Annotated in this window: 54 protein-coding genes, 1 tRNA gene and 4 pseudogenes; 26 read left to right on the top strand and 33 right to left on the bottom strand. The window is 70.1% G+C overall.

The features are described from left to right. Positions 1-130 precede the first annotated feature (130 nt). Positions 131-607 carry a hypothetical protein gene (locus tag ACWFQ8_RS25490; protein WP_453788590.1) on the bottom strand — a complete coding sequence of 159 codons (477 nt, stop codon included), beginning with the start codon at positions 605-607 and terminating at the stop codon, positions 131-133. Between the two features lie 374 nt (positions 608-981). Here ACWFQ8_RS25490 and ACWFQ8_RS25485 point away from each other — a divergent pair, with 374 nt between their 5' ends. Then, complete coding sequence (locus ACWFQ8_RS25485; RefSeq protein ID WP_453788589.1) at positions 982-2,604, top strand: glycoside hydrolase family 71 protein; 1,623 nt, start codon at positions 982-984, stop codon at positions 2,602-2,604. Between the two features lie 168 nt (positions 2,605-2,772). Here the strand turns inward: ACWFQ8_RS25485 and ACWFQ8_RS25480 are convergent, their stop codons facing one another. Together ACWFQ8_RS25480 and ACWFQ8_RS25475 are read right to left on the bottom strand one after the other, a co-directional pair. Then, the gene (locus tag ACWFQ8_RS25480; RefSeq protein ID WP_453788588.1) at positions 2,773-3,822 is read right to left on the bottom strand and encodes a hypothetical protein; all 1,050 of its coding nucleotides are present in this window, start codon (positions 3,820-3,822) and stop codon (positions 2,773-2,775) included. Beyond that, entirely contained in the window at positions 3,819-4,364 is a 546-nt protein-coding gene (locus tag ACWFQ8_RS25475) for a SigE family RNA polymerase sigma factor (RefSeq protein ID WP_453788587.1), read from the bottom strand. The genes ACWFQ8_RS25480 and ACWFQ8_RS25475 overlap by 4 nt, the downstream gene beginning before the upstream one ends. Positions 4,365-4,650: 286 nt before the next feature. Between ACWFQ8_RS25475 and ACWFQ8_RS25470 the strand changes: the two genes are divergently transcribed. Then, a complete protein-coding gene (locus ACWFQ8_RS25470; RefSeq protein WP_453788586.1) occupies positions 4,651-5,817 on the top strand; it encodes an aminotransferase class V-fold PLP-dependent enzyme in 1,167 nt (388 codons plus the stop codon). A gap of 172 nt (positions 5,818-5,989) precedes the next feature. Here ACWFQ8_RS25470 and cobF read toward each other — a convergent pair whose 3' ends face one another. The 9 genes and pseudogenes from cobF to ACWFQ8_RS25425 all read right to left on the bottom strand — a co-directional run bounded on the left by cobF (position 5,990) and on the right by ACWFQ8_RS25425 (position 13,396). Further along, complete coding sequence (gene cobF / locus ACWFQ8_RS25465; RefSeq protein WP_453788585.1) at positions 5,990-6,742, bottom strand: precorrin-6A synthase (deacetylating); 753 nt, start codon at positions 6,740-6,742, stop codon at positions 5,990-5,992. Between the two features lie 295 nt (positions 6,743-7,037). Beyond that, positions 7,038-7,367, bottom strand: coding sequence for a hypothetical protein (locus ACWFQ8_RS25460; RefSeq protein ID WP_453788607.1), 330 nt, complete (start codon positions 7,365-7,367; stop codon positions 7,038-7,040). Between the two features lie 61 nt (positions 7,368-7,428). Next, positions 7,429-8,097 (bottom strand): annotated as a pseudogene (locus ACWFQ8_RS25455) (MFS transporter); the annotation flags it as partial. Between the two features lie 99 nt (positions 8,098-8,196). Beyond that, positions 8,197-8,634 (bottom strand): HflX-like GTP-binding protein, encoded by a 438-nt coding sequence (locus tag ACWFQ8_RS25450; RefSeq protein ID WP_453788584.1) that lies wholly within the window; start codon positions 8,632-8,634, stop codon positions 8,197-8,199. A 77-nt stretch (positions 8,635-8,711) separates the two neighbouring features. Next, positions 8,712-9,586 (bottom strand): IS5 family transposase gene (locus ACWFQ8_RS25445; protein WP_453788583.1). Its coding sequence is split into 2 segments (ribosomal slippage): positions 8,712-9,211 and positions 9,211-9,586, totalling 876 coding nucleotides; the frame shifts between segments, so codons are not numbered across the junction. A 371-nt stretch (positions 9,587-9,957) separates the two neighbouring features. Then, positions 9,958-10,638: a phosphopantetheine-binding protein gene (locus ACWFQ8_RS25440; RefSeq protein WP_453788582.1), complete on the bottom strand. Its 681-nt coding sequence runs from the start codon at positions 10,636-10,638 to the stop codon at positions 9,958-9,960. A 449-nt stretch (positions 10,639-11,087) separates the two neighbouring features. Then, positions 11,088-11,372, bottom strand: a complete 285-nt coding sequence (locus tag ACWFQ8_RS25435; protein WP_383932565.1) for a hypothetical protein — start codon at positions 11,370-11,372, stop codon at positions 11,088-11,090. 143 nt (positions 11,373-11,515) lie between these two features. Next, complete coding sequence (locus tag ACWFQ8_RS25430; RefSeq protein WP_453788581.1) at positions 11,516-12,145, bottom strand: hypothetical protein; 630 nt, start codon at positions 12,143-12,145, stop codon at positions 11,516-11,518. Positions 12,146-12,337: 192 nt separating this feature from the next. Beyond that, positions 12,338-13,396: a magnesium and cobalt transport protein CorA gene (locus tag ACWFQ8_RS25425; protein WP_453788580.1), complete on the bottom strand. Its 1,059-nt coding sequence runs from the start codon at positions 13,394-13,396 to the stop codon at positions 12,338-12,340. Between the two features lie 128 nt (positions 13,397-13,524). Here ACWFQ8_RS25425 and ACWFQ8_RS25420 point away from each other — a divergent pair, with 128 nt between their 5' ends. The 4 genes and pseudogenes from ACWFQ8_RS25420 to ACWFQ8_RS25405 form a co-directional block, all read left to right on the top strand. Further along, positions 13,525-14,073 (top strand): phosphatase PAP2 family protein, encoded by a 549-nt coding sequence (locus ACWFQ8_RS25420; RefSeq protein ID WP_453788579.1) that lies wholly within the window; start codon positions 13,525-13,527, stop codon positions 14,071-14,073. A gap of 970 nt (positions 14,074-15,043) precedes the next feature. Beyond that, a complete protein-coding gene (locus ACWFQ8_RS25415; RefSeq protein WP_453788578.1) occupies positions 15,044-15,454 on the top strand; it encodes a hypothetical protein in 411 nt (136 codons plus the stop codon). 105 nt (positions 15,455-15,559) lie between these two features. After that, complete coding sequence (locus tag ACWFQ8_RS25410) at positions 15,560-15,967, top strand: hypothetical protein (protein ID WP_453788577.1); 408 nt, start codon at positions 15,560-15,562, stop codon at positions 15,965-15,967. Positions 15,968-16,214: 247 nt separating this feature from the next. Continuing rightward, a pseudogene (locus ACWFQ8_RS25405) lies at positions 16,215-16,316 on the top strand (hypothetical protein); the annotation flags it as partial. Positions 16,317-16,430: 114 nt separating this feature from the next. Here ACWFQ8_RS25405 and ACWFQ8_RS25400 read toward each other — a convergent pair. From ACWFQ8_RS25400 to ACWFQ8_RS25385, 4 genes are all read right to left on the bottom strand, one after another. Further along, positions 16,431-16,592 (bottom strand): hypothetical protein, encoded by a 162-nt coding sequence (locus ACWFQ8_RS25400; RefSeq protein ID WP_453788576.1) that lies wholly within the window; start codon positions 16,590-16,592, stop codon positions 16,431-16,433. Continuing rightward, the gene (locus ACWFQ8_RS25395; RefSeq protein ID WP_453788575.1) at positions 16,592-16,828 is read right to left on the bottom strand and encodes an XRE family transcriptional regulator; all 237 of its coding nucleotides are present in this window, start codon (positions 16,826-16,828) and stop codon (positions 16,592-16,594) included. The genes ACWFQ8_RS25400 and ACWFQ8_RS25395 overlap by 1 nt, the downstream gene beginning before the upstream one ends. 1,213 nt (positions 16,829-18,041) lie before the next feature. Beyond that, positions 18,042-19,814, bottom strand: a complete 1,773-nt coding sequence (locus ACWFQ8_RS25390) for an NlpC/P60 family protein (RefSeq protein WP_453788574.1) — start codon at positions 19,812-19,814, stop codon at positions 18,042-18,044. Positions 19,815-20,097: 283 nt separating this feature from the next. Continuing rightward, the gene (locus ACWFQ8_RS25385; RefSeq protein ID WP_453788573.1) at positions 20,098-20,271 is read right to left on the bottom strand and encodes a hypothetical protein; all 174 of its coding nucleotides are present in this window, start codon (positions 20,269-20,271) and stop codon (positions 20,098-20,100) included. Positions 20,272-20,403: 132 nt separating this feature from the next. Here ACWFQ8_RS25385 and ACWFQ8_RS25380 point away from each other — a divergent pair, with 132 nt between their 5' ends. After that, the gene (locus ACWFQ8_RS25380; RefSeq protein ID WP_453788572.1) at positions 20,404-20,967 is read left to right on the top strand and encodes a papain-like cysteine protease family protein; all 564 of its coding nucleotides are present in this window, start codon (positions 20,404-20,406) and stop codon (positions 20,965-20,967) included. Between the two features lie 10 nt (positions 20,968-20,977). Next, positions 20,978-21,850, top strand: coding sequence for a hypothetical protein (locus tag ACWFQ8_RS25375; RefSeq protein ID WP_453788571.1), 873 nt, complete (start codon positions 20,978-20,980; stop codon positions 21,848-21,850). A 78-nt stretch (positions 21,851-21,928) separates the two neighbouring features. On the opposite strand, the gene ACWFQ8_RS25370 is transcribed toward ACWFQ8_RS25375, so the two are convergent. Further along, positions 21,929-22,180 carry a hypothetical protein gene (locus ACWFQ8_RS25370; protein ID WP_453788570.1) on the bottom strand — a complete coding sequence of 84 codons (252 nt, stop codon included), beginning with the start codon at positions 22,178-22,180 and terminating at the stop codon, positions 21,929-21,931. Between ACWFQ8_RS25370 and ACWFQ8_RS25365 the strand changes: the two genes are divergently transcribed. Continuing rightward, positions 22,179-22,421: a hypothetical protein gene (locus ACWFQ8_RS25365; RefSeq protein ID WP_453788569.1), complete on the top strand. Its 243-nt coding sequence runs from the start codon at positions 22,179-22,181 to the stop codon at positions 22,419-22,421. The two genes, ACWFQ8_RS25370 and ACWFQ8_RS25365, sit on opposite strands and share 2 nt — an antisense overlap. 3 nt (positions 22,422-22,424) lie before the next feature. Here ACWFQ8_RS25365 and ACWFQ8_RS25360 read toward each other — a convergent pair whose 3' ends face one another. After that, on the bottom strand, positions 22,425-23,048 hold the full coding sequence (locus tag ACWFQ8_RS25360; RefSeq protein WP_453788568.1) for a TetR/AcrR family transcriptional regulator: 624 nt from the start codon (positions 23,046-23,048) through the stop codon (positions 22,425-22,427). 72 nt (positions 23,049-23,120) lie between these two features. Between ACWFQ8_RS25360 and ACWFQ8_RS25355 the strand changes: the two genes are divergently transcribed. Both ACWFQ8_RS25355 and ACWFQ8_RS25350 read left to right on the top strand, forming a co-directional pair. After that, positions 23,121-23,558 (top strand): hypothetical protein, encoded by a 438-nt coding sequence (locus ACWFQ8_RS25355; protein ID WP_453788567.1) that lies wholly within the window; start codon positions 23,121-23,123, stop codon positions 23,556-23,558. 99 nt (positions 23,559-23,657) lie between these two features. Then, positions 23,658-23,843, top strand: a pseudogene (locus ACWFQ8_RS25350) (hypothetical protein); the annotation flags it as partial. A gap of 221 nt (positions 23,844-24,064) precedes the next feature. Here the strand turns inward: ACWFQ8_RS25350 and ACWFQ8_RS25345 are convergent. Next, on the bottom strand, positions 24,065-24,538 hold the full coding sequence (locus ACWFQ8_RS25345) for a DUF309 domain-containing protein (protein ID WP_453788566.1): 474 nt from the start codon (positions 24,536-24,538) through the stop codon (positions 24,065-24,067). Between the two features lie 108 nt (positions 24,539-24,646). On the opposite strand from ACWFQ8_RS25345, the gene ACWFQ8_RS25340 reads away from it, so the two are divergent. Beyond that, positions 24,647-24,720, top strand: a tRNA-Pro gene (locus ACWFQ8_RS25340). A gap of 108 nt (positions 24,721-24,828) precedes the next feature. Here the strand turns inward: ACWFQ8_RS25340 and ACWFQ8_RS25335 are convergent. After that, positions 24,829-25,257: pseudogene (locus tag ACWFQ8_RS25335) on the bottom strand (tyrosine-type recombinase/integrase); the annotation flags it as partial. 186 nt (positions 25,258-25,443) lie between these two features. Here ACWFQ8_RS25335 and ACWFQ8_RS25330 point away from each other — a divergent pair. Further along, positions 25,444-26,037, top strand: a complete 594-nt coding sequence (locus tag ACWFQ8_RS25330) for a hypothetical protein (protein ID WP_453788565.1) — start codon at positions 25,444-25,446, stop codon at positions 26,035-26,037. A gap of 397 nt (positions 26,038-26,434) precedes the next feature. Beyond that, a complete protein-coding gene (locus tag ACWFQ8_RS25325; protein ID WP_453788564.1) occupies positions 26,435-28,120 on the top strand; it encodes a DUF4012 domain-containing protein in 1,686 nt (561 codons plus the stop codon). Positions 28,121-28,165: 45 nt separating this feature from the next. On the opposite strand, the gene ACWFQ8_RS25320 is transcribed toward ACWFQ8_RS25325, so the two are convergent. From ACWFQ8_RS25320 to ACWFQ8_RS25310, 3 genes are all read right to left on the bottom strand, one after another. Further along, a complete protein-coding gene (locus ACWFQ8_RS25320; protein WP_453788563.1) occupies positions 28,166-29,308 on the bottom strand; it encodes a glycosyltransferase in 1,143 nt (380 codons plus the stop codon). Between the two features lie 143 nt (positions 29,309-29,451). Then, entirely contained in the window at positions 29,452-30,660 is a 1,209-nt protein-coding gene (locus tag ACWFQ8_RS25315; protein WP_453788562.1) for a glycosyltransferase family 4 protein, read from the bottom strand. Next, positions 30,657-31,724, bottom strand: coding sequence for an NAD-dependent epimerase/dehydratase family protein (locus ACWFQ8_RS25310; protein ID WP_453788561.1), 1,068 nt, complete (start codon positions 31,722-31,724; stop codon positions 30,657-30,659). Before ACWFQ8_RS25310 ends, ACWFQ8_RS25315 begins: the two co-directional genes overlap by 4 nt. Before the next feature lie 259 nt (positions 31,725-31,983). On the opposite strand from ACWFQ8_RS25310, the gene ACWFQ8_RS25305 reads away from it, so the two are divergent. Together ACWFQ8_RS25305 and ACWFQ8_RS25300 are read left to right on the top strand one after the other, a co-directional pair. Further along, a complete protein-coding gene (locus ACWFQ8_RS25305; RefSeq protein WP_453788606.1) occupies positions 31,984-33,270 on the top strand; it encodes a nucleotide sugar dehydrogenase in 1,287 nt (428 codons plus the stop codon). A gap of 250 nt (positions 33,271-33,520) precedes the next feature. After that, the gene (locus ACWFQ8_RS25300) at positions 33,521-34,900 is read left to right on the top strand and encodes a lipopolysaccharide biosynthesis protein (RefSeq protein ID WP_453788560.1); all 1,380 of its coding nucleotides are present in this window, start codon (positions 33,521-33,523) and stop codon (positions 34,898-34,900) included. Positions 34,901-34,935: 35 nt separating this feature from the next. Here the strand turns inward: ACWFQ8_RS25300 and ACWFQ8_RS25295 are convergent, their stop codons facing one another. Further along, positions 34,936-35,874: an NAD-dependent epimerase/dehydratase family protein gene (locus ACWFQ8_RS25295; protein WP_453788559.1), complete on the bottom strand. Its 939-nt coding sequence runs from the start codon at positions 35,872-35,874 to the stop codon at positions 34,936-34,938. A 13-nt stretch (positions 35,875-35,887) separates the two neighbouring features. Beyond that, positions 35,888-37,078, bottom strand: coding sequence for a glycosyltransferase (locus ACWFQ8_RS25290; protein WP_453788558.1), 1,191 nt, complete (start codon positions 37,076-37,078; stop codon positions 35,888-35,890). 556 nt (positions 37,079-37,634) lie between these two features. Here ACWFQ8_RS25290 and ACWFQ8_RS25285 point away from each other — a divergent pair. The 5 genes from ACWFQ8_RS25285 (at position 37,635) to ACWFQ8_RS25265 (ending at position 42,139) form a co-directional block, all read left to right on the top strand. Further along, complete coding sequence (locus ACWFQ8_RS25285; RefSeq protein ID WP_453788557.1) at positions 37,635-38,933, top strand: hypothetical protein; 1,299 nt, start codon at positions 37,635-37,637, stop codon at positions 38,931-38,933. Positions 38,934-39,169: 236 nt separating this feature from the next. Further along, the gene (locus ACWFQ8_RS25280; RefSeq protein WP_453788556.1) at positions 39,170-39,589 is read left to right on the top strand and encodes an N-acetyltransferase family protein; all 420 of its coding nucleotides are present in this window, start codon (positions 39,170-39,172) and stop codon (positions 39,587-39,589) included. Next, on the top strand, positions 39,586-40,281 hold the full coding sequence (locus ACWFQ8_RS25275; RefSeq protein WP_389122986.1) for a PIG-L deacetylase family protein: 696 nt from the start codon (positions 39,586-39,588) through the stop codon (positions 40,279-40,281). The genes ACWFQ8_RS25280 and ACWFQ8_RS25275 overlap by 4 nt, the downstream gene beginning before the upstream one ends. Then, complete coding sequence (locus ACWFQ8_RS25270) at positions 40,278-40,976, top strand: WbqC family protein (protein WP_453788555.1); 699 nt, start codon at positions 40,278-40,280, stop codon at positions 40,974-40,976. Before ACWFQ8_RS25275 ends, ACWFQ8_RS25270 begins: the two co-directional genes overlap by 4 nt. Continuing rightward, positions 40,976-42,139 carry a glycosyltransferase gene (locus tag ACWFQ8_RS25265; protein ID WP_453788554.1) on the top strand — a complete coding sequence of 388 codons (1,164 nt, stop codon included), beginning with the start codon at positions 40,976-40,978 and terminating at the stop codon, positions 42,137-42,139. The genes ACWFQ8_RS25270 and ACWFQ8_RS25265 overlap by 1 nt, the downstream gene beginning before the upstream one ends. Here ACWFQ8_RS25265 and ACWFQ8_RS25260 read toward each other — a convergent pair. Continuing rightward, positions 42,117-42,584: an acyltransferase gene (locus tag ACWFQ8_RS25260; protein WP_453788553.1), complete on the bottom strand. Its 468-nt coding sequence runs from the start codon at positions 42,582-42,584 to the stop codon at positions 42,117-42,119. The genes ACWFQ8_RS25265 and ACWFQ8_RS25260 overlap by 23 nt on opposite strands. Positions 42,585-43,313: 729 nt before the next feature. Here ACWFQ8_RS25260 and ACWFQ8_RS25255 point away from each other — a divergent pair. Next, a complete protein-coding gene (locus ACWFQ8_RS25255) occupies positions 43,314-44,090 on the top strand; it encodes a class I SAM-dependent methyltransferase (RefSeq protein WP_453788552.1) in 777 nt (258 codons plus the stop codon). Next, on the top strand, positions 44,091-45,293 hold the full coding sequence (locus ACWFQ8_RS25250; RefSeq protein WP_453788551.1) for a glycosyltransferase family 4 protein: 1,203 nt from the start codon (positions 44,091-44,093) through the stop codon (positions 45,291-45,293). A 44-nt stretch (positions 45,294-45,337) separates the two neighbouring features. On the opposite strand, the gene ACWFQ8_RS25245 is transcribed toward ACWFQ8_RS25250, so the two are convergent. From ACWFQ8_RS25245 to ACWFQ8_RS25225, 5 genes are all read right to left on the bottom strand, one after another. Continuing rightward, positions 45,338-46,114 (bottom strand): FkbM family methyltransferase, encoded by a 777-nt coding sequence (locus ACWFQ8_RS25245; RefSeq protein ID WP_453788550.1) that lies wholly within the window; start codon positions 46,112-46,114, stop codon positions 45,338-45,340. Beyond that, positions 46,111-47,112 (bottom strand): NAD-dependent epimerase/dehydratase family protein, encoded by a 1,002-nt coding sequence (locus ACWFQ8_RS25240; protein ID WP_453788549.1) that lies wholly within the window; start codon positions 47,110-47,112, stop codon positions 46,111-46,113. Before ACWFQ8_RS25240 ends, ACWFQ8_RS25245 begins: the two co-directional genes overlap by 4 nt. A 186-nt stretch (positions 47,113-47,298) precedes the next feature. Next, entirely contained in the window at positions 47,299-48,156 is an 858-nt protein-coding gene (locus tag ACWFQ8_RS25235; protein ID WP_453788548.1) for an FkbM family methyltransferase, read from the bottom strand. A gap of 45 nt (positions 48,157-48,201) precedes the next feature. Next, positions 48,202-49,272: a glycosyltransferase family 4 protein gene (locus ACWFQ8_RS25230; RefSeq protein ID WP_453788547.1), complete on the bottom strand. Its 1,071-nt coding sequence runs from the start codon at positions 49,270-49,272 to the stop codon at positions 48,202-48,204. Between the two features lie 652 nt (positions 49,273-49,924). Beyond that, positions 49,925-50,530, bottom strand: a complete 606-nt coding sequence (locus ACWFQ8_RS25225) for a hypothetical protein (protein ID WP_453788546.1) — start codon at positions 50,528-50,530, stop codon at positions 49,925-49,927. Positions 50,531-50,865: 335 nt separating this feature from the next. On the opposite strand from ACWFQ8_RS25225, the gene ACWFQ8_RS25220 reads away from it, so the two are divergent. Continuing rightward, positions 50,866-52,317: a polysaccharide biosynthesis tyrosine autokinase gene (locus tag ACWFQ8_RS25220; RefSeq protein WP_453788545.1), complete on the top strand. Its 1,452-nt coding sequence runs from the start codon at positions 50,866-50,868 to the stop codon at positions 52,315-52,317. Next, entirely contained in the window at positions 52,314-52,892 is a 579-nt protein-coding gene (locus ACWFQ8_RS25215; protein WP_453788544.1) for an arsenate reductase/protein-tyrosine-phosphatase family protein, read from the top strand. The genes ACWFQ8_RS25220 and ACWFQ8_RS25215 overlap by 4 nt, the downstream gene beginning before the upstream one ends. Positions 52,893-53,277: 385 nt before the next feature. Here the strand turns inward: ACWFQ8_RS25215 and ACWFQ8_RS25210 are convergent, their stop codons facing one another. Together ACWFQ8_RS25210 and ACWFQ8_RS25205 are read right to left on the bottom strand one after the other, a co-directional pair. Beyond that, positions 53,278-53,556 carry a hypothetical protein gene (locus ACWFQ8_RS25210; protein ID WP_453788543.1) on the bottom strand — a complete coding sequence of 93 codons (279 nt, stop codon included), beginning with the start codon at positions 53,554-53,556 and terminating at the stop codon, positions 53,278-53,280. Between the two features lie 17 nt (positions 53,557-53,573). After that, complete coding sequence (locus ACWFQ8_RS25205) at positions 53,574-53,996, bottom strand: hypothetical protein (protein WP_453788542.1); 423 nt, start codon at positions 53,994-53,996, stop codon at positions 53,574-53,576. Positions 53,997-54,409: 413 nt separating this feature from the next. On the opposite strand from ACWFQ8_RS25205, the gene ACWFQ8_RS25200 reads away from it, so the two are divergent. Next, entirely contained in the window at positions 54,410-54,640 is a 231-nt protein-coding gene (locus ACWFQ8_RS25200; protein ID WP_453788541.1) for a DUF5133 domain-containing protein, read from the top strand. Positions 54,641-54,987: the final 347 nt, after the last annotated feature.

Below are 54,987 nucleotides of genomic sequence, written 5' to 3'. Positions count from 1 at the left end.
GGCCGGCCCCGTGCCCGGCCGGGGCGGGCGTGCGTCCGGGGACCGCCGGCCGATGGCCCGGCCGTGCGCCGGCGTTCTCGGCGGGTGACCTCGTGGGGTTCCGTCGCTCCGGGCAGCCCCGTCCCCGCCCTCAGAGCCGGTGGACCCGTTCCTGCTCGAAGGCCAGCGGAGAGAGCCCGGCCGCGAGGATCCGTACGCCCGGGGCCACCGCGAGCAGGTTCCGCAGCCAGGCCAGGGCATCCGGGCCGAGCTGGTCGGCGCAGTCCAGGACGAGCAGGGTGTCGCGTTCGGCCAGCCACGAGGCGGCGCCCGCCGTCCCGCCCGGAAACAACGGCCTGCCGGGCGCGCAGCCCAGTTCCGCCGTCAGCTCGGGGACGCCGTGGACGCCCCCGGCCGGGTCCATGGCGACGACGGCCACCCCGTCGTAGAAATTCGACGCGAGCCGCCGGGCGATCTCGCGCACCAGCAGGCTGCGCGGCTCGCGGTAGCCGCCCGTCACGGTCAGCACCCGCCCCCGCCGGACGGCGGTGAGCAGCCGGGACAGCTCGGCGGACGTCGCCGGCAGCGTGCCCGGCACGGATGGTGAAACGGATTCCCTCATCGGCACGATGCCCCCCTTGCATGCGTGGCCAAGCACGGCAAGAGGGTTCGTTCGAGCCGCGTGACGACGATTATGCGCCACTTCCGCCGGAAGACTAGGGGAATGTCGCATTCCGCCGAAGCGGTCCACCGGCGCCCGCTCCCCGGCGTAGTTCCCGTGGGCCCTGTGACGTACGTGTCCGCCTCCACGGCCATGGAACGGTTGTCCGGGCGGGGGGTGATGGGCTCTACTGCTGTGCAGCCCCCACGCGGGGGGCATATGCGGGGGGGATCAGCATGAGAGCGGACCGGCGAGCACAGCGGCGGGCGGAGCGGGCGCCGCGCCCGGCATCGCACCGGCGCCGATCCGGCATCCGGAGCCGCCGACGGCTGCTGCTCCTGGTGTCCGCCTTCCTGCTCGTCGGCGTCACCGTCGCCACCGGCATCGCCTGGAACCCCTTCACCGTGTCGGCGGCGCAGGGGGGTTCGACCGCCCGCCCCGGCGCGCCGGTGCCCGGCGGACCCGGTTCCGCCACCGGCTCCGCGCCCTCGGCCCCCGGCGAGAGCGCCCCGCAGCCGTCCCCGAGCCCGACGCCGAGCAAGGGAGCGGCCGCCAAGGGCGCCCCCCGGGGCGCCGTCGACACCGGCGCCGAACGCCCGGCCGGCGCACTGCCCTTCGACATGCCCCAGCCGGCCGCCCTGCGCTCCGGCGCGGCCGGCAAGAAGCTGGTGTTCGCCCACTACTTCACCCCGTACCCGCTCTCCCTCGACAACGCGAGCGCGGACACGGACTACTACACGCGCAATTACCTGAACCCGGACGGCGAGAGCGGCAAGCACGAGCGGTACGGCGGCCTGCTCCGCGACCGCCCCGTGCCCGTCCCGCCCAAGAGCGGCAACTGGGAACTCGCCAACCTCCAGCAGGAGGTGCGCACCGCGCGCGCCGCCGGCCTCGACGGGTTCACCCTCGACATGCTCTCCCTCACCGGGAAGAACTGGGAGCGCTCCAACCTCCTGATGGAGGCCGCACGTTCGGTGGATCCCGCCTTCAAGATCATGCTCATGCCGGACATGACCTCCTTGAAGACCGACGATCCGGCTGTGCTCGCCGACGCGGTCGCCGCGCTCGGCACGTCGCCCGCCGCGCACCGGCTGCCCGACGGCAGGCTCGTCGTGTCCCCCTTCAAAGCCGAGGCGAAGAGCGTGTCCTGGTGGACCCGCTTCATCGCGGAGCTCCAGGACCGGCACGGCCTGCGGACCGCCTTCGTACCGCTGTTCCTCGACTTCGCGGGCAACAGCGCGGAGTTCGCCCCGATCAGCTACGGCTTCTCCGAGTGGGGCAGCCGCAGCTACGTCGGCCAGGACAGCACCACCCGCGACGTCCGGCGGGCGCACGGCATGGGCAAGATCTGGATGCAGCCCGTGTCGATCCAGGACGCCCGGCCCAACCAGGGCATCTACGACGAGGCCGGCAACACCGCTACCCTGCGCGCCACCTGGACGCACGCCATCGACGACGGCGCCGACTGGGTGCAGCTGACCACGTGGAACGACTACTCGGAGAGCACGCAGTTCGCGCCCTCCCTGCACAACGGCCACACCTACCTGGACCTGACCTCGTACTACCTGACCCGGTTCAAGACGGGCAGCTGGCCGAAGATCGTCCGGGACACGCTCTACCTCACCGCGCGCACCCAGTTCGCCGCCGCCGACCCGACCGGCGACCAGTCACTGGTCATGGCCCCGCGCAAGGGCAGCGCCGCGCCCCGGGACACGGTGGAGGTGCTCAGCTTCCTGACCGGCCCCGCCACCGTCCGCACGGCCGTCGGCTCCGCCAAGGACACGCACGAGGCACCGGCCGGCCTCCACTCCGAGTTGCTGCCCCTGAAACCGGGCACCAGCTCGGCCGCGGTCGTCCGGGACGGGGAGCCCGGCCCGGACGTTGCCCTGCCGTACCCGGTGGACCCCAAGGTGGAGGTCCAGGACCTCCAGTACTACGGCGCGACCAGCGGCCGCGCCCAGTAGGACGGTCCCGGGCCGGGCCGGGCCCGGGTACGCGCCGCATCGGGTGCGCCGACACGAGCCGTGCGCGCCGGCCGACGGGTCCGGACAGCCGGACGGCCGGACCGCGGCGGACCCCCGTCCCTCCGCGAACCCGGCCGTCCGCTGCTCCCGGCCGTGCCGGGACACCCCTCAGGGGAGGGCTTTGTCGTAGGACCGGTCCTGGTCCGAGTCGTAGACCAGCACGCCCTGCGCGTCGAACCCCTTGATCCGCGGAGCGGCGGTCACCCGGCGCTCCAGGACGCCCGTCGCGGCGAACCAGCCGTGGTCCAGCGCGGCTTCGACGGTGGCGCCGCCATAGCCGACCGTCACCTTCGCCACGCGGGAGTCGACCGTGCCGATGCTGCCCCAGCGGTAGGGGAGCCGCCAGGCACCCTCGGAGGCGAAGCGCTGGAGATAGAGGCTGCCGCCGTTCATGTCGGGGACCACGGCGCCGCTCTCCGGAGACCGGTCCGCGCCGACGGACGTCTTGATCCCGTCCGCCGCCCCGTTCTTGATGGTGCAGATGAGCCGCGTGGGCTTCGGCCGGTCCTTGACCGCCACGACGAAGTGGCCGTCACCCGGACTGTTGTCGTTGCCCGTGCTGCGCTGCGCCAGCAGGATCCGGTAGTCCGCCGCCTTCCCGAGGTCCGCCGCGCCGCCCGAGGGGCTGGTCAGTCGGATCTCCAAGCACTCCTCCAGCCACCCGGCGGCCTGCTGGAGGGTGATCCCGTCCACCAGCTGCCCCGCCGTCGCGGGAGGGGTGGGGCCGGTCGGCGCGGGCGCCGGGGGCGGGGTGGGCGAGAGGTGCTCGGGACCCGAGTCCGCCACCGACGCCGACTCCGCCGGTCCTCCGTTCCCGGAGAACGCCACCGCCGCGGCGGGTACGACGGCCAGGACGACCAGCGCCGCCCCGACGGCCGCCAGCCTGCGCCGCCGCTCCATACGGCGGCCCTGCCGAACGATCGCCGGATACGGCAGGGCCCCGGGGTGCAGGGCCCCGGCGCCGTCGGCCAGCCGCTCGCGCAGGCTCAGCTCGAAGGCGCCCGGGTCCGCGGAGTCCCGGAGTCCGAAACCGCCTCCGGGGGCGGAGCCGGACGCGGTCCCGGTTTCGGGGCCGGACCCGGGGCCGGCGCCCCGTCCCCGGCCGTGGCCGCGCGCGTCCTCGTACCGCTCGTACTCGTGATCGTCTCGCCCCGTCATCGGGCCGCTCCTTGCTTGGTCGTCCTCGCACGGCGGGGCCCGCCCCCCACCTGTTCCAGCCCGGGATGTGCGCGCAACTTCGCCAGCGCCTTCGAGGCCTGGCTCTTGACCGTGCCGGGGGCGCAGCCCAGGACATCGGCGACCTCGGCCTCGGAGAGGTCCTCCCAGTAGCGCATCACCACCACGGCCCGCTGCCGCGCGGGTAGTTCGGCCAGTGCGCTCATCAGCGCGTTCCGCTCGTCGGCCCACATCGCGTGGGGGTCGCGCGCACCCGTGTCCGGAGGCTCGGCCGTCAGCCGCTCGGCGACCCGGCGCTTGCGGAAGCGGTCGCTGTTGCAGGTGACCAGCATCCGGCGGACGTACGCCTCCGGATTGTCGCTGCGCCACACGCGCCGCCACGAGCGGTACGCCTTGGCCAGTGCGGTCTGGGTCAGGTCCTCCGCATCGTGCGGATCACCCGTCAGCAGATACGCGGTCCGCACCAGGTGAGCCCATCGTGCGGTCACGAAGGACTGGAACTGGACTTCTTGCTCGGCTTGCATCGAACACCTCCTCGCCCCCTAGACCACCGCTTCCGCGAAATCGGTTGCCCGGCAGGCGGGATGGGATGGGATCGGGTCGGCTGGCCGGCCGCCGGCCGGATCGGCTCGGCAGCGCGGTGAGGGCCGCGTGGTGCGGGCGCGCGGGGCGGGTCGCGCGGGCCGGTCGCGTGGTGTGGGTCGCGCGGGGCCGGGTCGCGCGGTGCCGGTCGCGCCGTGACGGGGTACCGGTGTCCGCGGCGGCGGGAGATGATCCGCACGACAGCCGCGCCGCACCCACGGAGGTCCCATGACCGAGTCGAAGCCCCCGACGGAGTTCCGCGCCGATTTTCCCGCCGAGTTCCCCGGCGGGCGGGCCCTGTTCCGCCTCGACCCCGCCGTCGCCCACCTGAACCACGGCTCCTTCGGGGCGGTCCCCGTCCCCGTACAGGAGGTCCAGGCCGAGCTGCGGGCGCAGGCGCACGCCGACCCCGACTCCTTCTTCCTCGCCGTCCCCGACCGGCTGGCGCAGGCCCGGGCCCGGATCGCCGCGCACCTCGGCGCCGACCCGGAGGGCATCGCGTTGGTCTCCAACGCCACCGAGAGGGCCAACCTCGCCCTCGACGCCATCGCGTTCGCCGACGGCGACGAGATCCTGGTGACCGACCACGGCTACGGCACCGTCGTCGCGGCGGCCGCCCGCCGCGCACCCGTCACCACCGTCGCCCTGGACCCGCTGCTGCCCGACGAGGACGCCGTACGGGAGACCGTGCTGGCCGCGCTGACGCCCCGTACCAAGGTCGCGGTGCTGGACCACATCAGCTCGCCCACCGCACGCCTCGTCGCGGGCCCCCGGCTCCTCGCCGACCTCGCCGCCCGGGGCGTCACCACCGTCGTCGACGGCGCGCACGCGCCCGGCATGCTGGCCGACCCGCTCGCCGGCGGCGCCGACTTCTGGTTCGGAAACCTCCACAAATGGGGCTACGCGCCCCCGGGCAGCGGGGTCCTCGCGGTCGCCCCGCAGCACCGAAACCGGGTCCGGGCCCTCGTACCGTCCTGGGAGGAGGAGCGCGGATTCCCCCGCTCCGTGGAGTACCGGGCCACCGTCGACTACACCGGCTGGCTGGCCGCCCCCGAGGGGCTGGACCTCCTGCACCGGCTCGACGCGGCGAAGGCGCGGGCCCACAACGCCGCCCTCGCCGCTTACGGCGCGGCCCTGCTCGCCGAGATCCCCGGGCTCACCCCGCTGCCGCACACCGACGGCCTGGCCATGCGCACCCTGCGGCTGCCGCCGGGTACCGCCGAGACCCGGCAGGAGGCCGTCGACCTGCGCGAGGAGCTGGCGGCGCGGCTGCGCACGCGGGTACTGATCTGGCCCCGGCCGGGCGGCGGGGGCATCCGGATCTGCGGGCAGGTCTACAACCGGCCGGGGGAGTACGAGCGCTTCGCCGCCGCGCTCCCCGCGCACCTCGGGTGACGGGCGGTACCCGGGACCGGCGACGCCGACCGCAGCGTGCGCGGGGGAGCGAGGGGACGCGCGGGACCGGGCGGCCGGTCGGTCCCGGCCGGTCCGCTTCGCCGGTCGGGCCGCTTCGCCGGTCGGTCCCGGCCGGTCGGCCTCGCGCGCCCCGCCGCCCCCGCCCGCCCGGTCAGCCTCGCCTGAGCAGGTACGTGTCCATGATCCAGCCCTTGCGCGCCCGGGCCTCGGTCCGCAGTTCCTCGATCCGCCCGGCCACGTCCGCCAGCTTGCCCGCGACCAGGATCTCGTCCGGGGTGCCGACGTAGGCCCCCCAATAGATGTAGAGGTCCTGGTCCAGGTGGGCGGTGAAGGCGTGCCGGGCGTCCAGCATCACCACCACGTCGTCGACGTCCTCGGGCCAGCCCTCGGCCAGCCGGCGCCCGGTGGTGATCTGCACGGGGCGCCCGACCCGGTTCAGGTTGGTCCGGTGCCGCGCCAGCAGCGCCGATACGCTGCTGATGCCGGGGACGACCTCGTGCTCGAAGGCCACCCGGCCCCGCTCCAGCACCTCGTCGAGGATCGCGAGCGTGGAGTCGTACAGGGAAGGGTCGCCCCACACCAGGAACGCCCCGGTCTCACCCTCTGCCAGGTCCTGCTCCACGAACCGCTCGAAGATTTCGGCCCGCGCGCTGCGCCAGCCGTCCACCGTCGGGGTGTAGTCCGCGGGAGTCCGGTCCCGGTCCGGGTCCCGGCCCTCCACCAGCCGGTGTCCGGGGCGGGCGTGCGCGTCGAGCATCGCGCGCCGCAGCCCGGTCAGATCCGACTTCTCCTCGCCCTTCTCCAGGATGAGGAATGCGTCCGCCGCACCGATGGCCCTGACCGCCTGGAGGGTCAGGTGGTCCGGGTCGCCCGCGCCGATACCGATCACTGAGAACTTCTTCACCCGGCTATTCTGCCCGTCGTGCGTGTCGCTCTGTTCGTCACCTGCGTCAATGACGCCCTGTACCCGCGCACCGGCATCGCCGTCCCGCCGACCTCCGGTGTGCGGGCCCCGCCTGGTGATCAGGTCGGTGACGCTCTGGTCCTCATGCGCCTTGAACGTCAGGACGCCGGGAGACGGTGGACCGGCGGTGTCGAGCACGCCCACCTCGACGGTCTCCTCCCGGCCGCACCACCCCGCGGTGAACGCCAGGGCCGCGGTGAGGAGTTCCGCGTCGAGAGCGCTTCCGGCCGGAAGTTCAGGCGCGAACCGGTGGGTGTGGCCCGGCGGGGTGGCGGGGTCGGGAAGTCCCCAGTCGACGCGGGCCGGGGCGGCCGGGGCCGGGGCGGGTGGCGCCGTGACGGTGCGGCTTCCGGGAGAGCGCGGGAGTCTTCGGTTCCGGCGGGGGCGGCCGGCGCGTTGACGGGGTCCGGGTGCGCGGCCGGGTCCGCGGCCGGGTCCGCCCATCGGCGTGGGCGTCGTAGGACTGCCAGAGCTCCCGAGTGAGGATGGCGCCGCAGAGTCCGTCGAAGGCACCGTGGTGGAGCACCAGCAGTACGATGTGGAGCTCTCCGGGAAGGTCGATCACCCGGACCCGCAGGAGGGGGCCGGTCGACAGCTCGAAGGGGCGCAGCGCCGCCTGCGAGCAGGGCGAGGCTCTGCACGAGGACGAGCACGGCCTGGATGCGGGACAGATGGGTCTCGGGCGTCGCCGCCAGGACCAGGGGCGCTATGTGGGCGGAGAAGAGGCCGTTGCCGAGGCCGATGACAGTCGCGGTCGCGATCGCGGCGGCCGTACCGGATGCGAGTCCCAGCCCGAGCACGCCCAGGCCGGCCAGGACGAGTCCGAGCGCGGACAGGAGGCCGGGACGGCCCAGGGGCCCGCGCCGCAGGACCGCCAGGGTGACGGCCGCCATGCCGATGCCCTGCGCTCCGACGACCAGACCCGCCGCGCCCGCGCCCCAGTGCTCCTCGCGCGCCAGCAACGGCAGCATCAGCGGCAGGATCGGGAGCAGGAAGCCCGCTGCGACACCGGTCAGCAGGAGCCCCGGGCGCAGTACGGGGTGGGAGAAGCCGACGCGAACGCCGTCGGCGGCGTCCTTGAGCAGGCCCCCGGTCTTCGGCGGGGGCGGCACCTCGTGCCGGGGCCTGACGGCGACCAGTTCGACCAGGACCAGCGCGAACGTGACGGCATTGACCAGTGAGGCACCCGCCAGGCCGGCGAGCCCGACGAGGATGCCCCCGAGCGGCCCGCCGCCCATGTTGATCACCTGCCCGCCGATCTGCCGCAGGGACAGGAGGACGCGCGGCAGGGTCACGGCGCTCAGCACCAGCCCCGCGACGGCGCCGCCGTGCGCACTCGCGGCCCAGCCGAGTGCGAAGTAGGGCCTGTTTCAAAAGCCCGCTTCGAGTAACGGTCAGTCAGTGGAGAGGGCTTCGGAGAGGCCAATGGCAGGGCGGCCGAGCATTGCTGTGAGCACGCGCTGCTGGCGCTCAGTCAAAGAAGTTACGAAGATCACCGCGTCGGCATTGGCCTGGTCGCACGCCTGAGCTACCTCGCGGACCTTTCCGTAGCTCAGCAGGGTCCGCGAGGAGTAGGGCAAGCTCATCTTCTGAACTCCGCCGTCCGAGACGCCTCGCCGCTGCACGATCTGCACGACCACCCGAGCGCCCCGTGATGCCAGTTCTTGGGCTGCCGAGGTCATGAGGGATTCGAAGTCCTTCTGCTTCGCAGAGAAGTACCCGACCAGCACCACGTCAGCTCCGGCGGGCGTGAGCTGCGAAGACTGGCGTCGCGCGCGCTCTGGTGGCTTGCGGCGAGCAGGGCGCCGGTCGTGGCGTCTGGGCTGATACATGGACCACAGGTTAGAAGCCTGGCCACCTGCAGCGATACCGCGTTTCCGCTGGCCGGGGCCGGGGCCGACCAAGGAGATCAGAGCCATTCGTTGATGACGGCGATGGTGACGGTGGCCTCGTAGCGAACGGCGAGCTTGTCGTACCTGGTGGCCACCGCCCGATGGCGCTTAAGACGGTTGATCCCGCACTCGACCGCGTGGCGCTCTCGGTAGTCGATCTTGTCGAACTTCGGCGGGCGCCCACCGTGGGCGCCCAGCTTCTTGCGGTTGCGGATCTGGTCGAACTTCTCCGGGATCGTGCAGCGGATCCCGCGTCTGCGCAGGTAGTCGCGGTTGGCTCGGGACCCGTAAGTCTTGTCAGCCCGTACCCGGTCCGGACGCCGACGCGGCCTGCCAATGCCCACGCGCGGCACCCGGATGCGCTCCAGGACCGGTTGGAACTCGGGGCTGTCGTGCCGCTGCCCGGCCGTGACGAGGAACGACAACGGCTTTTGCCCGTGCTCGACCGCCAGGTGCACCTTCGTGGTCAATCCACCGCGAGAGCGTCCAAGGCCGTGGTCGGCGGGCTCGAATGCGACTCCGCCAGGTTTGTCCCGCTGCAGATCCCCCTTTTACGGGCGCCGGCCGCATGCTGATGCGCCCGCGCGACCGTCGAATCCACGCTCACGTCCCAGGTGATCAAGCCTTTCGCGTCGGCTTCGACCTGCAGATGGGTGAGGATCCTGCTCCAGGTGCCGTCGCGCTGCCAGCGCCGGAAGAGGCCGTAGACGGTCTCCCACTCGCCGTAGCGTGTGGGAACGTCGCGCCAGGGCGCACCGGACCGCGTCCGCCAGCGTATGCCGTCGATCAGCTGCCGCTTGGACCAGACCAGAGGCCGCTCCGGCTTCTTGCCTACCGGCAACAGCGGTTCCAGCCTGGCCCATTGCTCGCTCGTCAGATTTCCACGCCCCACGAGTGGATCATGACAGACCTTGATCCACTTATGAAACTGGCCCTAGAGACGGCGTTGCCCGCGAGGGACGCCAGGATCCCGCTGAGCCACAGCAGGTAGGAGCGGGGCAGGCCCGCCGTCCCGTCGGGGCCGCCGTCCGTCTCGTCCGCGGGCAGGGCGGGCGAGGAGGGCGGGGGAACGGAGGTGTCGGATGGTCGACGTGAGGGCTACTCGTCGGACGCGGAAATGAGGTGCTCCTGAAGGGTTCGGTCGGCTCGACGAAGGCGCGGGGATCGCCGCCGATCAGACGCCGGCCCGCTGCTCGGCGACGAGCGCGTCGAGAGCGCCGGCCAGTTCCCCGACCGTCCGGTTGGCGAAGAGCTGTCGCATGGTCAGGCGTACGCCGGTCTCCTTGCGGAGCGTGCGACGACCCGGGTGGCGACCAGGGAATGGCCGCCCAGCTCGAAGAAGTCGGAATCCGCGCTGTGCACGGGCACGTCGAGCGCCTCGGACCAGATACGGGCGACCAGCCGCTGGGTGGGCGTCGCGAGGTCCGGCTCCGGCGCGATGCCGTCTCCCTCGGCCTCCAGCAACCGGACGAGTTCCGCCAGGTCGGTCTTGCCCGCGACTGTGCGCGGGAGCCGCTCCGGGAACAACATCCGCGACGGTACGAGGCGTTCGGGCAGCACGGCCCGGAGCCCTTCTCGTACCGCCTCCTGCCCGAGCCGAGCGTCGTCCCCGTCGGCCACCACCGCCAAGGCGAGGACGGCGCCGGACGGGGTGGGGCAGGCGAACGCCGCCGCGCGGACGCCCGGGAGCGCGCGAGCGGCCGTCTCGATCTCGCCGGGCTCCACACGGAAGCCCCGGATCTTGAGCTGGCCGTCGGCCCGGCCGGCGAACTCGAGCGCCCCGTCGGCGCGGCGACGTACGAGATCCCCGGTGCGGTACATCCGCTCTCCGTTGCCCGACGGGTCGGGCCGGAACCGGGCGGCCGTCACCCCGGGGCGGTTGAGATGGCCGCGACCCACGCCGGCCCCGGAGACGTAGAGCTCGCCCACCTGACCGTCGGCCACGGGCCGCAGCCGCTCGTCGAACACCGGGACCCGGAGCCGCCGCCACCGAACCAATGCCGGACCTCGACGGCACTCCCAGTTCCCCCTAGCCGGTCGGACCAACCCATCAGACTGTCGCATCGTCAGATGATCCTGCAGCTGACCCCGATGATGATCAAACGAAGTCCAGCGCGACCGCGGATCCTTCCCGAGGGGAAGCGGGTGCTCGTCCGGTCCGGCGCCAGGCCGGCACCGTCGCCTTGGACCGATTCGACTTCGCGGTGACCGCGATCAGGGTGCCCCCGGGACGCCTGGTCGTTCGCGTACGCTCCCGGCGCGCAGGACGGCGCCGGCAGGGCCGGCAGTGCCGGCCCTGCCGGCGTCGCGGACGAGGCGGCGATCTGGGGAGGTTCCCCCGGTGTGCGGGAGGTGCTGGCCAGCTGGTCAGGGCGGGTGCGGTGGCACTACCTTCAGCTGCCGACGGCGGTGACTCCGAACATCAGGGTGCGGCGGCTGACGTCGTAGTGCACGGTCGGCGTGTTGCGCAAAAGGTCCTGGAGGACGTCGGCGTCGTCGATGTCGACGGTCAGCACCTCTTCCCAGGCGCCTTCGTCGAGTACGAGTTGCAGGGTGAGGGTGCCTTTTGCAGCGGGCTCACCGGCAACCCAGCTGAACTGGTAGTGGCTGAGTTGGCGGACCTTGATGCTGTCGTCCGTGACGGGCTGCGTCACCTTGGTCGTGGCGGCTCTGGCCATGGTGTCTCTCCTCGCGTGAATGATTTCGGGTACGGGTGCGGACTGGGCCCTACCGGGCCCGCGGGCAGCTCACAGTTGGCGTGCGGGGGTGCGTGACCAGCCGACGGGTGAGGCCGACGATTCCCCGAGCCTGGCCGGTGAGCTCAGCAGCGGCCGGTCATCGCGCCGTGATGGCCGGCACGGCGTACGGCGGCCAGACCGGTTCCTCCGGCCATGGCCAGGGGCGAGGCGGCACGGCGCAGCATCCCCGCCTTCTGCTGCTCAGGACGCTGCTGCTCTCCGTGCAGGGCGTTGAGCACCAGCATCCCGGCGGTCAGTGCCGGCAGGGCCCACTGCAGCATCGCGAGGTGGCGCTGTGCCTGCTCCAGTTCCACAGGGTGGTCGGCGGCCGCCTCTTGATCCTCGGAGTCGGGGGACGAGACGAGTTCGATCTTCTTGCCCAGGACTCGGCTGTAGGCGGTGGCGACGAGCGCGGCTCCGGTGAGGACCGTCTTGGCGATGGTGGAGGCGCCGACGCCGCTCTGGTGGGCCACCCGGGCACTATTGGCCCCCAGCAGGGCAGCGCCGCCCACCAAATGGGCGCCGATCGCGGCCGCGTTCACCGGGGTCCAGGCGGCCCAGCCGGCGCTGGCGATCCGGGAGGCGAGAACCGGCTCCTTGACGGCGTTGCGCGCCGCTCCGTTCAACCCGACGGCGCCCATGAGAGAGCCTCCGAACCAGGCCGCCAGGCCGATGTCGTGCAGACTGCGCATGACCGTGTTGCGTTCAGACATCTGCGTCCTTCCAGACACACGTGTCCCTGCGGTCGCAGGGCACCGCAATCAGGCTCATGGTGATCGGCTGCACCGGCCAGACGAGACGCGCACATGGCCCAACCCACCCCGTAAACCAGCAGCGGTCACGGGTTCAGTGCCACTGTTCTCGGTACAGGGGCCGGAGAGGCATCCACCGCCCGTGCGGGGTGCCTACAGCCATTTGTTGCGGCGCAGGGCACGGTGGATGACCGTGCAGACAACTGCGATCAGGGCCCAGACGGCGGGGTATCCGTAGGGTGATTTCAGCTCGGGCATGTGCTCGAAGTTCATCCCGTACACGCCGACGATCATGGTGGGGACGGTGATGAGGGCGGCCCAGGCGCTGATGCGGCGCATGTCGGCGTTCTGCTGGACGCCGAGCTGGGCGATGCCGGCGCTCAGCATGCCGGTGACGAGCTCGTCGAAGGAGAGGATCTGCTCGCTGACCCGCTGGTGGTGGTCGGCCACGTCCCGGAGGTAAGTGGCCACCTTCGGCGGGATCAGGTCGATGCTGCCGTCACTCAACCGCTGGAGGGGAGAGGTGAGCGGCATCACGGCCCGCTTGAATTCGAGCAGTTCCCGCTTGAGCTGGTAGATCCGTCCGGCGTCGACCGCACGGCCGGGGGAGAAGACCTCGGACTCCAGGGTGTCGACATCATTTGCAAAGGCGTCGGCGACCTCCAGATAGCGGTCGACGACCATGTCGGAGACCGCGTGCAGCACGGCGGCCGGTCCGCGCCCGAGCTGCTGCGGATCCTTTTGGAGCTGGCGTCGCACCCCTTCCAGCGACGGGGCGCTGCCGTGGCGGACGGTGATCGCGTACCCGGGCCCGGCGAAGACCATGATCTCGCCCGTGTCCACGATCTCCGTGCTCGCGGTGACCCTGTCGTGGTCGACGTAGACGATCGTCTTCAGCACCAGGAACAGCATGTCGTCGTAGCGTTCCAGCTTGGGCCGCTGGTGCGCGTGGACCGCGTCCTCGACCGCGAGGGGATGCAGCCCGAACGCCTGAGCCACCTCTTGGAGCTGTTCCGCATTGGGCTCGTAGAGGCCGATCCACGCGAACCGCCCCGCCTCCGCGTCGATCCGCTCGATCACCGCGCTCAGGCCCGCCTGGCCCGGGATCCGGCGGCCGTCCTCGTACAGGGCGCAGTCCACCACCGCCGACGGCAGCCCCATCGTGTTCCTGCCGCCGTGCTGTACCACCAGGTGCCTCTTCTTGTCGTCCAACGTGGAGGGACAAATCTACCGTCGCGCTGACGTTACGAGCGGTTGGCAGGGTGCGCGCATTTCGCGTCGCCAGTCCCGCCTCGGAGTGAACACCGTGTGGCGCAGCCGCAGGCGGGAAGTGGCGAAGCATGGAAATCTTGACGTCTCTGCGCAACGGTGATCATCAACTGACCAAACGGATGGCCTCCTGGGATTCGGTCTGGGCCCGCCGGGTGCTGCCGCCGGTCGAGGAGGCGGCCGAGCACACCAAGCTGTGGTGGGCCGCCGCCGTGATCATGGCGGCCGGCGGGCGTTGGCAGGGCCGCAAAGCTGCGGCCGCCGGTGTCACGGCGATGGCGGTGGCGGAACTGCTGTCCAACGGGATCGCCAAGAAGCTCGTCGAGCGGCCCCGGCCGCCGAAGGAGTGGATACCGCACGACGACGTCGAGGACCGGCCCGACAGCTCCTCCTTCCCCTCCGGGCACACTGCCGCCGCCGTGGCGTTCACCGCGGCCGTCGTCCCGGCCTGGCCGTGGGCGGGGGCCGCCTGCGCTGTCCCCGCGGTGCTGGTCGCGGTCCAGCGCGTCCACAGCGGCGCGCACTACCCCTCTGACGTCGCAGCAGGTGCGGCCGTCGGGCTGGCCGCGGCCGCCCTCGTCCGGGCGACACCCCGCCTGCTCATCCGCCACTTGTGCTGACCGTGCATCGCTTGACCAGCAGGGCGTGAGGTATGCGCGCCGCGACAGTAGCGTGCACATTTCAAGCGGTGAGGGGTCTGCCATGGCGGCTCGTTTCGAAGCTCGCTGTTCGTGAACGTTGTCCAGCCGACCGACGACGGCCGTGTGCTCGCGGCCAGGATGTCGCCCTCCACGGCCGCGCCTGGCCGCCGGCAGTTGCCGGGTGGTTCCGTGGAGCCGCCTCAGGGCGGCGAGGCGCTGGATGAGGCGGGGCTTGGCCGGACGGGCCGCGCGGGAGCCGATCGAGGAGTCGGGGATCGACGCGGACACCGACGTTGCGGCTGTGGGCCGTCACCCGCGGGGAGAACAACAGCGTCGGGCTGACCTACCTCGCGCCGGCTCTTCCCGAGGCGGCGGTCCGAGCGGCTTTCGCCACCGCTGCCGCAGCCGAGCGTCCGCAGGGGCGGGAGCCCGAACTCGACGACCTGGCGTTGGTGCGCTCCCCAGGGGAACCGGCCGGCCTGATCGGGCCGCACGCTGACTACCTGGAGCCGATCGTCCGCCGCGCCCGGCGCTCGCGGTGGTGGCCGCGCCCCGGACCGAGCGGCCGGTCCGGACCGGGTACGCCAGGACGTCGACCGCGCGGCAGGAGCTGACGACCCAGCTCGAAGCCCTCCACCGCGCCGAGTGCCACCCCCAACGGCATGGGTGCCACGAGGGCAGCGCCGTCGCACCGGGAACCCGGCGGAGGGCGTAGTGCCGGTAGGTGACCCGCACCGAGGACAGGCGCAGGATGCGCGGCGAACACAGCCCCGAGCGTCACCCACCGCTACATGTCCGTTCGCCGTAGCCAATACGAGAATAGGCCGCCTTCGTCGGATTTTGGACTGAGGCACTTGAGTGAACCGGAGATACGACCCGGAACCGATACGAAGTGAGGTGGTTGACCCCGTGTGGTGTCGAATCCGACGCCCTTCGGAAGGGAAAAATCGTGAGGTCTTTCGTTCGCACCATCTCGGTGATCGTGCTCGCCCTTGGCTCCGCCGTCTTCGGCAACGGCGCCGCAGTCGCAGCGCCTGCCTCGGAGGACGTCCCCGTCGTCATCCAGTGCAACAACCCGACGAGCCTCTCCCTCGTCGATGCCTCCGGTGGGGACTCACTCGTCAGCCAGTTGATCGACGTCATCGCCGAGGATGGTCTTCCGGCGAACGAAGGCAACAACGCTTCCGCGGTTGAGACGGGTCCCGGGGGCAACGCCTCCGGTGGCAACGCCTCCCAGGCGGCGAACAACAACCGCTGCGGCCTGAGCTCGGACGTCGACGCAAGCACTCGCATCGACAACAGCCGGCGCATCGACAACAGCCGCAACTTCACGCTGGACCAGGGCCCCAGCCTGCTCTGACCCGATCCGGGCGTGGACACCGGAACCCGGCCGCGTGCGTCGCCGGTGTGGTGGGTCGGTTCTTCGCGGCGTCGGGACTGCGGCGCCCTCCGGAAAGGAAAGCTCGTGAAGTCTCTCGTCCGCACCGTCTCGGTAATCGTGCTCGCTCTCGGCGCTGCCGTGTGCGGTAACGGCGCCGCGGTCGCAGCGCCTGCCTCAGGGGACGTGCCCGTCGTCATCCAGTGCAACAACCCGACCAGCATTTCCCTCGTCGATGCCTCCGGTGGGGCCTCGCTGGTCAGGCAGTTGATCTCGCTCATCTCCGGAGGGGAAGCCACGAACGACGGGAACCTCGCCTCCGGCGTCGTCACGGGTGCGGGAGGCGAGGACGCCGGCGGCGATGCCTCGCAGTCAACCAACAACAACCGTTGCGGCGTGAGCTCGGATGTGGACGCAAGTACACGCATCGACCACAGCCGGCGCGTCGACAACAGTCGCAACGTCGCCATCGACACCAGCCCCAGCCTGCTCTGAACCGGTTGGCACGCTTGACCAGGGCCGACGTCCGGGCTGTCGCGTAGGGTCATGCGATCTACGGGGGTGAGTGCAGGAAGGAATTTGCCTGCCCAGGCATGGTGGGGTGCGTCGGATGTGTCAGTCGCCCGGGGCTGGGGTGCAGGCGGAAACATGCTGGCCAGTCCGGCTTCGATGTCCAGAACGGTGCCGAGAGCGTCGACGGCAGTGTTGTGGCGGGAGTGGATGAAGATTTCCCGCAGACCGCATCCTCGACGTCGAGGATGCGGTCCAGGCCGTCGTCCTGCCGCTCTGGGCCTGCGCCCTGATCATCGCCGCCCTGCTGGCAGCGGTCGCCGCAGTGATGGCCGTGGCCGGGGGAAAGCAGATCACCCAGGCGGCGACACCCCGCACCCGGGCGAGCCATCGACAGCGTCAAGGCCGACGTGGCCGCATCCCCGGGTGCCCTGCGTTCGGATGCGGTTCAGCGGCGGGCGTGACGGGCGCGGGGCCGCCGGTGCAGCGCAGCGCTCCGCGGGGCGAGGAGGAGTTCCTCGTACCGGCCGAGGGCGAGCACAGTGGCGAGTAAAGCCCCGGGCAGGGTCAGCGCGAGGAGGGCGGTGGTCGGTGCCGCCGGGTCTGGCATCACGCGCCGGGCACGCCGGCGAGGGCGGCGCCGGGAAGGACCCGGGTCAGGGGGAGGTCGAAGGCGTGTGCGAGCTCGCGCAGCTCCTGCTCCGTGGGGTAGATGGGGCCTGCGGTGCCGTCCTGGACGAAGACTCTGATGCGTGGGGTGCGGATACCGGTGCGGTCCGCAAGCGCCGGCACACTGAGGTGCCGGCGGCGCATGGTTGCTTCGAGGACGTGAGACAGGTCGGCCATTTCCCGCTCATGCCCCGGTCCACGGCCCTCATGCCGTGCGGTAACCGGTGCCCGCTCCACGTGCGCAGCGGGTGAAGGGGAAGCTGCCGCTGTACGAGCAAGTCCAACGTCGCTCGTGGTTCACGCAGCCCTGCCCCCGGTGCCTCGCCAAGACCGGCAAGGGCTGCCTCAACGACGAGGGCATCGGACAACTCCGGCGCCGGGCCCAGTGAGCTCCTTCGGGTAGACGCCGCACAGACCGGCCAGGGCGGTCTGTCCAACGGCGCGCCGGGGTTGTCAGCGCAGTTCTGCCAGGGGCGGTGGCCCGGGTGTGAGTTCCCCTTCGAGGACGGCTGATGACCGACGACGACGGGACAGCGAGCGGGCAGAATCAGGCGGGTATAGATGCGACATCCGACCAGCGCCGGCGGCGCCCCCTTCACTCGCCGTGGGTGCCGGTCCGATCGCGCGTCAGACACGGCAGCCTGGACCGCAAGATCCGACGCCTTGCCGCACTCCCGCTCGCGAGCCGGCCGGCGGATCACGGCATCGCCGCGCACAGGAGCCGCCGGGCGAGAACCGCGGCTCTGCAACGAGCCCCGCTGGTGAGGCCCGGGAGCCCCGACATGGTGCCGTCCGGAGCCGGTCGAGCACCGCGTGTGGCCGGGAGCCGGCCATGTGCGTCCTTTTGAAGGCGGCGACCCTCCAGCAGCCGCGCGCCGTCACCTGCCGCGCATGCAACGCCGCCTCGTCCCTTCCCTGACACCGGATCCGGCGGACGTCACTGGCGGGCAGGGAGTGCGGGCCCCGGCATCCCTTGGGATGCCGGGGCCCGGAGGCGATCCGGCTGTACCCGGAGCGCGGGAAGCCGGTCCTGGCCCGCGCACCCGTTTCGACGCGGACTGATCATGAACCTGGCGGGGCCGGCGCCACCCTGTACCCCGAAAGAGAAAATGCGAAGCGACGCGCACCGTGCGGCGCTGAGGGTCTCCCCAGTGCGTCTCAAGAGGACCGAATGCCTGACATCGACACAGGTGACCGGGTGCACCCTGGCGCCGGCCCGGGTTGGATTCCGGCGGTCTTCCGTTGTCGGGTGCGGGGGTACCGAAGGGGCCGGCATCGCCTGGGAGGACGCCGAGGACGGCAGCTTCCGCGGCTGCGGTCTCCTGCGGTCGACGTCAAGCCATTGAGTACGGTTTGCCCGGTTGTCCGGCGCCGGCGAGCAATGCGGGCATCAGATGCGGTGGACCGTGTGCAGTTTCTTCGCGTACGTGCCCGTTCCGTCCAGCAGGGAGGCGCCGCCGAGGTCGGACATGGTGGGGCCGTGGCCGGTCTTGCGACTGGAGAGGAAGCGGCGCTTGCCGGCGGTGTCCACGCCGAGGTAGATCCCCACGTGGTCGACTGTGACGGTTGCCGTGTCGTCGCCCGAGTCGGCGTTGAACAGGAGCAGGTCGCCGGGCTGGAGCTGCTGTGCGGCGGGCGGGTTCGTGCCGTCCGTCCGGTCGATCCGTACACCGGGGGTGTGGTCGACCATGTGGCGGGACTTGCGCGGGATCCGGGTCCCGGTGGTGTCCTCGCCCGCGGCGAGGGGGATGCCCATGTGGTAGCCGTAGACCATGCGCGTGTAGCCCGAGCAGTCGAGGTTGCCGACCTGCTTGGAGGACGGGCCCGTGGAGGTGCCGTCGGGGAAGGTCCAGCCCAGGTTCATGTACTCGTGGAAGTCCGCCCCCTCGTACCGGTAGCCCTGCGGGTCCAGGTAGCCGTACCCGGCCTTGCCCATGACCTGCTTGCCCGTCGCCGGGGTGGCGGCGGTCGTCACGGCGGGCGCTCCGGCGAGGAACGCGGCCGCGTGGGCCAGGACGTCGGGGCTCGGGGAGCCGGCCCAGCCGCGGACGGTCTGCTCCAGGGCCGCGGTCCAGGTCCCGTCGAAGGGGGCGGGCAGGACGCGCACCCAGGTGCTGTGGGTGACCGTCGGCGGCTGCTGCCAGGTCGCGGCGTCCACCTGGAGGCGGCTCACCACCAGCTTGACGGGCAGGTTCGTGCAGCCCTGGTTGGCCAGCGCCCGCAGCCCCACCCGGCCCTTGGCGAAGGTGCCGTCCGTGACGTCCACGGCCCAGCCCGCGGGCTCGGCGGTGTCCGTGCGCCAGGCCTTGACTTGGATGCGCGATCCCTCGCGACGTACGCGGATCGTCCAGTTCGTGCCCGCCGGAACTCCGGTGGCGAGGGTGGTGGCTGACGTCAACTGGGTGACGGTGTCGGCGACTTCCTTCTCCACGCGCAGTTCGACCGCGCCTGAGGTCAGGAAGGACAGCCGGGCCCGGTAGTTGTTGTGCGTGTCCTGGTAGCCGAAGGAGAGCGCGTACGAGCAGGCCTGGCCGGTGGGTACTTTGTCGAACTTCGCGACCGAGCGGACGTCGACGTCGGTGATCTCGTCGTCCCGGAGGGTGGCGTGTCGGCTGGCGTAGTCGGTGGTGAGCGCGATGACGCCGCTGCCCGGCACCACCGAGTAGTCGGTGTCGGCCGGCCCCAGGGTGGACCAGCTGCCACCGGCGGGGGAGGTGCCCCAGTACTTCCGGTCCGCGACGGGGAGCGCCAGGTCGGGGAGGGTGCGCTGGAAGTCGTCGACGAAGGACTGCTTGTTCTCGGTGAAGGTGCGCTGGGGGCCGGTCAGGACGACGGTGCGCGCGCCCTTGGTCAGGACGGCCACGCGCTGGGAGCCGGCGGTGACCTCAAGGCGCTCCGGCGTGCCGGGCAGCACTTTCGTGGCGAAGGAGTTGAGGGCGACGCCGGTGAAGTAGGCGGGGTCCAGCGGGCCGATGGTGACGGAGGACCGCGGCGAGGTGAGGGACGCGGGAGCCGCGGCCCCGGCCGATATGGATGCCGCGCGTGCGGGGGCGGCCGGGACCGAGGCTCTGGGCGAAGCCGCGGCGCTCGCGGTGCCCAGTGGAACGGAGGCGGCCGCGGCGGCGAAGACGGCAAGTACGTTGCGCCGAGGGGTGTTTGACATGCAGTAATAATCCACTCGGTGCCTGCCGCAGCGAACATCGCCCCCTGGTGTCCCGTCAGCGTCGATATGGCGGGGTCCAGAGCACCACGGCGTTGAGGACCCGGCCGAACCGAGCTGGCCCTCGATACCGCCCAGTACCTGGGGGATGGAGCCTGGCGTTGTGCGACGCGCTGCTGTGTACCGACGGTCCGGTCCGCACCCTCGTGGACCTGGCGCTCGCGACGCATCAGGGCCCCCGAATCGCGCCGGCGGTTCGAGGCCCTTCGTGTGTGCCGCACCCGGATCAGCCGACGGCGGCCTGTTCGTCGGCCAGCGTCTTGCAGGCTCTGCTCGGCGTCCCCACTCCGTTGCTGCCGCGCCCGCGAAGGGGGCACTGGAGCCTGCCGAGGACGGGCAGGTTCAGCATCGGACCCCGCTTCGGCAGGTAGCTGTCGGCCCGTACATGCCCATGTTCCATGATTACCGGAAAAATAATCAGTAGGGGGCTATTTCCTGCAAGGCCTCTAGGTGACTGCGACATGATGCGCTGTCATATTCCCGCCAGATTGCCCCGTTCATCTCGTTGTACCCATGAGGGGAAGGCAGGAATATGGGCAGGTTCAGGTACGGAACCACGGCGGCAGCCATCACGCTGGCCGCCTTGGGATCGCTCACCGCCGCGGGAGGTACGGCTCACGCGGAAGCGGGCCAGGACACCATCAGCATGCTGAAACAGGAGAAGTCCCAGTGGTGCTGGGCCGCCTCCGGGCTGACCATCGCGAAGTTCCAGGGCTTCGGCTCCACACAGACGGACTTCTGCAACCGGGCCCAGCCCTCCTACGGCTGCAACAACCAGCCGGCCACGCTCGACGACATGGCCAAGGGCTGGAGCAGCCTCGGCATGACCCACACCGGCTCCGGCCTGAACAGCGCGGCCACGTTCAACCAGGTGTACACCGACGTCAAGGCGGCCCGGCCGATCGGTGCCCGCATCGGGTGGGCGTCCGGTGGCGGTCACATGAACGTGGTCTACGGCTTCGACACGTCGAAGAACACGATCGCCGTGGCCGATCCGTGGCCGGACACCACCACGTACACGTGGTGGAACTACAACGACTACGTGAGCAACAGCTCGTCCAAGTGGACCCATTCCCGCATCGGTATCTCCCGCTAAGGCAGGCGACATGCGCGACACCAAGATTTCCGGCATGCGGGCGACTTCTCGCCTCTCCCGTCTGTCCATCGTCATCGCAGTCAGTGCATCCGCACTGCTGTCCGTCGTCGGTCCGACGCACGCGGCCCCGGCCAAGGACCCGCTCCCCGCCGACATCCCCGGCTATCAGGCCGCTCTCGACGCCGTGAAGTCCACCGATGTCCGCGACACGGTCTGCCGATTCCTGCGCACTCCGGTGCCCACCGGCGGTGCCGGCGGGCCGGTGCAGACGATCCCCGAAATGGCCGAGCCCTGCCAGGGCCTCCCGGTGTTCACGATCAAAGACCCGGTGGCACTGAACGAGATCACCCCCGGGTTCGTCGCGGGCACCGCCCAGCCACTGGCTACCGAGGCGATCAAGCTGACGCAGCTGGTCTCCTCGCTGAGCACCACCGTCAACGGCCGCAACGCCACCGTCATGCTCGCCCCCACCCAGGGCGGCGGCTGGCACCTGGCGGCCGTGCGAGACGGCGACAGCGACGCCGCATACGCCAGTAAGGCCACTTTGGGCACGCGGGTCTTCACCGAACCGCAGAACCGTGGCTGGTATCAGCTCAAACTCACCACCGTCGAGCCGCTCAACGATCAGGCCCGGGAAGGACTGGGCGGCCAGGCGTCGGTGTCGCTCAGCGACTACCAGAAACTTGTCAAGGCCCGCTACGCCGACAAGCTGCCGGGCTCGGAGTACGACACCAACGGCTACTCCAGCGGCTACAGCCAACGTACGGAGGACGACACGCCGTCCTCCACCCTGCTCCTCGCCGGCGGTTCCGGCACGGCACTCGCCCTCGCAGGCGGCGCCGCCGTGTTCCTCCGACGCCGGCGCGCAACGGGCAGCCGCTGAGCCCCACCCCGTACGCCCCCCGCTCCGTCCCGGCAGCCGGCCGGGACGGAGCGAATCCTTTGTCCGGCCGGACAGCCACTACGGTCCGTCCATCGCAGAGGAGCTATGGGGTTGTCGCACCCTGATCGCCGTCTTCGCCCGTACGGACGAAGCAACGCGCACCTGGTCCTGGGCCGCCGCCTCGTGCCGCTGCCTCCGCGGCTCACCGAGCTCGTGCAGCACCTCGCCGAACAGCCCCAGCTGCGGCCGCAGCTCTCGCGAGTCCGCCCGGGCCCCCCGGTGGCTCTTCCCGGGCATGGTCCCGGGCAAGCCGATTTCGACGCACGGCATGACCCGGAAGCTCAACCGGCACGGCACCCCGGTCCGCACCGCACGCAACGCGGCGCCGGCCGCTCCTGCTGCTGATCTCCCCAGCCCGATCCTCGGCGACGTGACCGGGATGCACCGCCACACCGCACTCCGCTGGGTCGCCTACGCTCGACGCGACTGGGCCGAGTACCTCGCCGCCCGAGCCGAGGACGAGGCCAGCAAGCGGGAGAAGGAGGGGAAGGGCGCGGCTCTTCCGCGGTGACCATCACGAAGCGTCCGCATCGTGATCGATGAGGGACATGTCGGATGCCAAGGCGCGGGCGGTGTCGGCGAAGTACTGCTCGTCGGCACCAGGGGCGAGGCCGAGGGCGACACCCTGGCTGAGACCGACGAACAGTGCCCTGAGCGCGGTGGTCAGACGTTGTGCCTGGTACGACGTCACAACACTTCCGTTGTGCGACCTTCCGGTGAACAGCGCGATCAGGTGGTTCTCCTGCGACCGGATGGACGTGGCGAGCTGAGACGCCAGGTCCGGGTCATGCAGGGCCATATCCAGCAAGGTGATCTGGAGCGACAGTCCAGACAGCGCGTCGGGGGCGTCACAACTACGCCGGTAGTACCGGGCAAAGGCGTCGACCGCTTCGAGCAGATCCAGTCCGGCCGGAACCGCCTGCTCGACGTCTTCGTAGTACGGCCGCAGGTAGTCGGCGACCAGGGCGACCACCAGGCCGTTCTTGCTCCCGAACAGTGAGTAGATGGCACCAGTGGTCACGTCAGCGCGTTCGGCGATCTCATCGAGCCTGGCCCGGTACCCGTCTCGGGAAACGATCTGGAACGCAGCATCCAGCAAAGCACGGCGGTTGCGTTCCCTGGCATCTGCCCTCGTCATTCTCATAGCCAAATTATTGCCGTAATCTCATTACGAAGCCAGTCGAGGCGAGCTCCACAGGGAGGAACACTCATGTCCCAGGTTGTGGCACCATCAGTGACCCGCCGGATGGCAGGGGCCATCGCCGATGGCGCCTTCAAGGTGTTGCTCGCGGTTGTCTACATCGCCGGCGCTGCCCCGCTCGGCCGTCTGCTCGGCGTGCCGGCCTGGCTGATGGTTGTCTCCGGCGCGGCTCTGCTGATCGGTGGTGGCATCGAGATCAGGTATACGCGCAGCCGATCGATGCGCACCTACACCCGGCTCATGATTGCCTACGACAGCGGCTGGGTGCTGACGGCCCTTGCCGGCCTCCTGATGGCATGGAAGAACGGCGGCGCCGGGGGTGAGGTGTGGATCGGGTACCAGACAGCCGCCCCCGTCGTACTTGCCGCACTGCTGGTGGCTGCCAACCCCACGCAGACTGGCTCGGGCACTCGCACAGTGGACCCCACCCCTCGACGGCGGGCTTGATCGTGAGAGCTTCACCGACCCGGTGAACGAGACGAACGCGTGGGTGGCACCCTTGATCGGGAGGTGCTTGACCGTCACGTCGGCGGCGGCGAGCTTTTGCAGCTGACCCGCGCCGACTGGCAGCTCACCAAGCGAGGCTTCGGCCCCTGGGCGAGGATCTACCGCCCCGCCAAGAGCTCCGACCGCCAGCGCGTCCAGCTGTGCATCCCCTCGTGGAACGCACTGGACACCCGCCACCGGGGCGAGGCAGGACGCAGCTGGCGCCGGCGGAACTCGCCCGCGAGGAGGCCATCGACTTCTACACCCGGGCTCTCGCCCCGCGGCCCCGAGGCCGGCCCCGGGCCTCCGGCTTGCCCGCCAGGTCCGGCTCGGCCGCCGGCACCGGTGATTCCCGCCGCGTCGCGTCGCCGACCGGGCGGCCGGGCTCCGGCCCGGGACTTCCGGCCCGCCGCGGCCCCCGGCCCCGGCCCGGCCTCCGGCAGTGGGGGCGGGGTGGCGGGGCCGGCCTACCCTTCCAGCCTCGGGGCCTCCCGCGCCGCGTCGACCGACGGGTCGCCCGCTTCGACACGCGCGGCGAGCTCCCGGGCCCAGCGGACCAGGCCCGGTACGTCGACCCCGTACGGGTCCCAGGTCAGCTCCTCGATACCGGCGGCCCCGCGCCGCAGCAGCCGCGCCCCGCCGACCGCGTTCCCGCGTGCCGCGTGGGTCAGCCCGACGGCGAGCTGGGCCAGGCCCCGCCACAGGGGGGCCGCCTCGTCGGGACCCGACTTCCAGGCGTCCTCGAACACCTCGTGCGCGTGGAACGGCATCCCGGCGTCCAGCAGCCGCTGCGCCTCGCGCAACGTCTCCGCGGGCGACTGCACCACCCCCTCGGGCTGCCGCTCCACCCCGCTCACCCCGTAGGGCAGCGGCCGACCCAGCCCGTCCCTGGGCCGCCCGCTCCGCGCCCGCCCCGCATCGTCCCGATCCCGTCCGTTCATCCCCGCATCCTCCCCCGGGGCGATTACCCGTGCGTGCACACCCCTCGGCGTGGGGTAATGTTCTGCATGTGCCACCGGGACGGGGGAAACCCCAGGTCGAAGGCATATCGGGACGTGGCGCAGCTTGGTAGCGCACTTGACTGGGGGTCAAGGGGTCGCAGGTTCAAATCCTGTCGTCCCGACGAGAGGTTCGCCTCATAGTCGCAGATCGAGGGGTCGTTTCAGAGAAATCTGAAACGACCCCTCGATCATTTCTGTGGACCAGTTGGGGACCAGCGCGCTTGACCGCGTCAGTTGGCGATGGCGATCGGCACTGGCAGGGACCGCGGGGCCCGCAGCACGCTGGGGCGTGCGGAGAGCGTCGCGCCGGCGGCGGTGATCTTGTGGCCGTCGGAGTGCATGTAGCGCTGCGTGATCATCAGCGAACCGTGCCCGGCGATCTTCCGCAGAACGTGCATCTGGACCCCTGCGTCGGCGAACCAGGTCAGGCCCGTATGTCGGAGGTCATGCCGGCGCAGGTGCTCGTACCCGAGCTTGGTGACCACCTCGTCCCAGTGGGTCGCGTCGCGTAGGACCGCCGTGGTGATACGGCCCCCGCGAGGGCCGGTGAACATGCGCGCGTCGGGGTCGGGACCGGCGGCGAGGACACGCTGGGCAACAAGAGGCCGAATCTCCTCGATGACGGGGACTTGGCGGGCGCGCTTGCCCTTGGCGCCCTTGGTGCCCTTCTCGGGCTCGGTACGGGTTCGCTCGGTTGGGGCGGCATTCGACGTCGGTGGACAGCCGTACACCAATGGGAACGGTTCCATGCGTGCCATCACGGCGCCCGCCCGGTCGCCGTCGTGGACCCTGCGCCTTGGTTCACTGGATCGGCACCGGGGTGGCCATTCGAACTGGCCTTCTCAATGGGGTCGTTCACCTCGTTCAAGGGGCCGAAGAACTTCACGGGCGAGTACTGGGCAGCGACGTCGCGGGCCCAGGTGGGCCAGGAGTCATGGGCCGAGCGGGATGCGGCGGTGGCCCGGGACCTCGGCCCTGCCATCGTCGGCTGGCGTCTCAGCCCTTCCAGTTGGCCTGGACGGACGGTCGGCGAGAACGCGAGCACACCCCGGACTACTTCGCCCGGCCTGTGGATGGCACAGGTGTCGTCGTGGACGTCCGTCCTCCGGACCTGGTCGGCTGAGGGCTTCGCGTTCACGGTGCGAGTATGCGAGGCGGCGGGTTGGCAGTTCCGCCATGTCGGCGACCTGGACAGGTTCTATCGCGTGGACTTGCGCCGGCTGGCCCGCTACCGGCACCGCCGCTGTTTCCAGGCACCGGTGGCGGATGAGTTGAGGGAGGTGTTCGCCGTCCTGTGGTGCGTCCTGCGCGTAGCGGGGCGCGGGGAAATGGGCGGCGGGCGCGGCCAGCAAAGAAAGAATGATTTATTAGGCCGTCCAGTGATTTGGGTATTCGATGGCGTTATCGCAGGCCACCCGGCGACATGTATGAGTGTGTAGAGCCACTTTGCCCTGCCCTTCGGGCCTGGAGTCATGTGAGGAGCGTGGAGAATCTGGCGACGTCGTCGATGTGGCGTGGCGCGCGGGCGGCCGGCACAGCCTCCGCTGCCGTCGCTGTGTGCCCTCGTCTGGGCGACTGGCCCGGCCACGCTCTTCGCAGGGCGACAGGAGTGGTCCGACCCGGAGGCGGTAGGGGTGGAGCAGCCTCGTGGCCCGAAATCCATTGATCACCGAGTTCTCCGGGCGGCTGCGGCACCTGCGTGCGCGCCTCAGGTTCATCGAAGACACGGGGCGGTCTTCAAGGGCGGAGCCGGCGCGTCGCCGATTCCCACGGCCTCGTGTCCGGCACGTGCTGTCGGCTGTCGCCGTCCTGGGTCTTGCCCTAGCGGGTTGGATCGTGGGCACCGGTCTGCTTGCCCGGACGGAGTTGCTGGCCGCGCAGCGGTCGCTGGATACGCTGCGGCACTCGGTCGTGGATACGACGGGCAACGCTGCATCGGGGGCAGCGATGAGCTCTGCGGCGGTGCACGCCGCCCGGGCGCATCGCCTGACCACCGGACCCGCCTGGTATCTCTTCGCGCAGGTGCCGTTCTTCGGCCGACCCGCGGAAACGGTTCGCGGCGCGGCGAGCGCCGCCGACCGGTTGACTCACGAGGTACTCCCGCCGTTCGCGCGCCTCGCTCCCGAACTCGCCGATGACTCCGGTGAGGGCGGTAGGGGCGCCCTGCTGTCCGCCTTCGGCGGCAAGGCTCCGGCTCTCGAACGGGCGGCGCGGGTGGTCGCCGAGACGCGCGCGAAGGCTGGCCGTCTCCCCCGTACCACCTGGCTGCCGGCGGCCGACCACGCACGCACCCAACTGTTGGGGTTGCTCGACCGGATCGCCCCCGTCACGTCTGATGCCGCTGTGGCCGCCCGTGTGCTGCCGGAGATGTTGGGGGAACAGGGTCCCAGACGGTATTTCGTCGGCGTCCAGAACACGGCGGAAGCCCGCGGCACCGGCGGCATGCCGGGGGCCTTCGCCGTCCTCACCGCAGAACGGGGCCAACTGCACTTCGAGACCTTCGATAATGACGACGGGGTGACGGGTGGCAGTCCTGTGGTCGATCTGGGATCCGAATACAACGCCCGCTATGCCCGGTACCAGCCCACCCGCTTCTGGGCCAACTCCAATCTCAGCCCGCATTTCCCCTACGCCGCCCGCATCTGGGCGGCAACCTGGCACCAGCGCAGCGGCAAGAGGGTGGACGGGGTCATCGCCCTGGACCCCACCACCTTGGGCCGATTGCTGCGAGTGGCGGGCCCGGGACGACTGCCTGACGGTACGGCGCTCACCGGCGACAACATGCTGGACCTCACGGAGCGCACGGGCTATGCACGCTACTCCGACGACGCAACGCGCAAGGCGTTCCTCCTCGGGGTGGCGCGCACGGCAGTCACCACCCTGGTGGACGCCTTCCACGATCCGCGGCGGATTCCCGGACTGCTCAAGGCGGCGTACGGTGACGCGGCGACTGGACGGCTGAAGGTGTGGAGCGCCCGGGAGAACGAGCAACGTCTGCTGTCGACCCGCCCGTTGAGCGGCACGTTTCCGCAGGAGACCGGCCCCTTCGCCGGACTCGTCGTCAACAACGCCGCGGGCGGGAAGCTGGATTACTACCTGGAGCGAGAGCTGAGCTGGGTTCCGGGCCGCTGTACGCCACAAGGTCGGCTCGTCACCGCGCGGATCACTCTCACCAACCGGGCACCGAGGTCGGGGCTTCCTCCCTACGTCACCCAGCGAGGCGACAAGCGGGCGTACCCCACCCGGCCGGGAGACAACCGGGTGCTGGTTTCCTACTACGCCAGCACGGGCGCACAGCTCACCGGTGCGGCCCTCGACGGCCGGGCCGCCTTGGTGGGCATCGGCGAGGAACTCCGGCACCCGGTCTACACGCTGGACCTGGAACTGCCCGCGCAGCGCGCCCGTACCCTGACGCTCCAGCTCCTGGAGCCGGTCAGCGACCATGCGCCCGAGCTGTGGCGCCAGCCGCTGGTCACACCGCTGCGGGCTCATGTGGAGCCCTACCCGGCGTGCGGCGACTGACGCCGGGCGCCCCGGAAGGCAGCGGTGACCGAGGACGCGGAGGAGTCAGCGGACCTGTGCTCCTCCCGGGACGGCGTCTCTTCGGCTTTCCCGGGCTCCGCTCGCCAAGGTGGCGTAGACGTCGTCGAACCATGCGGCGGTGGAGGCAACGTCCACCGAGGTGGTGTCGGCGAGCGCTCGGGCGGCGAGCGCGGAATGAACCTCGGGCCGCATGGCGCGCAGGATGCCTTCCGCCAGCCGTTGTGGTGAACCGGGCTGGACGAGGATGCCGTTGTCGCCGTCGCGGACCAGGTCGGGGATTCCCCCTACCCTGGTGGCCACCACCGGCACAGCGGATGCCAGTGCCTCCATGACCACCACGGGCATCGCTTCGTAGTGGGATGCCAGAACCAGGGTGTCGGCAGCTGCCACGAGCCGGCCGCCCTGCTGAATCCGTCCCAGATACGGCATCTGGTCCTGTAGCCCGCGTCGACGGATGTCCGCGAGCACCTGCTCGCGCAGAGGGCCGTCCCCGGCCAGGACGAACAGCGCGTCAGGACGCCGCTTGAGTACCAGAGCGGCTGCTTCCACCAGCAGCGCGTGGTTCTTCACCGGACGGAAGTTGGCCACGAAAGCCAGCACGAAGGCGTCCGCCGGGATCCCGAACTCCTCCCGCACCTGGTCCGCTCGTTGCGCCCAGCTGCGCTGCGCGGCCACGTCCACCCCGTGGATGCGCGTACGGACCTGGCGAGCGCCCCGCACGGATCCGGAGGCGGCCACCTGTGGTGAGACGGCCACCGTCAGATCGTCAAGGCGCCGCGTCGGCCGTTCGAGCAGCCTCGTCAGCGGGTGACACCGCACATAGTGCACCGTCGAGATAAGTGCCGGGCGCGGGCGCATCAGGTGCAGGGCGGGGCGCAGCACCGCGGCGGGCAACGGGGAGTGAACATTGACCACATCCGGAGCCAGGCGCCGCACGGCACGGAGCAGCCGGAGGTAGCGCAGCCTCCGCGGACAGGACCGGAGATCGACGAGTGTCACTCCGCAGTCCCGGAGTGCATCCACCAGTTCCTCCGTCTCCGCTTGAAGGAAGACCACGGTGTAGTCACGGTCGGACCGGGGCGCCCTGCGCAGGCGTTCGACCAGAAGGACCTCGGCACCGCCGACGTCGAGGGTTTTGATCACTTCGCAGATTCGCGTCGTGGTCATCGAGCCGCCTTCCGATGCCGACCAAGGCCTTGCGCCTTCGCGCGTCAGCACCCTAGGTGCTCAGTGGGCACCCGAACACGGGGCCTTGGCCGGTCGCGCGTTTTTCGCGGAAGCACCACCCGAATGCCGCCTCTTCTACGACATCACTGGGGTGCGACCGGAGTGCCCGCTGGCGGGGACAATGCGGTGGCCTTCCGGGCTTCCCGTGAATGCGGCACACCGATCGGCCGGACCGCCCTGTGGCGGCGTCCTGACCCACCACTGTGTCTCAACCGGAGTGCTGTACGAGCGACCCCGTTGGCCAGGGCCCCGGCCGGGACCGCGACGTGCGGCGAAGCGGTGGCCACAGCGGGGACTTTGAGCAGTAGCCGCACCGTCCCGATCCCCACCGCGGAGGCGGCGAGGAGGGCGACGCCGGGAGCAAGCAACCCGTAGGTCACCAGCATGGCGGCCAGGCAGCCCACCACAGCGAAGGCGCTGAGTGTCCGGACGACCTGCGGCACCGTCAAGCCCATGCGCCGCAACCGGTGGGCGATATGGTCCGTGCCGCCTTGCAGCAGGGGCCTCGACTCCCGGTAGCGGGACAGCATCACCAGCGTGGTGTCCAACGTCGGAACCAGGGTGGCGAGCAGCAGACTGGCGGGTCCGGACAGGCCGGCGGCGTCATCGTGGCGCACCATCATCGCGGAGGCCAGCGTGAAGCCGAGGAAGAGGGAGCCGGCGTCACCGAGAAAGATCCGTGCCGGATTCCTGTTGTGGAACAGGAAGCCGAGACAGGCTCCGGCCAGGGCCGCCATCACCACGCTCAGGCCGTCTGGATCGCCTGCCAGGGCAGTCAGGCAGAAGAATCCGCCGATGACGACACACAGCGATGACGCTGCGCCGTCCATGTTGTCCAGCAAATTGAACGCATTCGTGATGAAGACGATCCACAGGACGGCGAGCACCGCGTCGACCGCGCCGCCGAAGACGGTCGGATGCCCCCCTGCCACCACCACCAGCGTGGCGGTCGACGTCTCGACGAACAGTCGGATCTTTGGGCCCAGCTGGCGCAGATCGTCGATGACCCCGAGGACGCACACGACGGCCGCGCCGCCGAGCAGCACTCCGAGAACCGGGTCGAAAACACCCCGGGCGAGCGCGACGACCGCACCTGCGGCAATTGTGGCGAGCGCGACGGCGACACCGCCGAGATAGGGCGTGGGCCTGGTGTGCGCCTTACGGGCGCCGGGACGGTCGGTGATCCCATGGCGCAGGGCGAAGCGCCGCACTGGTTCCGTCAGCAGCCCTCCGAGCAGCATGGCCGCGACGCCTGCTCCCGCCATCGGCAGTGCTGCGCTGATGCCGGTCACCGTCGCGCCAGAGCGGTTCCGGGAACGGGCCCGTCGACGGGGAGACGTTGCTCCGGGGCGACCGGCACGTGTGCCGACTGGATGTCGCGCCGTGCGGCACGGGCGTCCGCGATCGCGTCCGCCAGCACGTCGGCGAGGCTGTGCCGGGGCTGCCAGCCCGTCACTGCGCGGAGTTTCGTGGTGTCGGGGACTCGTCGTTCCATGTCCTCGAAGTCCGCTCCGTATGCCTCGGCGTACGACAGATGTTCCACCCGTGAGACGCTTCCGGTCGCGGCGATGATCCGGTTGGCGAGCTCGAGGATGCCGATCTCGTCGGCCACGCCGATGTTGAAGGTCTCTCCCACCGCCTCGGGATGTTCCAGCAGGAGCAGCAGCGCCGCGACGGCGTCGGCGACATGCAGAAAGCAGCGTCTCTGGAGGCCGTCCGCATGGATCGTGAGGGGTTCCCCGAGTACTGCCTGCCGGGCGAATCGCGGAATGACCATTCCGTACGCCGGGCTCTGGCGGGGTCCCACCGTGTTGAAGAACCGGACCACGGTCGACCTCAGCCCTCGCTCGCGGTGGTAGAGGCAGGCCATGATCTCGTCCACCGCCTTGGCGGTGCTGTACGACCACCGGGCCACGGACGGGCTGCCCAGGATGCGGTCGGAGGTCTCGCTGAGCGGTCCGGAGGAATTCTTCCCGTAGATTTCCGAGGTGCTGGCGAGGAGAATCCTGCGATCGTGGCGCTGCGCGGACTCGATGACGGTCTCGGTGCCCTTTGTGTTCGTGATGAACGACCTCAACGGCTGCTCGACGATGAGTTTGACCCCTACGGCGGCAGCCAAATGGATGACGGTCTCGCACTCCTGCACCAGCTCGTCGACGAGCGGCGCATCCAGCACGGACCCGTGGACGAAGCGGAAGCGCGGGTTCGCCCGTGCCTGGGTGAGGTTTTCCTGCCGTCCGGTGGTGAGGTTGTCGAGGACCACCACACTGTTTCCGTCGGCCAGCAGTGCGTCCACGAGATGGGAGCCGATGAAGCCGGCTCCGCCGGTGACCAGGTACTTCGAACAACGATCCATGTGCGGCGTCACTCCGGTTCGGGTGGTGTGGTCGGGTCGCGGTTCCGAGGAGCTCGATCACATTGCCGAGCCAACGTTCACCTATGCGATGAATAGCGGAGATCGGAACCTCGTCGGGTGATGACGGAACGCTCGGCGAGTCTGCCGTTACGGAATGCGGGTGATGTCGGTCGGACACATGCCGAAGGTGCGCGTCGGAGCTGCCGCGCATGCGTCAATTGACCTTGGCATATGCCGATTCCTCGAAAATATCGGAGTGATGAGGGTGCGTCAGAGCAGCGTCGCCGACAGGCGCAACCTGATCGTCGTAGGATTGGGCTACGTAGGCCTTCCGCTGGCCGTCCGGGCGGTCGAGGCGGGATATTCCGTCCTCGGCGTGGATACCGACGAGTTGCGCGTCAAACGCCTGGGCGCCTGCGACTCCTACATCGAAGGCGTCGACGACGCACGCCTCATGGCCATCACGGACAGCGGCCACTTCCGTGCCGCCACCGACTGCGACGGGATCGACGGTTTCGACGTATGCGTCATCACCGTGCCGACACCCCTGCGTGAGGGCGTCCCCGATCTGAGTTTCGTGGAGTGCGCCGGTCGGAGCATCGCACCCCACATCTCACCCGGCGCCACCGTGGTCCTCGAGTCCACCACGTATCCCGGGACGACCGAGAGCCTGCTGCTGCCGCTGCTGGAAGCGGGCAGCGGGCTGAGGGCGGGAGCGGATTTCCACCTCGGCTACAGCCCCGAGCGCATCGACCCGGGCAACCCCGACTGGCACCTGGAGAACACGCCCAAGGTGATCTCCGGGATCGACGCCGCGTCCCTGCGCAGCGTCGAGAAGTTCTACGGCGACATCGTGGAGCGGACTGTGCCGGTGAGTTCGTGCCGAACTGCCGAGCTGACCAAGCTGCTGGAGAACACCTACCGGCACGTCAACATCGCGATGGTCAACGAAATGGCCATGGTGTCCCGACAGTTGGGTGCCGACATCTGGGAGGCCGTGGAGGCCGCCAGCAGCAAGCCGTTCGGCTTCATGCCGTTCAGACCGGGTCCCGGCGTGGGCGGACACTGCCTGCCGGTCGACCCGTCCTATCTGTCGTGGCAGGTCAAGAGGCTGCTGAAACAGGATCTCCGGTTCATCTCCCTGGCCAATGAGATCAACGATCACATGCCGTCCCATGCCGTCTTGCGGATCACCCGCGGACTGAACGAACGCGGTAAGTCGGTCAAGGGCTCGCGCGTGCTGCAACTCGGTCTGGCCTACAAGAAGAACACGGGCGACATCCGTGAGTCGCCGGCCCTCGCCATCGCCCGGTCGCTGCTCGATCTCGGCGCCCGGCTGGTGGTGGCGGAGCCGCACACCGACTCGTACCTTGTTCCCCCGCAGATCACCCGAGTCGAAGTCACCGAGGCGGAGGTCCGGGCGGCCGACGTGGTCGTCGTGGCGACTGACCACGATGCCTTCGACTACGCGCTCGTCGAAGAGGCCGGTGCCTACGTTTTCGACACGCGCAATCGCTGCCGGGGTGAGCGTGTCGAGATCCTCTGACCCGTGCGCGTCCGCGCCCATCCCGGGCCGGGGAGGATCCGGGCCGACCGGATCCTCCTGATCCGCCGAGGTCGGACGACGTCGCCAGGTCAGACCGGCCGTTGGGCGGTTGCGGCAGAAAGGCAACCGACGCCCGCCACACGCGCCGAGTGACGAGGAGGTGCAGCAGCAGGTGAGACGTGCACCGTCAAGGGCGGCGCCGCTGGATGCCACAGGCGCCGGGACCGACCCCGGGAGGTGGGTGAGGCGCTTGGCGAGGCGGCTGCCCTGGCAACGACATCTGAGGACCTTCGGCTCGCTCACCGCCGCCAGCCAGATCGAGGCGGCACTCTCGTTCGCCACCACCGTCACACTGGTCCGGCTGGTCGGGAGCACTGAGGCGGGGGAGGTGCTTCTGGCCCAGGCCATGGCAGCGGTCTGGTTCCTGCTGTGGGATCCGCGCTTCGAGGACGCGCAGCAGCGGTTCGTTCCCATGGAACAACGTCGCGGCCCCGGTCACGGAACCCGGCTGTACTGCCGGCTTCTCCGGCTGGACATGGGGGCCGGGCTGCTGGCCACGGTCTTGGGCGTGGCGGTGGCGCTGACCGCCGCGGCCCTCGGATGGATCCCCGCCGAACGGCTGTCGCTGCTCGTGCCTGCCGTGCTGGCGGCAGGAGCGGCCACGCCCTGGGGCAGTGCATCGGTGGGTTTCGCGATCTCCGACCGACTTGAGCGGCTCGGAGTGATCCGCGTGGTGCTCGCCGTCTTCGGCTTCCTGGTGACGCTGACGGCATTGATGACGGCCGGTACGGACGGCTATCTGGTGGCCACCGTGATCACCGGCCTGGTTTCCACCGCATCCGTCACCGTGATCGCCTGGCGGCAGGTGAGGCAGTCGTGCGGCCCTCCCGCTGACGGCCCCGCTCCGATGCCGGCAGGCCTGTTGCCCTTCCTGGTGAAGAGTTCGGCCACCCAATCCGTCTCCCTGGCCTCGGACAGCGGCGTCTCCCTTCTGGCCGGACTGCTCGGTGGCCCCACCCTGGTGACGTACCTGAAAATCGCCGGCGCTCCGGGCCGGCTCTTCGGGAGCGTCGTCAACCCGGTGGCGTCACAGCTCTACCCTCGTCTCGCACGGGCCGGAGCCCATGGGCGCCGATGGGCGGTGATGCGCGACGTCCGCCGCTGCAGTGCACTCGTCGGCGCCATCGGACTGGTCGCGGTGGTGGTCGCGGTTTTCCTCCTTGGCCTGCTGATCGGCTTGATGTACGGCCCCCAGTACACGATTCTGTCCACGGCGGCGGTGGTCACGCTGGCGGGGGCCGCGCTGCGTGGCACGGCGATCTGGTCCAAGGTCCTGCCGTCGGCTCTGGGCTTCCCCGGTGTCAGGCTAATCTTCCTCACCGCCGAGGGCGTCTGTCAGCTCGGGATGCTGGCCGCCGTCATTCACTTCTGCGCCGGTGCGTCGGGCAGGACACTGGCCTGGGCATGGGGAAATCTGGGCCTCATGGTCCTGAGCACGGCCGGCTGGTTCATCGTGCTGAGGTGCCTCACCCGGTCGATGTCGGATCCGGGTGTCCAGGCCGGGCGGGGTCCGGTGGGCACTGGCTCCCGAGTCCATGAGGTCGGCGCGGCCTGCGGCGGAGACCACTGAGTTCCCGCCCGCGAGGCCGCCGTACATCGGCTCCGCTAGGCGTGCACCGGCAGGGAGCGGAACCACCGGACGGTCTCGGCCAGTCCCTCCTCCAGCGGAACCGCCGCGAGACCCGGGAAGAGACTGCGGAGCAGTCCGTCGTCGGCCTGCGAGTCGCGCACGTCGCCGCGGCGGGGGTCCTCGTGGCGGATGTCGATCGCCAGCTCCAGCGTCTTGGCGAGGTGATGGGCGAGCTCCAGGACGCTGATCCGGGTGCCGAAGGCCAGGTTGACGGGGCTCGTACTCGTGACCTTCCGCAGGACGGCGTCTGCGAGTACCCGGGCGACCGTTCCGACGTAGGTGAAGTCGCGGGTCTGGTGGCCGTCGCCGAAGACCGTCAGCGGCTGACCGCGCAGCGCGGCGTCGATGAAGGCGGGAACGACGGCTGCGTAGGCGTGTCCGGCAGGCTGCAGCGGGCCGTAGACGTTGAAGAACCGGAATACGAGGGCCGGAAGCCCGAAAGCCGATCCGTAGGCGAGCGCATAGGCCTCGCCGGCGAGCTTGCTGGCGGCGTACGGGCTGAGGGGACGTGTCGGCAGGCCTTCGTGCTTGGGCAGGTCGGTGACCGAGCCGTACACCGACGACGAGGACGCGGCGACCAGGTGGGTGTTTCCGCGCCGGCATGCTTCGAGGACGCGCATGGTTCCGGTGGCGTTGACTTCGTGGCTGGCGAACGGATCCGCCAGGGAACGCGGCACGGACGGCCGCGCGGCCAGATGGACCACGGCGTCGGCCCCGGCCACCACGGCTTCGAGCAGGTCGCGGTCGAGGATGCTGCCCTCGACCAGCTCCACGTCCGTGCCCGCGAGATTGGCGGCTGTGCCGGTACTCAGGTCGTCCAGGGCGACGACCCTGCCGATGGAAGGGCGGGAGGTCAGTTCACGGCACAGGTTCGCTCCGATGAACCCGGCGCCTCCGGTCACTACGACGTTCAACGGTTCGTACCTTTCAGTGGGGGTCCGGCCACCAGCCGTGCTCCACGGCGATGGAGGCATAGAGGTCGTGGGTGTCCTGCACCAGGCGCTCGGCCCCGAACCGCCGCGCTGTCCAGGCGCGGGCCTCCTCGCCCATCCGGCGGCGGAGCGATTCGTCGCCAAGAAGCCTGACGGTATGGCGGGTGAGCTCGTCGGCGTCGCGCCGGGCCAGGAGCCCGGTCCGCCCGTCCTGGACCACCTCTGCCACGCTGCCCACGTTCGTTGCCACGGCGGGCACCCCTGCCAGCCCCGCCTCGATGAGGCTGACCGGCATGCCCTCGTTGTCCGATGTGAGCAGCACCATGTCCGAGGCGGCGTAGACGGTCTCCACGTCGGCGCGCCAGCCCAACAGATGGAGCGAGTCGCGCAGATCGCCGGCCGCTTCCAGATCGCCGTGAAGGTCTCCGTCCCCGCACACCAGGAATCGAGCGGCCGGAAACGCGTGACGCACCTCTCGGGCCACCGACAGAAACCGGTCGGGCCGTTTGATCCGGGTCACCCGCCCGACATAGGCCACGACGAGGCTGTCCTCCGGGAGGCCGAGCTGTTTGCGCGCCTGCGAGCGGCTCGGAGCAGCGGCCGGCGTGGTGCCGGGCGGCACCACGGCGTACTGTCCGGGTCGGCCGATGCCGGCGGCCAGGAGGTCGTCGCGGACGCTGCGTCCCACGGCTACCAGCCGGTCGGTGACGGTCGCGAGGCTGCGCTCGGCCTGCACCACCATGCGGGTCTTCGCCGGTGAGAAGTAGCCCTGCAGGAGGTGGCCGTGGAAGGTGTGCACGCGTACCGGCACCCGCGCGAGCACGGCCGCCATACGTCCGAGTGCTCCCGCCTTGGCCGTGTGCGTGTGCACGATGTGCGGGCGGAACCGGCGCATGGCGACGGTCAGTGCCGACAGGGCACGCAGATCATCGGTCGGCCGTACGGCCCGGCCCAGGGTTCGCACCGGGCAGACCTGCACATGCGGGGCCCGCTGCTCCACGTAATCGGCCTCGTCCGGGCCCACGAAGCCTGCGAAGAGCCGGTGGTCGAAAAGCTCGCTGTCGAGCCCCCCCATGAGTGTGGAGACCTGGAGGGCCGGACCGCCCACGTTCATCCGGGCGATGACCCTCATCACCCTGATCCGGGAGGGAGCCGCGTCGTGGGTGTGACCTCGGGCAATCACCATTCAGGCTCACCGCGTTCCTGGCCTATCGCCGAGTCGGGCACTGAAACAAGCTCACGACGAGCGCTCATGGTGACCTGACAGGACCAGGCGACGACACCGACGCGCCGCCTGCACGGCGAGGGACACACCTATGGTCTAGTAGCGACCTCGGGGGACATAGCGATCGTCCCGGTCGGGCCGTGAGACGAGAAGAACCGCAGGGGTTCGGTGCGTTGTGAAGCGCGTGCGGTCTGTTCCCACCCTGCCCCGTCCGGTGTCTCCCGCGCACATTTCGACGAGCACCGCCGAAGTAGCCGGCGGACGCGGCGTGCGGCGGGCACCAGTACGCCTAGCCGAACCGCCGGGCCAACACGCTCAGGTCTCGATTTTCCCCAAGGTCGTGAACGCCCGCGCGCCGAACGACCGGTCATCGACCATTCCGGCGCCAGAATGTTCCCTCAGGGCGTTTTCACCCTGCTTCATGTCAGATCACCAGAGACAGACGATCCACGTGTGATGCCGTTGCCGCGGATCGCGGAGGAATCCAGTGAGGCGGACCGCAATCACGCTGACCGGTTTGAACGTGGTCGGCACCATCGTCCCGGTGCTCTTCGCCCTTCTGGTCTGGGCCGGGCGGACCGAACTCGCGCTCAGCATTCTGTTGCCCTCCGCAGCGGTGCTGTTCATGGCCATCGCCCCGCCCTGGCTGATTCTCCTCATGACCGCCGTCGTCGTGGTGATCAGCCCGACGGCGTGGCCGCACCTCGGCGTGGTGGGGGGAGCCGACGTCTATCTCGGCGATGCACTCCTCGTGTTGTTCAGCCTGGCCGGGCTGCTGCGCATCCGTGATCGCTCTAGCAGGCCCGTCCTCGGCGCGGTCGGTGCGTTCGTGCTCTACGGGCTGGTACGCGACGTCCTGGGCGGGCACGCCGAGAGCACGATGACCTTCCTGCGCATCATCGAGCCCGTCATGGTCTGCGCGGCCGTAGGACTGCTCCTGCCCCGCGGGTTCGACCTGTGGCGCACCGCGCGCTGGGCACTGCTAGGCGTGCTGGCGACGGTCCCCCTCTTCGGGGATACACGGATCCGCTGGTCAGGCCTGCCCGGCGGCCCCAACGACGTAGCTCTGGTCGCTGCGGTACTGGTGGTCCTCGGCGTCGCGACCACCAACAAGCCGCTCAGAGCCCTGTTCGTTCTGAGCGGTCTGTGGGGGCTGGTCGGAACCCGCGGGATCACCGCGTCGTTGGCCGCACTTGCAGGAGTGGCCGTGCTCAGCCTGGGCCGGCGCCAGCAGGCGCGGAGCGGGGAAAGGGGCTTGCTCCACCCGCTCACGCTTGCCTGTGCGGCGACGGTTGCCTGTCTGGCGATTCCGAAGATCCGTCCCGACCTGGACGTGACCCTCTATGTGCACACCACTCAGGCCCAGTCCTTCTGGTCCGCCATGGCATCGACCAACCCGCTGATCGGCGGGGGCTGGTCGAGTGTGGACAGCGAGGCGCTGGTGAGCGCCTACCGGCACACCTACCTCCTCGGTCTGCACAACGTGTATCTGGACATGGCCGTCTTTCTCGGCGGGGTCGGGGTGGGCCTGTTCCTCCTCGTACTGTGGCGCGCATGGCTCACCTCCGACCGGCTTACCCGCGCGGTACTTGTCGTGGTAGCGGTGTGGTTCAACACCACAGGCGCCTTTCCGGGCGTGGGCTGGGGGATCCTTGGCCTGGTGGTGGCGGCCTGCGCCGGTCGGGCGTCACCGAGTGCTCCCTCGGGCGGCGTCGCGCCGCCCCAGGCGGTCACCGACCCAGCGGCACCGGTACCAGTGGTGCGACCTGTGGCGGCGAATCGCTCAAGGCCCGCCCTGGAGACGTCGGACACGTAGAAACAGCCAGAGGCAACCCGCTCTTGTGTGCTCCGCAGGCGTCCAGGGGTAGGCCGCGGAGCTGCGCATACGCCGTTGGGGTGCAGCGGCTTTCCCTGGCGGCCCGTCGGCGTAGCCGTCCGGCTTCGCTGTGCGACGCTGAGGCAGACGTCGCGATCTCGGGGGCCCGGATGCACAGCACAGATCGGCGGGTTGCCGTCCGGCGGCCCACGCAGGAACTGCATCGCCTCGGTGACATGACGGACGAACTGCTCGGCCCGCTCGCCGAGTTGGAGCAGCGTGTGCACGAAGCGAGCAGCCACTACGACGATGAGCCGTGGCAGGCCGAGAACTTCGCCCGACACCTTCCCGGAAAGCGCCGGCTGAGCCTCGTCGCGACCGTGGGCGGGAAGCCGGTCGGATTCGTGATCGCCTCCCGGCGTCCCGAGGGCGCGCACATTCACCGCGTGGCCACCGACCCTCGTCACCAGGGCACCGGTATCGCCTCTCGGCTGCTCGCCCTCCTCCTGGCGCGAACGCCCGGCATCGTCACTCTCATCTGCGACCCCCGCAACCAGCCGGCACTTGACCTGTACGCACGTGCGGGCTTCCGCGTCACCGGCACCACGCCGGAAGGCAAGTTGTCCCTGGCGGCCGGCACCCCACTCCATCGGTGACTGTTTCCCGAGAGGACGACGTGATGTTCTGCAGCAACCCGATGTTTGAGCGCAGCCTGTTCGTGGGGGCTCACCTCGACGACATCGAGCTGGCGGCCGGAGGGACCGCCGCTCGTCTCGTGGAGGCAGGAGCACGGGTGCGTTTCCTGGTGATGAGCCCGTCGGACTACACCAGCTACGACGGGAGCCACTTCCGCGCCGCCGACGTGGCGGTCACAGAGGGCCGGGAAGCCGCCGCCACTCTCGGGGTCAAGGAGATCGACGTTCTGTCGTTCCCCGCCAAGGACGTGGAGAACCACTCGACCGTCGTGGAGTCGATCAACAAGGTCGTCGACGACTTCCGCCCGACGATGGTCTTCACACACTGGCCGTTCGACACCCATCGATCCCATGCCAACACCGCGCTCGCCACCATCGCGGCGAGCCGGTACTACAACTCCGTCGTCATGTACGAGCCCATCACCCCGTCGGGGCGCAGCTACGTCGGTTTCCGCCCGCAGCTCTACATCAACATCGACGACACCATCGAGAAGAAGCTGCAGGCCCTGCGTCAGCACAAGTCCGAATACACCAAGTACGGGGAGCAGTGGATCGAAGGCGTCGAGGCCCGTTCCCGATACCGCGGTTACGAGATGCGTGCCCGGTACGGCGAGGCGTTCGAGGTGTCCCGCCTGGAAGGCGTGCTTGCATGAGGGTCACCATCCACCAGCCCGAGCACATGCCGTGGCTCGGCCTCCTGGCCAAGGTCGCCGCGTCGGACCTGTGGATCGTTCTCGACGCCGTGCCGTACCGGAAGAACTACTTCCAGAACCGCAACCGGGTCCTGCTGGACGGCCGGCCCACCTGGTTGACCGTTCCGGTGACCGCCCCGTTCGGCACGCGGATCTGCGATGTGCGGATCTGCGAGATGCCGTCCTGGCGGCGGCGCTACCGCGGACGCCTGATCCAGGCGGTGTCCGGGACCCGGGGCGTGGACCGTACCGGCGACCTGCTGTCGGTGATCGATGCGGTACCGCCCGGCGGCTCCCTGGCCGACCTCAACCTCGATCTCGCGGACTGGATGCTGTCACAGTTCGACGTCAAGGTGCCGACGGCTCGTTCTTCCGAGCTCGACGCCACCGGGACCAAGTCCGAACTGATCCTCAATCTGTGCCGGGCGGTAGGCGCCGACGAGTACCTCGCCGGGCCCTCGGGGCGCGACTACCTGGACCTTGACGCCTTCGCCGAGCACGGGATCACCGTGCGCTTCTTCGACTTCGACCACCCGACGTACGCCCAGGGCTGCGATCCCTTCGTACCGCGTCTGTCGGCCGTCGACGCCTGGTCGCGGCTCCCTCCGGCCGAGCTGGCGCCACTGCTGACCCGCTACCGGCTACAGGACGTGTGATGACCACCCACTCCACCGCCCCCATGGAACGGCAGCGCATCACCGTCGTGACCATCTCGGGCCACCGGCAGCGCGACGTCGAGGACTCCGCCGACTTCCGCTCGTGGAACGCGCTGGCCGACCGGCTCGGTCGCGCCTGGTGCATCTGGGCGGGCCCGCACCTGGAGTGCGACCGCGGCTCGATGCACGTGGTACGGCACCCCCGCCGCCCCGGGCCGCAGTCCCTGCTCTGGGTGGCCGGATCAGTCCGTCTCGGGGTGCGCCTCGCGCGTGCGGCAGCCCGCAGGGGCGAGATCGTCGTCCTCAACGGGGCGGAGCCGTGGGGCTGGCTGGCGGCCTGGACCGTGTCGCTGGTCGTCAGGCGTCCCTGGCTCATGGACGTCCACGGCGACTATCTCGGCCTGCCGATCGCCTCACTCGGCCGATGGCGGAAAGCCGTACTCGAACGGTCCGTCGTCGCGTTCGCCCGACGAGCCACCGAGCGGAGAGTGGTGGCACAGTCGATGGCCGACGCGTTCTCGCGGCGCGGCATCCCGTCCGCTCTTGTGCCGCCGCGGCTCCAGCCGGTCTGGGAGGATCTGCCGGTCCGCACTGTCCCGCCGCCGGCCGGACCCGGCCTGTCCCTCCTCGCGGTTGGCCGGCTCGTGCCGTCCAAGGGATACGACATCCTCCTGACGGCGCTGGCCACGCTGCTCGAGACGGTTCCGACGGCCCGGCTGCGCATCGTCGGTGACGGGCCCGAGAAGGCGAGGCTCGTGGCCCTTGCCGAACGACTCGGCCTGGCCGACAAGGTCACGTTCCTCGGAGCGCGCGGCATCGACGACGTGCGGGAGGAGTACGCGCGTGCCGACGTCTTCGTCGTCTCGTCGAGGGATGAAGGGCTGCCGAGAACATTGCTGGAAGCGGCGTCTGCGGCCGTCCCCGTCGTGGCGACCCGTGTCGGGGGCATTCCGGCTGCCGTGTCCGGCTGGCCCGGCATCGTGCTGGTTCAGCCCGGCGCCGCGGCACTCGCCGAGGGGCTGCGTCAGGTGGCGGCCTCCCCGCCCCGGCCCGAGGACCTGGCCGCCGTACGCCGAAAGGTCCTCGCGGTCCACGCCTTCTCCGCCAACATCGAGGAACTCGGCCTCCTCTATCGCCGGGTCACGGCCCGGGCTCCGGCGTAGCGATCGCCGTCCGCTGCGAGAGGCCGCGGCGACGCAGCACGCGCGCGGGGTTGCCGGCGACCACGGCGTACTCGGGGACGTCGCGTGTGACGACCGACCCCGCTCCGATCACGCTGCCCGACCCGACGGTCACCCCGTCCAGCAGGATCGAGTGCGCCCCGATCCACACGTCGTTCTCGACGACGACACCTCGCGCCGTGATCGGCTGGCAGCGGATGGGGAGGGAGAGGTCGTCGACCCCGTGGTTGAAGGCGACGATGACGACGCCGGTCGCGATGCGGCACCCGTCCTGCACGGTGATCCCGCCGGCGCCGTAGAGGACGACGTGGTTGTTCAGTGAGCAATCGCTGCCGATCGTGATGGAACCGCCCTGTGGGACCAGCTCCACGTGGCGGCCGACCAGGGTCCGCTGCCCGATGGCGATGCGGGCATGCTCCTGGATCACTGCGCGCGGAGAGAGGTACGACCCGGTTCCGATGCGTGCGCCGCGCAGCCGAGGGGGAACGTTGGCGCAGGCCCGTAGCCACCTCACGGCACCAGCCCCTTGTGAATCGCCATGGCCTGCTGCTTCCCTTGGTGGTCTCAGGTGCTGTATGTCCGGGCGCGCCTGCGCGCTTGGACGCCTACACATCGTGCGGCCCGCTCGTAGACGGACCCCGGCAACGCCATTCGGGCAACGGAGGCCGACCACGTACGGCGGTGAAGACAGGCATGTCGGTCGCGCTCCTGCTCTCATGCCGCCACCGGTCGGGGCGCGGCCGGAGTAGCAGCCCCATTCTCAACTCTCGATGCGATATATCCGGTTCAGACATGCTGGGAAGGGGCAATGCGTGCCGCCGCGTGGCGCGCTGAAGAGGGCGGCCTTCCGAGATTCTGACGCCCGGTCGGCTCGCCCCTCGAAGGCTTCGACCTGCTGTTCGCGGCGCAGCTCAACTGGCCTCGGTACGCGACCGCGTCCTGGCGACCCATGGCTTCGACCCCGACATCGGCATGCTGGCCGCACTTTTCGGGGACGTCAGCGCCCACTGACTCCAACCTCCCGTGTTGTTGGGGATAAACCCGATATGACCCGATACGTTGTGTGGCGCAGACACCAGGTAACACCGAGGAGGGCGCCGCCGTGAGCCGAGTATCGACCGTTCGCCGTTGGGTCAGGCACTCTGGAATGAGGCCTGTGGCGTCAGTGCTGGGCGGGTACGTCGCCATGCGTACCCTCGGAGCCGGCATCCGGCGGTACACGGCGCCGAGCGTCATGGACTTCACCCGCTCCGGAGGGAAGCTGACCACATCGGCAGCGGAATTTCTGCGGGAACTGGGCTGGGAAGCACCAGTGATCGAGCGCGTCTTGTGCGAGCACCAGGAGGTTACCGAAGAACTGACCGCCCGCTACGCCGACACAGCGCTCTGCTACCCCCGGACTCACGGGGTGGAGGCGGAGACCAGCGCGGTGCTGTACGGACTGAGCCGGCTGCTCAAGCCTCAGTCAGTGGTGGAGACCGGTGTGGCCGACGGCCGATCCTCGTGGTTGATCCTCGCCGCACTCGAACGCAATGGCTCCGGGGTGCTGCACAGCTTCGACGTCAACCACACCGCAGGTCGGCTGGTCGGCGAACACCCGCAGTGGCAGCTGGAGATCCTCGACCCGAAGGACCCCGCGGCAGGCTTCAGCCGGGCGCTGGAGCGCGTGGGGTCCATCGATTTGTTCTTCCACGACAGCGACCATCTGTATCTTCCGCAGATGTTCGAGTACGGGCAGGCCTGGCCCAGGATGACCCAGAGCGGCGTCTTCGCCAGCGACGACGTCAACTGCAGCAGGGCCTTCCTGGACTTCTGCGGGCGCCGCCGTCAACGCCCGGTCTTCCTCTTCGACTCCAGAAAGATCACGGGCGCGGTGCGGTTGCCGGGCGTTCCGCAACGGCGCGCTGCACAACTCTCGCAGCAGGTGCGATAGATGGCCGACGTGATGCAGGGCAGGACACACAGCGAACCGGACTCCGCCCAGCCCGGTTCGCGCCCGCGGCTCGTCTATGTGGTGCCCCACCTGTCTGAAGACGAGTCCGAACACTTCGCGCACATCCCGGCGTTGCTGGCGGCTCTGGGACAGCGTGTCGACGTCGCGGCCGCTGTGGAGCGCGGCAGTCCTCCGGCACAACTCGCCGGGGTCCGTCTCCTGATGCGCGTACCCGGCCGAAACCGGATCGGCCGGATGCTGGGCACCGCGCTCACGGTCCACCGCCTGTCCCGAGCCGGCTACCGGACCTACTTCCTGCGCTACTCCACCCTCTTCGTGATCGTCCTGATCCTGACCTACCCGGTGTACCGCCACCGCATCCTGCTGTGGCGCAGTGGCCTCGCCAATCTGCGGGAACCGGGGCAGCGCACGACGGTGCGGGAAAGGGTCCAGCGTGCCGTCAACCAGTTGACGGCGCGATGGGTGCATTGCCTGGTGACCGGCCCCGAGACCATGGTCCCTCTCATGGCCGGGCTGTGGGGCGTGCCGCAGCACAGGATGCGGCTGCTCTACAACGATGTCGATGCCGAGCGGTTCGTTCCTCTGCCCTCAGAGGAACGCAACGAGGTGCGAGCGAGGTTCGGTTGGGCCGAGGACGAATTCGTGCTGCTCTTCGTCCACCGACTGTCGTTCCGGAGAGGGACCCGCCTTCTCACGCCGCTGCTCAAGGCGGTCGGCCATGCCGCCGAAGGCCCCGGCTCCGGTGCGCGAGTCCGGCTTGTCATCGCCGGAGACGGTCCGGACCGGCCCCTTCTGACACGTGAGGCGGCCGACCCCGAGCTGGGCGGGCGGATGGTGCTGCTGGGCGCGGTCCCCAACCGCGACCTGCCCGAGCTGTACGCGGCGGCGGACTGCGTTCTCATGCCCAGTTATGAGGAAGGCTTCCCGCGGGTTCTGCTGGAGGCGATGGCCTGCGCCACACCTGTGGTGACGACTGACGCAGGCGGGTCCGCCGACGTGGTGGGAGCCGCCTATCCGCTTGTGGCGCCCGTCGGCGACCTGGATGCACTGGCCACTCATGTCCGGTCTGTGATGATCATGTCGTACTCCGAGCGCTGCGAGCTGGGGCTGCGGTTGCGGCACCGGGCGCAGAGTGAATTCTCCCCCGAGCGCGTGGCCGCGATGCTCCACGCACTGCTCTGAGGGTGCGCCGCCGGCCGCATGCGTGGCGGCGCCCCCCGGCCGGATCAGCCGCGGTCGGCCCCGGTGCGTTGCCGGGCCTGGGCGCCGAAGCGGCGCGCTGCGAACGCGTAGACGGGTCGCGGCAGCGCGGCTCGCGCGGCGTGCGTGGCCCAGATGTAGGGCGGGCGGTGGAGTCCGAGACGGTAGCGCACCGTGCTCGCCGCAGCGGGCGAGTGCGGGCCCACCAGGACGAGCCACTCCCGCACCGCGGCGCCGCCTCCGTGACTCTTCAGGGAATCGGGTGTGACGAACCTCTGGCTGTGGTGTCGCAGTCTGTCCTCCACGATTGCGTGCCGATGGGCCTGGCTGGGGATCTTACGGACGTCGAAGTCGACGTAGATGCTCCGCAGCCGGCTGATCACGCCGCTGTCCAGGAGGTCCTCGAGTACGTCGCACTCACTGCCTTCGCAGTTGAGCTTGAGGTAGATCTCGTCGTCGTCCGACGTGTTCGCCCGCAGCCAGTCCGTGGCGCGCAGCAGGGAGATGGTCTCCGCCCGGACGCGCCCGTCGCCCAACTCGTTCTTGTCGGCATACACACTCGCTCCGAGCAGACCCGCCCCGAACAAGGTAGCCTGCCCCGTCCTGCTGGACAGGCCGGCCGGCACGATGTGCACCCGGGAGTCGCGGAACCCCCGGAGAATGCGCCGGCAGGGTTCCGCCGGCTCGAACGAGTAGATCTTCTCGAAGCCCCAGCGGGGGTCGAGGGCGACGTCGAGGGATTCGCCGTAGTGTCCGCCGACATCAAGGAAGACGCGCATGCCGCCCACCGCTCTCCCTGTCACGCCGTCACGGCAGCAGCGTCGTGGAGGGGGCCACGGGAACGGGTGGACAGCCATTTCCACTGGCGCTCGATCCCCTCGGTCAACGTGATCGAGGGAACGTAACCGAGCAGCTCACGCGCCTTCGTGAGATCCGCTTCGGTCACCTGCACATCGCCCGGCTGGTGGGTGTCGTCGCGCACCGGAACCTCCGCCCCGGTGATGTCGGCGATCCTCCTCAGCACATCGAGCACCGAAACGCTGTCGCCTCCGCCCACGTTGACCGTCTCCGCAGTCGCATCTGCCGTCGCTGCAGCGACCGTGGCTGCCGCGGCGTCCGTGACGAAGGTGAAGTCCCGGCGCTGGTGGCCGTCCCCGTAAAGCTGCAGCGGCTCTCCCGTGAGGATTCCGCGCAACATCCGGCCGATAGCCATGTCCGGCCGCTGGCGGGGGCCGTACACCGTGAAATAGCGCAGCGCAACCACGCTCGTGGGGCTTGCCGGGGCGAGGGCGTAGGCGAGAGCAAGACGTTCGGCCGCGAGCTTGGTCACTCCGTACGGTGACAGAGGAGCGGTGGCGTCCTCCTCGCGCAGGGGGCCCCTGCCGACGGCGTCCCCGTAGACGCTGGATGACGAGGCGAGGACGAGGCGGCGGACACCTGAGGACTGGCATGCTTCCATCAACCGCTGCGTCGCCAGTACGTTGCACGCGAGGTACTCGCCGAAGCCGTCCCCCCACGACGGCCGGACGCCCGGAATGGCCGCGAGGTGAAACACGGCGTCCGCGGCGTGGACCCAGGGCTTGAGCTCGCCTGTCACGAGGTCGCCCTGGACCAGGCGGAAACCTGGATGTCCCATGACGCCCTCGAGGTTCTCCGCCGCCAGGGCGTTGTCACGGGGCGAGCGCCGGTCGACGCCGAGAACGGTGACCCCGCGTCGCAGCAGGGCCTCTACGACATGGGAGCCGATGAAGCCGGCCGCCCCGGTCACAACAGCGCGTTCGATGCAATGAGCCGAACTCATCACGGATTCCCTTCCGTCGGCGCAACTCGCACTGCGCCGGGCAGTTGCGGGCCGTCACCAGTGAATTAGACACCCCATTTGTACTGCCCTGGGCGCCATTTTCGGTTCAGACATTCTCGGGAATTTTCGTGATGTTCGGCAGGGTGGTGTGAAGTGAATGCCGGATTCGGTTCTTATATTTCCGCGTCAGACCGCAGCGGCGAGCCGCGCTTCCACCTCCGGCCGTCGGCGGCGGCACACAGCCAGTACATCGGGCCCCCCGGAGAGCTGATCCGGCGCGGGGACGAGCCGGTTGCGGTCCGGGTCGTAGAGCACCATGTCGTAATCGTGGTCACCGAGCCACCGACGGACCTCACGGGCCGTGGAGCCGAAGCGGTGGAGGAACTTGTCGACGAGTTCGAGCATCCACACCGCCGGTTCGCCCCGGGCGATGAGTCGGTCTGCACCACGGAGGGCCAGGTGTTCCGTGCCTTCGACGTCGAGCTTGCCCATCGCGAAGGAGCGTTCGGGCAGGGTGTCGTCGAGCCGGCCGAGCCTCACCTGCACGGCGCTGTCGCTGTCGGCCTCGGTCCGGATGCGTGAACCAGAGCCCCGCACAACGAACGACACGGTGCCCTGCTCGGCCCCGATCGCCATTTCATGGACCGTCACACAACGCAGGGAATTCACGTCGACGTTGTCCTGCAGCCGTTTCGCAAACGCGGGCACGGCCTCGAAGGCGTGTACGGCTCCGCTCGGCCCCACGAGCTGGGCGGCGAGCAAGGTGAACATTCCTTCGTTGGCGCCGCCGTCGATAAACCCGTCTCCAGGCCGGAGATACCGCTTCATGAAAGTCATTTCTTCGTAATCCGGAAGCCCGCCGAAATAGACGAAACGACCCGGCTGCGTGCTGTCGGGATAGGCGCGGAACGACATACCGTCGTATACGGACAAGTCGCGTGGCCGCCCGATCACCCTCTTCCAGGCTTGCCATCCCGCCATGGAGGCGAAGGCCTGAGCCCGCCGCCCACGGTTGGCGGGATGTTCCCAGACCATCTTGGCCATGCCATGAATTGTGGTCGGCATTCGTTCGCTCCCTTTCAGCGCCCGTCAAGCGAAGGAGTGCGGCTGTCCCGGCGCCGTTCGGTACCACTTCTCGACGCGCTGTGCGACCCGGGACCAGTCCAGCTCCGCGGCCGCACGTACCCCGAGCTCACTCATCCGGTTGCGGCCCGGTTCGTCGTCTAGCACGGTTCTCAATACATGCACCAGGTCCGCCTTCGAGCCTGATGGGAAGACCCGATAGGCCTCGCGGTCGGTGACCACCGGATCGAGCGAGGCGTCCGAGGACACCACGACGGGTGTGCCCAGCGCGAGCGCCTCCAGCGCCGCCGTGGGCACGCCTTCGCCCTTTCCGGAGAGTCTGCGTGACGCAAGGACGAACACTTCGGCTCGCCGGACCAGGTCGTAGACCTTCCGCCGGTGCAGCGGACCGACCAGTTCGACTCCCGGACCCGCCGCTGCGAGCCGGTCGAGGCGGTCCCGCTCCGGGCCTTCTCCTGCGATCACCAGACGCATGCCCGGCCGACTGCGTGCCAGTTCGTGGAACGCCTCGATGAGCAGATGGTGGTTCTTCATCGGGTTCAGCGCGCCGACGCTGACGATCAGGCCGGGCTCACGAGCCACAGCATCGCTGGGGGACGGCATGGCGGACAACTCCAGGCCGCTGGACATGGTGAGGATGCGTTCCCGGTCCACGCCACGCGCCGCGAGGTCGGCAGCGGTCGCCGACCCCAGGGCGATGAAGGCCCTCACCTGCCGGAAAGCGTGCCGTGCGAGCCACTGATGCCGGTCGGTGAGTGCCGCATGCACCGTCAGGAAGAGCGGGATTCCCAGGCGTCGGCACACGGGACCCAGCGCGGCGGCCTCGATGTGGTCGCCGTGGAGATGCACCAGGTCCACGTTGCGTCGAGCGGCGCAGAGGTCCTTGATCGCCGCAGCGGCTTCCGCCGCGAAAGCGAGCCGGTCGGACACCGGCCCGAGCATCCGGGACCGGGGGATCCTTCGCAGCGGCAGTCGCGTGGCTCCGACCGGTACCGTCGCTCCGTGCCGGAACGACATCGTCACCCGGTTTCCGGCACTGATCTGATGACATGTCAGATGTTCGACATGGCGTTCCATTCCCCCAGGCATTGGGGGGACCCGGTAGCTCACCCGCACGATGTGCATCGTCGTGTTACTCCACCTCGCGTGTCGGCTCGTCACGTGACCACCGTTGCCGTCGTCACTGCTGACGGCTGCCCGCGACCTGGCGCGCATCGAATATCACCGAAGGATCGCGGCACAGCGTGCTGCCTGACGTCCGCCTCGCCGATCCTCACCGGAAAGGACCAGCGAGGGGCCACGCGGCGCAGGGTCGCGTACCAGGGACGCACAGGAGCGGGGGCGGGGTCACCATGCTCGCCGTCACCGCTCCGGGCGGGGTCGATGGGCACGATCCGGTCGCCGGTGCCGGGCCCGCCGGAGGCACGCGCCCCAGCCGTCGTCCGGGTACAGGACGACGCAGCTCCGCGAGCTTCTTGGTTTCGCGTTCGATGGCGGGCCGCCGGGGAGGCGTCGGTCGTCTCCGACGGTCAGGCGGTCGATCTGCCGCACGAGCCCGCTCCGGGCCCGGTCGGCGGCCGACAGCCAGGTGCACCGGGGGCAGCCCGTGCATTGAGCACACGACGGAGGCCCGGTGCCCCCTCGCGGGAGCGGCCGGGCCTGCGCATGCGGAAGGCGTTTCGGCCGGGGCCGAGACGCCGTGGTACCGCCGTGCTGATGTCGTGCTCCGTCATGCACTGCGGCGACGGCGCACGGTCAGCATCGTGCCCCCGCCGAGCGCAATCAGGCCGGCTGCGATGCCGCTCGCTGCCAGAGCCTTCTCACTGCCGGTGTCCGCGAGGTCCGGGCGCCCCGGTTCGTTGTGTCCGTTCCGTCCGTCGTCTCCGCCGGGTCCCTGTCCGCTATCCCCGTCGTGTTCGTGTCCGTCGTGTCCGTCGTGATCTGGCCGACCGACCGCGGCCCGCACCTTGATGCGAGCGGAGCAGGTGCGGTCGGGATTGTGCGCGGTGACCTTGAAGGTGTGCCAGCCGGCGCGGACACTCTTCGGGATGGTCGCGGTCGCAAACGCCGTCCCGTCGGCGTCGGCCCGGTACCGGCCGAGGATGATCGGGTCCGATGCCAGCAGTGCCGTGACGAGCTGCCGGGGGGTGAACCCCGTAGCCCGGAAGTCCACGGTGCCTCCGGCCGGTACCGTGCTGGCGCCCAGGTTGAGGCACGGGGGTTGCGGTGGGTACTGCGCGTGGGCGGTCTGCGCCCCCACCAGCGGTGCGGCGACGAGCGCAACGGCCGATGCTGCCGATGTCAGACAAACCCGCCATCTGAGTGAATTCGTCATTTTCTCGCTCTCCTCGACTTCGATCTGGGTCAGGCTGCAGTGTCGGCCGTCATCAAGATCCAGATACGTGGATATATGAGAAAAAGGGACATTAGGGCGTTGGCTGGCGGCGTGTTGCCCAGAAGTCACCGGATGGTGCAGTGCCCGCTCCCGGATGGCCCACGCTGCCACCCCGACCGGGCAGCCGGATGGCGAGTGACCCCAGGGTCGTTCGACTGGCCGACATGGGGGTGTCTCCCCCGGTTGAAAGGCGCGAGTCCCTATCGTCGGCTGCATACATAGGGAACAGAACATTCCATACTGGGTGGTTCCCTCGGTCCCATGAGGGGTGCAGCTTGGATCTCCACGGATTCCTGAAGGCTCTTGCCCGGCGCTGGCCGACCGTCGTGGTCTGTCTGCTTCTCGCGATCGGGGCGGCGCTCGCCGCGACGAGCTTGAGCACACCCGTCTACGAGGCGAGGACCCAGCTCTTCGTCGCCACCCGCACCAGCGATGACACCAGTCAACTGAACCAGGGGCAGAGTTTCTCGCAGGCGCGCGTGCAGTCGTACGCCGCGATCGTGACCACCCGTCAGGTGACCCGGCCCGTGGTGAAGGAGCTGCGGCTGCGCACCACCCCGGAAGAATTGGCGTCCCGGATCACCGCCGTCGCCCCGCTCAACACCGTGCTCATCGACATCACCGTCCGGGACACCGAGCCCAAGCGTGCGGCGCGCATCGCCAACGCCGTGGCGCAGCGGTTCAGCGCGGTCGTCGAGCGACTGGAGGCGCCCAAGTACGCGCCCGACTCGAAGGGGTCCCGAAGCAGCCGTACGGGCGACGGTGCCTCGCCCGTCTCCCTGGGCGTCACCCAGGAGGCCGTCGCCCCCGTCGGTCCCGTCTCGCCCCGCCCGTTGCTGAACCTGGCCGCAGGAGTGCTCGGCGGCCTGCTGCTCGGCGCCGGACTCGTCGCCCTGCGCGAGACCCTCGACACCACGCTCAAGACGAGCGAGGCGCTGGGCGAATTCACCGCGCTGCCGGGTCTCGGCACCATCCCGTACGACAGGAACGCCCCCGGGCAACCGCTCGTCAGCACCGATGCGCAATCCAACCGCGTCGAGGCCTTCCGCAAGCTGCGCACCAACCTGCAGTTCTCACAGGTCGACGACCCGCCCCGGATCATCGTGGTGACGAGTTCGGTGCCCGGTGAGGGCAAGACCAGCACTGCGGTGAATCTTGCGCTCTCGCTCGCCGAGGCAGGTGTCTCCACCTGTCTCGTGGACGGCGACCTGCGCCGTCCGAGTGTGGCCTCGACCTTCGGTCTCGTCCAGGACGCCGGTCTGACCACGGTGCTCATTGGCCAGGCCCGCATCGAGGACGTGATGCAGCAGGCCGGCGGCGGACTCTCGGTGCTTGCCAGCGGCGCCGTACCACCGAATCCCACGGTGCTGCTCGCCTCGGGGCGGATGGAAGCGCTGCTGCGCGCCCTGGCGGACACCTACGAGGTCGTGATCGTCGACAGCGCGCCGCTGCTGCCCGTCGCCGACACCGTCGGACTCGCTCCGCTCGCCCATGGCGCACTGCTCGTCGTCCGCGCCGCCAAGACCAGCCGGGAACAGGTCCACACTGCTGCCCAATCGCTGGACCGCGTGGGTGTCCGCGTGCTCGGCACCGTCTTCAACATGGCTCCGGTTCCCAGGGGCGACCGCTACGGCACCTACGGGTCGTACGGCGAGCTGCCCGCTCCCCGCGGGGCGGAACGCCGGAGGGAGGCCGCTGCGGCGAGGCATCTCGCGGGCGAAAAATGACCCGTGTCCTGTTCGTCTGTACGGGCAACGTGCACCGCTCGGTGCTTGCCGAGCGGCTGCTGGCCGCGAAGCTACCGCCCGGCTCGGCCGTGCGACCGGAGAGCGCCGGCACGCAGGCGTGGCCCCGGCCCGGCATGGAGAGCTCCACCAGGGTGGTGCTGGAGAAGCGGGGAGGGGACGGCTCCGGCTTCGCGGCCCGCCCGCTCACCGCGCAGCTCGTCGTAGGAGCGGCGCTGGTCCTCGGGCTCGCCATCGAGCACAGGGAGGCGGCCGTGCGGCTCGCGCCGTCGGCGATGCGGCGCTGCTTCACCCTGAAGGAGTTCGTGCGTCTCGCCGCGAGAGTGGTGCGGGGTGGGGGAGCGGGCCGGGAAGGCCCGCGGGACGTGGACGGTTTCGACGTGGTCGTGGCGGCCGCGGCCGGCAGTCGGGGTGCCGCCGCCCCGGTCCCGCCGGCCGAGGACGACGTCGCAGACCCGTGGGGGAGGCCCCACCCTGCGCTGTACGAGTGCGCCCGCGAGATCGACGGGGCGGTGAGCACGCTCGCCCGGCTGCTGGGCGGCGGGGCGAGCGTCTGAATCGAGGGTGCACGGAGGCTGCCATTCCGATCACGTGGACCGCCCTACGCGTTGTGGCAGTTCGCGGAGCTGTGTTCCGAGCTCGGGGTCATCCGCTCGACGGGCGCGCGCCAGCCGTGCGGACAACGCGGTCTGCGAAAGCTTCGCACCTCCCTGAAACGCGAGGGTGACGCCGCCAGGACCACACGTCTTGCGCCGGCCACGCGTGCCCGGTATTTGCGGCCGGCGAGCACCTGTACGTTGCTCTCCCCGCTGGTGTGTGGTGGCCGGGTGGGCTGCGGGTCGGCCGGTCCAGCGGGCAGAGTGTGTCGCGCGCCGGATGGGGGCGCGGTCGCGCTGTCACCACGGCTCGAACAGTGGACAGCGCGCCGGCCGAGCTGGGGGTTCAGAGCGTGAGAAGGCTTCGCAACGCGAGGCTGAGGCCTACGGTGAGGACGGCGAGAGCGGTGAGGACCGTTGCGTAGCGGGTGTAGCGGCGCAGGGAGGGCAGGCGGCGTTCGCCAAGTGCGGCGAGCCTGCTTCCGCCGCCGGAGAGCAGCAGGCCGGCGGCGGTCAGCGTGAGGGCCATGCCGAGGCCGTAGCCGACGACGAGCAGGACGCCGAAGAATGTCCGGCTCAGTGCGATGGCGCCCAGCAGGACGACGAGGGCCGACGGGCTGGGCACGAGACCGGCCGCGAGTCCTACGCCGAGGAGCGCGGGGAGGCCGGTGCGGCGCGGCCTCTTCGCCTCAGGGGAGTCGGTCTCGTGCGTGTGGTGGCCTTGGCCGTGTGTCGGGCCGGTCTCGTGCCGGTGTTCATGACCGTGGGGGTGGTCATGACGGCGACCGTGCGCGTGAGCGTGTTCTCGTGTCCCGCTGTGCGCGTGCCCGTGGCTGTGTCCGTGGTGCCAGTGTGCCGGGTGCCGTCCCGTCCGCAGGCCCGTACCGCCGTCACCGCCAGCGCCATCCCCAGCACCGCGATCACCGCACCGCTGATCGCCCCCAGCCACCCCAGCAGCTGCTCCCCGACGAATCCGCCGCCCGCGGTCAGGATCAGGCCCATGACCAGAACTCCAGCGGTGTGGGTGGGGGTGACGGTCGCCCCGACCGCGAGAGCGGCGCGCACTCCGCGTTCCCGGCGGACCAGGCAGGCGGCGACGGCGAGTTTGGCGTGCCCGGGCAGAGCCGCGTGGCCGGGCCCCGCTGATCAGCAGGGTGAACGAGAGCCGGAGGCGCGGCGGGCGACGGGCGGCGGCGGTGGTGGTGGTGGAGCGGGCGCATTCCAGCAGTGCACCGTGAACGCGGCGCTGGTGCCGGTCCTCACGATCGACGTTGCCCACGCCGGAGAAGGTGGGCGCGGCGGCGCGGGGGCGGGGAGGCGGCAGTGGGCCGGCAAGGGGCGGGCTCGGTCGACGTGTTCGCGTTACCCCGATCCGCGCGTCCGCCGCTTGTCGGCCGTGCCGGACCAGGGGGTTGACCGCGCTCCGGCCGGGTAGGCGACGGCCAGCTGATCAATCCGCCGGCGAAAGGCAACACCCCATGTTGATGGCTCACCCGGCCGTGCTCCCCGGCCTCGTCGACCGCTACTGGGCGCTGTCCGTACTCGATGCCGGGGCAGAAGACTCGCCCGTGCGCAAGGAGATCGAGGACGTCGAGCGGGCCCTGTGCGTGGCCACCGGTACGGCGGACGTGCACGCTGCCCTGATCGCCGCCCGCCACCACCTGCCCGGCACGGGGCCCCTGGACGACTCCGTACTCTCCTCCGGCTGATCCCGCAGCCGAGGCGCGCCCGATCCGGCCGCGCGGAGCAGCGACCATCGTCCCGAGCTCCGCGACCCGCCCCGGACGAGTTGACTGCCCCAACTGGCCGCCAGCCACCGCAACTACGGTCACCAGCACCGCGCCCGGGCCGAAGGGGCCCGGGCGCGAGACGTCCGCCACGCTGCGACCTTCGTCGGCCGGGCGGAGCGTGCAGAAGGTCGCCTCGACGTTGACGACCGGGGTGGGCGAGGTTGGCAACGCCTAGGCAGTGTCTGATGGCTCTTGCCCGGATGGTGGATCTGTTGCCGTTCCGGGCAGGAGGCCGTCATGGTGCGTCGGCATGAACTGACGAATGC

The sequence above is a fragment of the Streptomyces sp. NPDC055254 genome (assembly GCF_053606025.1).
The sequence above is the reverse complement of the archived record's forward strand: the minus strand, read 5'-3'. Positions and strand labels throughout refer to the sequence as shown.

What these genes read in the sequence shown, in the direction of transcription:
- ACWFQ8_RS25480 (WP_453788588.1), bottom strand. Translation starts at nt 3,822, where the DNA reads ATGACGGGGCGAGACGATCACGAGTACGAGCGGTACGAGGACGCGCGC.
- ACWFQ8_RS25475 (WP_453788587.1), bottom strand. Translation starts at nt 4,364, where the DNA reads ATGCAAGCCGAGCAAGAAGTCCAGTTCCAGTCCTTCGTGACCGCACGA.
- ACWFQ8_RS25470 (WP_453788586.1), top strand. Translation starts at nt 4,651, where the DNA reads ATGACCGAGTCGAAGCCCCCGACGGAGTTCCGCGCCGATTTTCCCGCC.
- ACWFQ8_RS25450 (WP_453788584.1), bottom strand. Translation starts at nt 8,634, where the DNA reads ATGTATCAGCCCAGACGCCACGACCGGCGCCCTGCTCGCCGCAAGCCA.
- ACWFQ8_RS25435 (WP_383932565.1), bottom strand. Translation starts at nt 11,372, where the DNA reads ATGGCCAGAGCCGCCACGACCAAGGTGACGCAGCCCGTCACGGACGAC.
- ACWFQ8_RS25430 (WP_453788581.1), bottom strand. Translation starts at nt 12,145, where the DNA reads ATGTCTGAACGCAACACGGTCATGCGCAGTCTGCACGACATCGGCCTG.
- ACWFQ8_RS25420 (WP_453788579.1), top strand. Translation starts at nt 13,525, where the DNA reads ATGGAAATCTTGACGTCTCTGCGCAACGGTGATCATCAACTGACCAAA.
- ACWFQ8_RS25400 (WP_453788576.1), bottom strand. Translation starts at nt 16,592, where the DNA reads ATGCCAGACCCGGCGGCACCGACCACCGCCCTCCTCGCGCTGACCCTG.
- ACWFQ8_RS25395 (WP_453788575.1), bottom strand. Translation starts at nt 16,828, where the DNA reads ATGGCCGACCTGTCTCACGTCCTCGAAGCAACCATGCGCCGCCGGCAC.
- ACWFQ8_RS25390 (WP_453788574.1), bottom strand. Translation starts at nt 19,814, where the DNA reads ATGTCAAACACCCCTCGGCGCAACGTACTTGCCGTCTTCGCCGCCGCG.
- ACWFQ8_RS25385 (WP_453788573.1), bottom strand. Translation starts at nt 20,271, where the DNA reads ATGGAACATGGGCATGTACGGGCCGACAGCTACCTGCCGAAGCGGGGT.
- ACWFQ8_RS25380 (WP_453788572.1), top strand. Translation starts at nt 20,404, where the DNA reads ATGGGCAGGTTCAGGTACGGAACCACGGCGGCAGCCATCACGCTGGCC.
- ACWFQ8_RS25375 (WP_453788571.1), top strand. Translation starts at nt 20,978, where the DNA reads ATGCGCGACACCAAGATTTCCGGCATGCGGGCGACTTCTCGCCTCTCC.
- ACWFQ8_RS25365 (WP_453788569.1), top strand. Translation starts at nt 22,179, where the DNA reads ATGACCCGGAAGCTCAACCGGCACGGCACCCCGGTCCGCACCGCACGC.
- ACWFQ8_RS25370 (WP_453788570.1), bottom strand. Translation starts at nt 22,180, where the DNA reads ATGCCGTGCGTCGAAATCGGCTTGCCCGGGACCATGCCCGGGAAGAGC.
- ACWFQ8_RS25360 (WP_453788568.1), bottom strand. Translation starts at nt 23,048, where the DNA reads ATGACGAGGGCAGATGCCAGGGAACGCAACCGCCGTGCTTTGCTGGAT.
- ACWFQ8_RS25355 (WP_453788567.1), top strand. Translation starts at nt 23,121, where the DNA reads ATGTCCCAGGTTGTGGCACCATCAGTGACCCGCCGGATGGCAGGGGCC.
- ACWFQ8_RS25345 (WP_453788566.1), bottom strand. Translation starts at nt 24,538, where the DNA reads ATGAACGGACGGGATCGGGACGATGCGGGGCGGGCGCGGAGCGGGCGG.
- ACWFQ8_RS25330 (WP_453788565.1), top strand. Translation starts at nt 25,444, where the DNA reads ATGGGGTCGTTCACCTCGTTCAAGGGGCCGAAGAACTTCACGGGCGAG.
- ACWFQ8_RS25320 (WP_453788563.1), bottom strand. Translation starts at nt 29,308, where the DNA reads ATGACCACGACGCGAATCTGCGAAGTGATCAAAACCCTCGACGTCGGC.
- ACWFQ8_RS25310 (WP_453788561.1), bottom strand. Translation starts at nt 31,724, where the DNA reads ATGGATCGTTGTTCGAAGTACCTGGTCACCGGCGGAGCCGGCTTCATC.
- ACWFQ8_RS25305 (WP_453788606.1), top strand. Translation starts at nt 31,984, where the DNA reads ATGAGGGTGCGTCAGAGCAGCGTCGCCGACAGGCGCAACCTGATCGTC.
- ACWFQ8_RS25290 (WP_453788558.1), bottom strand. Translation starts at nt 37,078, where the DNA reads ATGGTGATTGCCCGAGGTCACACCCACGACGCGGCTCCCTCCCGGATC.
- ACWFQ8_RS25280 (WP_453788556.1), top strand. Translation starts at nt 39,170, where the DNA reads ATGACGGACGAACTGCTCGGCCCGCTCGCCGAGTTGGAGCAGCGTGTG.
- ACWFQ8_RS25270 (WP_453788555.1), top strand. Translation starts at nt 40,278, where the DNA reads ATGAGGGTCACCATCCACCAGCCCGAGCACATGCCGTGGCTCGGCCTC.
- ACWFQ8_RS25265 (WP_453788554.1), top strand. Translation starts at nt 40,976, where the DNA reads ATGACCACCCACTCCACCGCCCCCATGGAACGGCAGCGCATCACCGTC.
- ACWFQ8_RS25250 (WP_453788551.1), top strand. Translation starts at nt 44,091, where the DNA reads ATGGCCGACGTGATGCAGGGCAGGACACACAGCGAACCGGACTCCGCC.
- ACWFQ8_RS25240 (WP_453788549.1), bottom strand. Translation starts at nt 47,112, where the DNA reads ATGAGTTCGGCTCATTGCATCGAACGCGCTGTTGTGACCGGGGCGGCC.
- ACWFQ8_RS25235 (WP_453788548.1), bottom strand. Translation starts at nt 48,156, where the DNA reads ATGGCCAAGATGGTCTGGGAACATCCCGCCAACCGTGGGCGGCGGGCT.
- ACWFQ8_RS25230 (WP_453788547.1), bottom strand. Translation starts at nt 49,272, where the DNA reads ATGGAACGCCATGTCGAACATCTGACATGTCATCAGATCAGTGCCGGA.
- ACWFQ8_RS25225 (WP_453788546.1), bottom strand. Translation starts at nt 50,530, where the DNA reads ATGACGAATTCACTCAGATGGCGGGTTTGTCTGACATCGGCAGCATCG.
- ACWFQ8_RS25215 (WP_453788544.1), top strand. Translation starts at nt 52,314, where the DNA reads ATGACCCGTGTCCTGTTCGTCTGTACGGGCAACGTGCACCGCTCGGTG.
- ACWFQ8_RS25200 (WP_453788541.1), top strand. Translation starts at nt 54,410, where the DNA reads ATGTTGATGGCTCACCCGGCCGTGCTCCCCGGCCTCGTCGACCGCTAC.